At 51.4% G+C, this 40,386-nt stretch carries 33 protein-coding genes (1 of these 33 only partly in view); 10 read left to right on the top strand and 23 right to left on the bottom strand.

What is annotated here, in order from left to right; genetic code table 11:
* Together K0F88_RS20615 and umuC are read left to right on the top strand one after the other, a co-directional pair.
* Positions 1-344, top strand: a 344-nt coding sequence (locus K0F88_RS20615; protein ID WP_219096347.1) for a LexA family transcriptional regulator, incomplete at its 5' end; no start/stop codon positions are given.
* An 11-nt stretch (positions 345-355) separates the two neighbouring features.
* Positions 356-1,618: a translesion error-prone DNA polymerase V subunit UmuC gene (umuC, locus tag K0F88_RS20610; RefSeq protein WP_219096346.1), complete on the top strand. Its 1,263-nt coding sequence runs from the start codon at positions 356-358 to the stop codon at positions 1,616-1,618.
* A gap of 1 nt (position 1,619) precedes the next feature.
* Here umuC and K0F88_RS20605 read toward each other — a convergent pair whose 3' ends face one another.
* Entirely contained in the window at positions 1,620-2,798 is a 1,179-nt protein-coding gene (locus K0F88_RS20605; RefSeq protein WP_219096345.1) for a hypothetical protein, read from the bottom strand.
* Positions 2,799-2,997: 199 nt separating this feature from the next.
* On the opposite strand from K0F88_RS20605, the gene K0F88_RS20600 reads away from it, so the two are divergent.
* The 6 genes from K0F88_RS20600 to K0F88_RS20575 all read left to right on the top strand — a co-directional run bounded on the left by K0F88_RS20600 (position 2,998) and on the right by K0F88_RS20575 (position 9,911).
* Entirely contained in the window at positions 2,998-3,621 is a 624-nt protein-coding gene (locus K0F88_RS20600) for a hypothetical protein (protein ID WP_219096344.1), read from the top strand.
* Positions 3,622-3,633: 12 nt separating this feature from the next.
* Positions 3,634-4,686, top strand: coding sequence for a hypothetical protein (locus tag K0F88_RS20595; protein ID WP_219096343.1), 1,053 nt, complete (start codon positions 3,634-3,636; stop codon positions 4,684-4,686).
* Positions 4,679-5,209 carry a lytic transglycosylase domain-containing protein gene (locus tag K0F88_RS20590; protein ID WP_219096342.1) on the top strand — a complete coding sequence of 177 codons (531 nt, stop codon included), beginning with the start codon at positions 4,679-4,681 and terminating at the stop codon, positions 5,207-5,209. The genes K0F88_RS20595 and K0F88_RS20590 overlap by 8 nt, the downstream gene beginning before the upstream one ends.
* Complete coding sequence (locus K0F88_RS20585; protein WP_219096341.1) at positions 5,206-6,651, top strand: hypothetical protein; 1,446 nt, start codon at positions 5,206-5,208, stop codon at positions 6,649-6,651. The genes K0F88_RS20590 and K0F88_RS20585 overlap by 4 nt, the downstream gene beginning before the upstream one ends.
* Positions 6,648-9,392, top strand: a complete 2,745-nt coding sequence (locus tag K0F88_RS20580; RefSeq protein ID WP_219096340.1) for an ATP-binding protein — start codon at positions 6,648-6,650, stop codon at positions 9,390-9,392. Before K0F88_RS20585 ends, K0F88_RS20580 begins: the two co-directional genes overlap by 4 nt.
* Positions 9,393-9,464: 72 nt before the next feature.
* Positions 9,465-9,911 carry a PH domain-containing protein gene (locus tag K0F88_RS20575; RefSeq protein ID WP_219096339.1) on the top strand — a complete coding sequence of 149 codons (447 nt, stop codon included), beginning with the start codon at positions 9,465-9,467 and terminating at the stop codon, positions 9,909-9,911.
* Positions 9,912-10,002: 91 nt separating this feature from the next.
* On the opposite strand, the gene K0F88_RS20570 is transcribed toward K0F88_RS20575, so the two are convergent.
* The 13 genes from K0F88_RS20570 to K0F88_RS20510 all read right to left on the bottom strand — a co-directional run bounded on the left by K0F88_RS20570 (position 10,003) and on the right by K0F88_RS20510 (position 27,841).
* Positions 10,003-10,494, bottom strand: a complete 492-nt coding sequence (locus K0F88_RS20570) for a hypothetical protein (protein WP_219096338.1) — start codon at positions 10,492-10,494, stop codon at positions 10,003-10,005.
* A gap of 92 nt (positions 10,495-10,586) precedes the next feature.
* Positions 10,587-10,952: a histone-like nucleoid-structuring protein, MvaT/MvaU family gene (locus K0F88_RS20565; RefSeq protein WP_219096337.1), complete on the bottom strand. Its 366-nt coding sequence runs from the start codon at positions 10,950-10,952 to the stop codon at positions 10,587-10,589.
* Between the two features lie 11 nt (positions 10,953-10,963).
* Positions 10,964-13,117: an ATP-dependent helicase gene (locus K0F88_RS20560; RefSeq protein WP_219096336.1), complete on the bottom strand. Its 2,154-nt coding sequence runs from the start codon at positions 13,115-13,117 to the stop codon at positions 10,964-10,966.
* Between the two features lie 42 nt (positions 13,118-13,159).
* Entirely contained in the window at positions 13,160-13,426 is a 267-nt protein-coding gene (locus K0F88_RS20555; RefSeq protein ID WP_219096335.1) for a hypothetical protein, read from the bottom strand.
* Between the two features lie 16 nt (positions 13,427-13,442).
* Positions 13,443-13,967: a DotD/TraH family lipoprotein gene (locus tag K0F88_RS20550; protein ID WP_219096334.1), complete on the bottom strand. Its 525-nt coding sequence runs from the start codon at positions 13,965-13,967 to the stop codon at positions 13,443-13,445.
* A 418-nt stretch (positions 13,968-14,385) separates the two neighbouring features.
* Entirely contained in the window at positions 14,386-14,667 is a 282-nt protein-coding gene (locus K0F88_RS20545) for a hypothetical protein (RefSeq protein WP_219096333.1), read from the bottom strand.
* Positions 14,668-14,686: 19 nt separating this feature from the next.
* Positions 14,687-15,088, bottom strand: a complete 402-nt coding sequence (locus K0F88_RS20540) for a hypothetical protein (RefSeq protein ID WP_219096332.1) — start codon at positions 15,086-15,088, stop codon at positions 14,687-14,689.
* A gap of 227 nt (positions 15,089-15,315) precedes the next feature.
* Positions 15,316-16,074, bottom strand: coding sequence for a hypothetical protein (locus K0F88_RS20535; protein ID WP_219096331.1), 759 nt, complete (start codon positions 16,072-16,074; stop codon positions 15,316-15,318).
* Between the two features lie 12 nt (positions 16,075-16,086).
* Complete coding sequence (locus tag K0F88_RS20530) at positions 16,087-16,488, bottom strand: hypothetical protein (RefSeq protein WP_219096330.1); 402 nt, start codon at positions 16,486-16,488, stop codon at positions 16,087-16,089.
* Positions 16,489-16,568: 80 nt separating this feature from the next.
* The gene (locus K0F88_RS20525; protein ID WP_219096329.1) at positions 16,569-24,032 is read right to left on the bottom strand and encodes a helicase-related protein; all 7,464 of its coding nucleotides are present in this window, start codon (positions 24,030-24,032) and stop codon (positions 16,569-16,571) included.
* A 65-nt stretch (positions 24,033-24,097) separates the two neighbouring features.
* Entirely contained in the window at positions 24,098-25,507 is a 1,410-nt protein-coding gene (locus K0F88_RS20520; protein WP_219096328.1) for a hypothetical protein, read from the bottom strand.
* Between the two features lie 11 nt (positions 25,508-25,518).
* A complete protein-coding gene (locus tag K0F88_RS20515; protein WP_219096327.1) occupies positions 25,519-27,024 on the bottom strand; it encodes a YqaJ viral recombinase family protein in 1,506 nt (501 codons plus the stop codon).
* Positions 27,025-27,238: 214 nt separating this feature from the next.
* Positions 27,239-27,841 carry a hypothetical protein gene (locus tag K0F88_RS20510; protein ID WP_219096326.1) on the bottom strand — a complete coding sequence of 201 codons (603 nt, stop codon included), beginning with the start codon at positions 27,839-27,841 and terminating at the stop codon, positions 27,239-27,241.
* A gap of 90 nt (positions 27,842-27,931) precedes the next feature.
* Between K0F88_RS20510 and K0F88_RS20505 the strand changes: the two genes are divergently transcribed.
* On the top strand, positions 27,932-28,558 hold the full coding sequence (locus K0F88_RS20505) for a hypothetical protein (RefSeq protein WP_219096325.1): 627 nt from the start codon (positions 27,932-27,934) through the stop codon (positions 28,556-28,558).
* 17 nt (positions 28,559-28,575) lie between these two features.
* Positions 28,576-29,397 (top strand): hypothetical protein, encoded by an 822-nt coding sequence (locus K0F88_RS20500; RefSeq protein WP_219096324.1) that lies wholly within the window; start codon positions 28,576-28,578, stop codon positions 29,395-29,397.
* A gap of 295 nt (positions 29,398-29,692) precedes the next feature.
* On the opposite strand, the gene K0F88_RS20495 is transcribed toward K0F88_RS20500, so the two are convergent.
* The 9 genes in view from K0F88_RS20495 to K0F88_RS20455 are tightly spaced (at most 39 nt apart) and all read right to left on the bottom strand, a layout consistent with a single transcriptional unit that may run on beyond the window.
* Positions 29,693-30,031 carry a hypothetical protein gene (locus K0F88_RS20495; RefSeq protein WP_219096323.1) on the bottom strand — a complete coding sequence of 113 codons (339 nt, stop codon included), beginning with the start codon at positions 30,029-30,031 and terminating at the stop codon, positions 29,693-29,695.
* 20 nt (positions 30,032-30,051) lie between these two features.
* Positions 30,052-33,165: a hypothetical protein gene (locus K0F88_RS20490; protein WP_219096322.1), complete on the bottom strand. Its 3,114-nt coding sequence runs from the start codon at positions 33,163-33,165 to the stop codon at positions 30,052-30,054.
* Positions 33,165-35,231, bottom strand: a complete 2,067-nt coding sequence (locus tag K0F88_RS20485; RefSeq protein WP_219096321.1) for an ATP-dependent helicase — start codon at positions 35,229-35,231, stop codon at positions 33,165-33,167. The genes K0F88_RS20490 and K0F88_RS20485 overlap by 1 nt, the downstream gene beginning before the upstream one ends.
* The gene (locus K0F88_RS20480) at positions 35,206-36,546 is read right to left on the bottom strand and encodes a hypothetical protein (protein ID WP_219096320.1); all 1,341 of its coding nucleotides are present in this window, start codon (positions 36,544-36,546) and stop codon (positions 35,206-35,208) included. Before K0F88_RS20480 ends, K0F88_RS20485 begins: the two co-directional genes overlap by 26 nt.
* A 2-nt stretch (positions 36,547-36,548) precedes the next feature.
* Positions 36,549-37,241 (bottom strand): hypothetical protein, encoded by a 693-nt coding sequence (locus K0F88_RS20475; RefSeq protein WP_219096319.1) that lies wholly within the window; start codon positions 37,239-37,241, stop codon positions 36,549-36,551.
* A gap of 10 nt (positions 37,242-37,251) precedes the next feature.
* The gene (locus K0F88_RS20470; protein ID WP_219096318.1) at positions 37,252-37,611 is read right to left on the bottom strand and encodes a hypothetical protein; all 360 of its coding nucleotides are present in this window, start codon (positions 37,609-37,611) and stop codon (positions 37,252-37,254) included.
* A gap of 39 nt (positions 37,612-37,650) precedes the next feature.
* Positions 37,651-38,175, bottom strand: coding sequence for a hypothetical protein (locus K0F88_RS20465; protein WP_219096317.1), 525 nt, complete (start codon positions 38,173-38,175; stop codon positions 37,651-37,653).
* Between the two features lie 11 nt (positions 38,176-38,186).
* A complete protein-coding gene (locus K0F88_RS20460; RefSeq protein ID WP_219096316.1) occupies positions 38,187-39,527 on the bottom strand; it encodes a hypothetical protein in 1,341 nt (446 codons plus the stop codon).
* Between the two features lie 11 nt (positions 39,528-39,538).
* On the bottom strand, positions 39,539-40,386 hold the 3' portion of the coding sequence (locus K0F88_RS20455; RefSeq protein WP_219096315.1) for a DotG/IcmE/VirB10 family protein. The gene runs 427 nt beyond the window's last position; only the last 848 of its 1,275 coding nucleotides appear in the window; the start codon falls outside the window, past its right edge — the gene reads right to left on this strand; it ends in the stop codon at positions 39,539-39,541.

The raw sequence follows: 40,386 nt of genomic DNA, 5'->3' as shown, positions 1-40,386 counted from the left end.
CGCCCGCCGCAGACTTTCAACAACCCGACCTGTCGCTCGACGACCTGGTGGGCATTCGCCCGACCTCCTCGATTTTTCTGATGAGGGCTTGGGGCGACTCGATGATTGGCGCCGGAATCGGCGACGGCGATGTACTGGTGGTTGATAGAGCGAAAACACCGAAACCGGGGAATGTCGTCGTCGCCGTCATCGGGCCGGAGTTTGTGGTGAAGCGCCTAGCAGTCAATAACGACGGTGGCGTGCAGCTGGTTGCGGACAACCCCCGTTATGCGCCCATAACCCTCGGCGAAGGCGAGGAAATCGACGTATGGGGCGTGTGCATCTGGGTACTACACAACCTGTGAGGACACACGACATGACCATCGCACTCGTCGATTGTAATTCGTTCTACTGTAGCGTTGAGACCAGCTTTCAGCCTTGGCTGCGCGACAGACCGGTCTGCGTGTCGTCTTCCAACGATGGGTGCGTGGTGGCGCGTAACGATCACGCCAAGAAAATCGGTATCAAAATGTCACAGCCGGTTTTTGAGCTGCGCCACCTGGTGGAACAAAACAAGCTCATCTTGTTCAGCTCTAACTACGAGCTGTACCAGAGCCTCAGCAACAGGGTAATGGCCATACTGGAGAGTCAGGCCCCTAGGTCATTTTGTTACTCAATTGACGAATCCTTTTGCGCACTCGACGGGATAGCAGATCCGCTCGGATGGGCGCAAGAAACTCAAGCGATGATCAAACAGCGGCTTGGGCTCGACGTCGGGGTTGGCATCTCAAACACGGCGACGCTGGCAAAGCTGGCGAACTGGGCGGCAAAGAAGTGGAAAGCGCAAACCGGCTGCGTAGTGGATCTACGGGATCCAGTGAGGCGCGACCGACTTTTAAACTATGCGCCAGTGAATGAAGTTTGGGGAATTGGAAGACGTTTGACTGAACACCTTGGCGGACTGGGCATCAACACCGCATGGCAGTTGGCATCGGCGGACCCAAAGTTCCTTCGGCGCCACTTCAACGTGAATGTCGAACGCACTGCTCGCGAGCTGCTGGGCGTTGCTTGCATCGATATCAGCGACACCGGAACAGGCCGCAAACAAATGATAATCTCGTCGCGGTCATTCGGCCAAAGAATCACTACGCTCGAACCATTGCTGGAAGCAGTCGCCTCGTTCGTGTCCATCGCCGCCGCAAAGCTGCGTTTACAGGGCAGTCTGGCCAATTGCATTCAGGTATTCGCCCGCGCCAGTCCTTTCGCCTCAGGGCAGCCCTACAGCGCTTCGAGGATCATCGCACTGCCGGCGCCGACGGACGACACCCGCGACCTGCTGAGTGCGGCGGTGGGCGGTTTGAGGGATCTGTACAGGCCTGGCGTGGAATTCGCCAAGGCAGGGATTGTGTTGTCCCAGTTCAGCCAGAGGGGCGCAATCACCGGCGACCTGTTTGCCCCCGCCCCCCGTCGCAACAGCGACGCCCTGATGGCCGTAATGGATTCAATCAATGCAAGGCAAGGGCGCGGGTCGATCAGGTTGGCCCGCGACACTGCGACAGGCCCTTGGAAAATGCATCGGCAGTTCCTGACGCCGCCTTACACCACGTCGTGGGATGCACTGCCGAAAGCACGCTGCTGAATTACGCGCCCAACTTCGGGCCGGCTCGATCCGCCGCCCCCGAACCAGAACGGATGCCGGTGGCGCTGAAAAGACGATCAAGCATTTGAGAGAGCATGGAAACGAGTCGATCAACTCCTTGCTGCATTCGCTCCAGAAGGCTTTGATCGTCGTGTTGAAGGCTCTTGAGCACTGACTCATGCTCACTCATGAACCGTTTCAACGGATCAACCGCGCGTTCGTTTAAAGCGGCTTCGTCAAGACCAGCACCTACGCCTTTTTCAACAACTGATCCGGAAAGCAGTACCGCGCGGTCCAGCGAGGACACGAGCTTGTCCAGCGATTGCTTGTTGGATGGAGTTTTCAGAATGTCCTGGATGAGTGCCTTATGCTCATCAGCGCTGAGCGTGCCATCACTTGGCACAACACCAGCGCTTTTGAGACTGCTAACGTGCTCTGCCGCCACATCCAAAACATTCTTCAATTCCAGCTCAGGCTTTTCCACACGAAAATCGCTCACAGCACTATTCACGGTGTCTCCACCCGTATTAAGCATGGACTTCAGCCCCGCGAGTCCTTTAGCGCCAAGCATAAAACTCTGGGCCATGGACAATAGCGGCCGACCAACAGCCGGTGCCGCCCCACCTGCCGCCAGCGGTTGAGGCGCGCGCCCACCCGCACGGGCCATCGACGATCCGGCGACTGCGGATTGAACTGGTGACTCCCACTTGTGCGCCTCCCAAGTGTTCCGATTTGTCGTTATCGTTTCGTGCCCAATGATTGCGCCGTGGGCATCTTTTTTTGGTGCCACAACCTGGACCGCAACACTCCCCTTGTATTCAAGACGGACTGGATCGCCAGCTTTCAGACCATCCACAGCCAGTGCTCTCTTTAGATCGATCCCCCAAACTGTTTTCTCGCCGGCTGGCGTTACGAGCGTGACGTAGTAGCTCGAATTTTCTTTAGGGTCGTGCTGGTACTTGGCGTGACCGTGCTCCTTCAACAAACCCATAAAGACGCGATCAGACTGCGTGGCAGTGCGCCCAAGCTCGAAATGCTCAACGAGTTGAGGGTCTGCGGCATACCGCTCCCTGAAATCTTGTGCCAGCTGCTCCGCTTGCAGCTCCTCCGAAACCTGCGCCCCGAGACTGAACGCCTGGGAAAGCTGCGTCTCACGCTCCGACATTTGATCGTTGGCCATGATTACCTCCGGAAGTGTTCGATATGCGGATCCATCCAATTAAATTGGAGACACCGAATCGCAAGCACTCGCCGCGCCAGCGGATCAGCCAGATCCAATTTGAGCAAGAAATGCGTCAGGTAAGGTTCATCTACGTCCCTACACACGCCTCAATTATTCACGTACAGTATCACGATACGTTTTTTTATAGGCCTGTGCGATGACCAAATTCAAGTATCCAGAAGAGGCATTTGAGCTTATTTCTCAGCTGCTTGTGGTGCGTGCTGCGGAGATGGGCGCACAGGCGTTTGCGGTCCGAGAGGAAATAGTCGAAGCCGCCGCTGCGGTCGACGAAGCAGGACCGCTCACCTGGGCTTTAACCATCCACGCTGATGCGTTGGCCAGGATGAGTGGGATGTCGACGGCACAAGACAACTCTCTACCGTTCACGATGGTTCAGGATCCGGAATCGCCGTTCGGCAACCTCTGCGTAATGCAAGAAGGCGGGATTCCATTGAGTTTGGCTGTGCAATTTCTCGATTCAGCCCTAGAGCACTGTATTTGCGTGGGCATGCGAGAACTGGACATCTCACCGTCGGAATGGGAGCAACTACCGTTCAACCAGCAAGTAGTAGCAATTGAACCGTACTTTACCGATTTGCAAGCGCACTGGGTTAGTCCAGAGCTTGAATCAAGCGAACGCTCAACGATGGCAATCAACTTTCCAACTTTGCTAACACTGCCACTACTAGAAGAGTACATGCTGAATCAACGCACACAACTCAAGCCAGAAGAACAACCGCAAACTATAAGCAGAGTTGTGACATTCGGCTCAATGCGATAAGGAGAAAACCAAATGGACGGCAAGGTGATAAAAGATTATTTGAACATGACAGTGGACACCAACACATTGAGTGAAGAAGACCTGGACAACCAACTGAACGCCGACAGCAGCTATGACGGCGTGCTTACTCGCGGCCAAACTGGCAAAGATGCCCGAGGAAATATGCAAGTAAATGTCGAAGACATCATGGCGCAGGCATTCAAGAACACCGTGAATGATCTTGCTAAGCAGGAAAAAGTCGACACTGCCGTGAAGGCAGCAGCTCATGGCATTAAGATACTCGCGCCGATTCTGCAAGCAGTAAGCAGTCAAGGCGCTAACGCTGAACAAGCGGCGAAAATCATGCAGAAAGTGTTGATGCGAACCAACGCTGACACCAAATTAATTTTAAACGCGTATGACCTCAAAGACGGTGAAGCGCCTCCGTGGCTGGCAGCTACCGTTTCCGGTCAGATCGTCACACTGATAACAAATTCCCTGAATCAAGGGAATATGGCCATTCTTGATAAGCCCAATAACGACTACATAAAACCGCTGATCACTTTCATGAAGCAAGCGTCGGAAATCGGCGCGATCAGTCACCCGTCGTCGTCGCCACAAAATGAAATTACCAGCGCGCTGATGCTGGCCACTTGCGCGGTAATGGCTGAATACCAGTGCTTCAATTACTTCCACGCGGACGCGAGCAACATGGCGTCAGACATCAGCACATTTTTCAATGATCGGATAATTCGTGGAACGGTCGACGACTTGACGGCGCGCTACGATTTAAACCCTAACGAGCAGGCATATTTTGCCAAAACCCTGCTGTCCAGCGCAGCCAATCTGATGGCGGCTCAGTGGAAGGAAAGCATCGAAGATACCGTAGCTCACATCAAAGAGCTGCCGGACCAAGCTCGAAGGGCAATCGCCGCAAACGGCTATCCCTTGGAACAAATCATCGAGAAATTTGAAAAGGTGTATCTCGGTCTAGAACTGTCAATCGACAGCGCCATTCGCACAATGAACCCTGGCCGCGAAATGCGCCAAACTCAACAGCACGCTCCGGGTCAAGGCCTTGCGTAATATCGGCTTGCGTTCCCGCGCCTGGGTGCTTGCTGGGGCTCTACTTATAGGGTGGGGCAGCTGCATTGCTGCCCCGTTAAGTAAGAACCCTCAACGGCAACAGATGCGGCCGCTAACCGCAGATTGCATTGGCACCGCGTCAAAGTCCTTCGGCATACACCAAGACATCCTCTACGCCATTTTGATGGTCGAGGGTGGATCGGTTGGCGAGGATAGTAAGTCGAACAAAAACGGAACCTACGACATTGGGCTCTTTCAGCTGAACTCAATTCATCGTGGGACGTTTGAGTCCATGGGGATTTCAGAAGATCAACTTCGCAACGATGGCTGCACCAATGCAATGGCGGCCGCCTGGCAATTAAAGCGCGTTTTGACACCTGACATCCTATCCGGAATTAAAACCCAAGATGACTACTTGCGTGCCATTGCTCGTTATCATTCAGTAACGCCAGAATTCAATATAATTTACGCCGGAAAGCTGAGAAAGGCGTTTGATCGTATATATGCGAGTGACAACAAATGAATCAAGGCGATAACTCATCCTCTGAATTGATGTGGTTCGGAATGTGGGCATTTGTAACTCTCGCGCTTGGCTTCGGGTTGTGGTGGCTTATGCGACCACATATCATGTGGTTCAGCTTCTACACTTCGTACTATGTGTTTAAACACGTGTACGCGCACATGCCCCTATTAATGAGTGACAGAGAATATGCACTTGTCCTCAGCTCAATTAAAAATATTCCTCATATTTCCCCTCGACAATACGGCATTGAAGCACTGTACAAACTTTTTCAGGTTCACGGTTTCGTACTGCGCTGGCCTGCAAGTATCGGGATGCTTTACTTGGGATGGGCCGTCAAAAAAGGCGTGGTCCGATTCAAATATCGCCGCGAAATAAAAACCGTCTACGACTTAATTGATATTCAAGCGGAGCATTTCCCAGCCAGCAAAATTATTCAAGGGAAAGATCTCTTGAGCATGCACCTGTATGACGGCCCATGGCAGACCTACGCTTTGCCTGTGGACTTTGCACTGGATTCGCAGTTGTTGTGGACGCACAAAGGATCAAATACCTCTATTCTCGATCCGATGATGCCGGTCAATGAAAAGGAAATGATCCCCATTCCTCCTTTTACCAAAGACCAGAAGCTCGAAGAGTTTTCATGGAAACGTCGCAAGCTGCCGCACTACCGATACACGGCACTTAACCTGGCACGAACCGACAAGGTTTTCGCCGATCAACTCGGCCCAATTTGGAAAGGCGCTGCTAACCTTCCGCCCATGGAGCGAGGGCTGTACGCCGCGTTTTGCGCGCAGGCAGCGGGTAATGCGGCTGATGCGATGAAACTCGTTAACCAGATGGCTTTTTCATGGGTAGAAGCGACCTATGATAAAAATTGGAATCCCATTACCCCCCACCATTGCGATACCACCGGCGCAGAAGCGCTAATTGAAAAATACGAAAAACATCCTGATATTCAGCGCGTAATACAAATGCACGCACATTCTTATAACGTGCTTTATGGCGTACTTGATTTGGCGCGTTCAAACGGCCGATTGTTCCATGCCAACATTGGATGGCTTCGACCTGTTAACAGGATTTTGTTTATTCACCTGTGCTCACACGGCGGACAATGCAGCTACTGGGAAAACGCCGGTATCTGGGCGCACTATCAAATTGAAGAACAAATGGGCAAGCGACTCGTTAAACCACGAGTATTTGGCGCCGTTTATGATTTCCACAATATCTTGTCCAAAGAACACTGGATCGATCCTGGTGAGTACAGCGAAGCTGCGCAGCAACGTGAGGTCGAGGAAGCAAACAAGATCCTTAATGATGCCGCCCAAACTGCCAAAGGTCCGGTGTCCACAACTGCCTTTGCAACACCCAACAAAGGGGCGCAACGAAGTTCCCCGGCAAAAGGTGCGAATAGTCGCGGCGACCACGGGGACGACGTTCCATGAGTGAATCAAGCAATATTATCCATAAAAGTCAAGAAATCACCCTTGACCGGATTCTAGTTGATCATCGTTCCATTTCAAAAAAGATGTGGGACTCGTTTCAAAATCCGAACATTCCTTTTATATATGCATGCTTTGCAGCGCCGTTTGTCATTTATTCGCCAGCATGGTTCTTACTTGCAGCATTCATTTTCTATATTCTACAGCTAGCAGTAACGACAAAAGATGACGTGCTGCCAATCCACCTTCCTCTAGGTGCCGGCAAACCTGATAAGAACGATCCACGTCCAGGCAACAAAAAAGGATGGTTCATTGCGCGCGGTTCATTTTATTTAGGGATTTGCCGAAGAACCGGCATGGAATTGTGGGCTAACTTTAAAGCCCTTACGCAGCACTTCTTAGTTTTTGGCACAACCGGCGCCGGAAAAACTGAAAACATTGTTTCTATGATCGTCAATTACCTAGCGGTTGGTAGCGGCGCATCTATGAACGATGCCAAAGCAGCACCTAAAGCGATGTTCCAACTCGCTACGTTTTGCCGGATCTTCAGTCGAGACTTCGACTTCAGGGTAACCAACTATATTAAAAGCCAGGATCCAAACAAACAGGATCCGGCTTCACGCAGCTCCAATGATGCGGGTATTTTTGCACGCGGAACTCCCGACTCGAATACACAGCTTCTCGTCTCTCTAATGCCGCCGAGCGGTGGCGACAACAAGATATTCTCCGAACGGGCTATTGCGCTTGTTGCGTCCATTATGCCTGGAATGAACGACCTCCGAAACTTAGGAAAGCTCCAGATCGATCCGGCAGTTATCCGTCGATTCATGGGCTTTAAAGAGTTTGTTGGCCTCTGCCATCACAACCTGATCAGTAAGAGTTCGCGCGATGCGCTGATGGGCTATCTTACCTCGCTATCCGGTTACGATGAGAAAAAACCCATTGGCGAACAGAACGATGAAGTAACGAGGCAGTTCGGTTTTGCCCAAGCATATTTCACACGGGCACTGGCTTCCCTCTCCGATACATACGGCCACATCTACTTGACTGGTCAAGGTGAAATTGACTACCAAGACGCAGTGTTAAATGGACGGATACTGTTAACCCTGCTGCCCTCCATGTCTAAGTCGGGTGACGAACTTGCCAACCTTGGTAAAATCGTACTGACCGCAACACGTAACGGCATGGTCGTTGGCTTAGGCACAGTGTTTGAAGGCAGTGCTGAAAAAGTAGTTCATAACCTTCCAACCAACTCCGACATCCCTTACGGCATTATGAATGATGAGAATGCTTATATGCTCATCGAAGGCCAAGAGATGATTAACGCTCAGGCTCGCGGCCTTGGTTTTGGTGTACTAACCGGGACACAAGATGCTCCTGGCATGCTCTTGAATATCGAGAAAACTACTAAGCAGATTATGGCGAACTCTGCGTTTAAATTGTTTATGTACCTAGATGACGATGACACGACGAAGCTTGCTTGCGAGCTGTCTGGTGAAGCGAGAGTACTTGCGCGAAATGGTTACAAACACGATGGCTCTTTGAACCAAGTATATGCATCTGACCATATCAGTGTTGAGAAGCAATTTCGGCTGACGCCTACCGCCATTAAATCCCAGCAAATGGGTCAAGGGTATTTGCTCTACCAAGGCAAAATTCACGAAACGCAGGTTTTTAACCACGGCATTCAAGAAAAACACAGCGACCCGAAACTTTGCTATTTGAAGCACTGGTGGCCGGTTCGCATGGCCAAAGTGCATATCCCCTCACAAGATGAACTTGCCAAGCTGCTCAGGATTGATCCCCGCCCCGACTGGATTGAACTGGGGGAAATGATCAATGACGATTCCCGCTCGCTGCTACGCGAAATGAAGATCTACTTCAGCTCGATGATCGCCATTCGTGATATTCAACGGCGGGTTGCCGAAAATCCAGAGATGGCTGCATTCATGCAATCCACAATGGGGAGTGAGGTCGCGGTAGAAGACGGGGCGAGCCTGAGTAACATCGATCAGCAACAAGAGGTACTTTCGGGCCAGCTCAGCGCTATTGCTCGTACCTCGCTTCTTACGCCGGCCGACGTCATTCTCATGATTCGAAAAATCACCGATGAAAACGACGGCCCTTCGCGACAGATCAGAGCCGCAGCGAAGCAATCTGGCATTGGCGACTTCCTTTCCGACAATGCCGGAATCGACTTCGATGCGCTGGAAATCGACAATGACGACAACACATCAGGCGTATCCGGTGGAACGGGCGGTGGTGGTGGACAAGGCATGCGCGCAAGTAGTGAGCCTCAAGACATGGGCGCCCTGCTGGATGGTTACCTGGATGACGACGGCACAGATTCATTGCAGATCGATCATCAGTTCGACCAGCAGTTTGCACCTGGCCCGCCACCTGATCATTTTGCCGAGAGCTACCACGACTTCGATGATATGGCTGATGAGTTCCCTTCCGACTTCTCTGCAAACGCGCAGAAGTCGGAAATGGCGCTCCTCGTTGAACAGAACCTGGTACTCATGCCTTGGATGGCAAACGTCGTTGACTACACCGCCACACGCAACGACCTGATTGAGACCGAAAGCTACTTCAATGGCGACGATGATTTTGCAGCCGCTGAAAGCGTCGATGCTGGTCTCGACATCTTGGCGTCGAAGATGACTTATCCGACTACGCCAATGGGTGAGGCATCCCCCCCTAACCTGAAATTGATTCGCTCCCTCCTGAACAACCCACGCTGACCCAATTAGTGCCGGTCTGCCCCTGGGCGGGCCGGCACCAACAAACACCGTCAGCAAGCAATCGAGTCCGCCATGATTACTCCCACCGCGCCCATAGATCAGCCTATCGCCTCACCCAAGCTTCACTGGATCGAGGTAGCGACGACGTTTGTTCCTGTGACGGTCGCAGCCCTGATCGCCCTTCTCACCAACGCGTCGCTTCTGCTGAGCTGTGTTCTGCTATGCGCTCCAGCTGGGCTATTTGTTCGAGCGGTTGCTGCCTATCTCTCGACGACGATCATTCTGCACAAGCACGGTCTGGCGCTCAGCTCGGGGGTGCTATGGCGAGATACCATCGATCTACCTATATCTCGAATTGAAAGCGTTGAGATGCGCCAAAGCCTTCTTGCACGGTGGCTTGATTATGGTTCGTTGACCATCAGGTCAGTCGGCGGCGGAGTGGTAGGTACGGCCAATATCAAAGCGCCGGAAGAACTGCGCAAACAGATCTACCTGGCCATGTCATTGTCGATTGGGTGATGAGACGCCAGACACTGACGCCGGTGGCGCTGTACAGCGCGTTTAACATCCAATGCGCCGGGATTACCCATCACTGGAGATTGAGGCGCCCCTAAGCGATTATGGGGCGTTCTTGCTTGGGGGTGTTCAGTAACTGGCACTCGAAACGGTCAAGCGCTCCACGTAGATCCTGAACAGCGTCAATCTGTTTTTGTGTGCACGCCTGGAACAGAAAATTCACAGACGTATTCAGCTCGCTCAGTACACTCCACGCGTTTAGGACATCCTGCTTGGACGGTGATGTCATCACCAGAAGTCTTCCCAGTATTTCCAGGTTCAAACTCCGCTCTGAATCGGCGACCGATGCGGCGCGCAGCAGATCCTCATGCAGCGCTGTCGGAAGGCGTACACAGAAACTTTTGGAGTGTGCGAGTTGGAATGGCGGCATCGTCTCGATTACCGGGAATCGCTTGAGGCTATCCACCAGCAACGACAGCAAATGGGCACTCATGCTCAAAGCGACCGTTTTGGCATCCCCTTTGAGGGTGGCGTGCAAGTCGGGAGGGATTCGAGCGAGATATGGGTGCAGCCCTTCATTTTTCATTGCGCGCCTTAAATTTCATTTCTGAAGGGCTCTGCTTCAATTTCACAAAGTAAAGGCGGGGCAACCGACGTGGTTACTCCCGCCTTTCTTCATCAGGACTGAAGCCAGCCTTCCACGACGTCGGAACCGTATTCAGCTTTCCACTTTTTCAGGCCGGCGTGGTTACCGCCCTTGGTTTCCACGGTTTCGCCAGTTTCCGGGTTCCGGTAAACCTTCAGCAGGCGTGGCTTACGAACCTTCTTGCCGCTAGTCGTTTTAAGTGCCGGCGCAAGACGGGCAGGGTCCAAAATTGCAACTATATCGCGGAGCGACTTGCCATAAGTGCCAAGCAAATCACGAAGCTTCGTGTCGAATTCTTTTTCACCTTTGAATTGGTCGTCTTCGGCAATTTCTGCCATACGAGTCTGGGACTGGCGAACCAATTCTTCCAGTTCGTTGTATTCTTGAATCAAGCTCATGTTGTCACACCCTATGCGATTTTTGGTACTTGGAAATCTACGCCTAGCTCTTTCAGATACCGATTCAGCAACTCTGGGGATGAAGCCCTGAGGCTTTCCCTCCCCTTGCCACCGGCAAGAATTGCTGGCAGCGCTTTAGATAAGTAGAGGTTGCTTTCGTATAGAAATTGGCTTGCGACAGATACGTCTTTTGCAAATGGTATTACATCATCACAATTGCCGCCTTTACAAGCCCTTAGCCACTCATCAAGCCTCGGATCGCGCGGCGCGATTAAATACAACTTATTAATCGCTCTTGTCATTCCCACGTAAAAAAGACGCCGCTCGTCGGCCAAGTGCGATTCAATTTTTGATTCTGAAATTGACCTGGGAACAATTGGGAATGAACCCTGATAAAGGCTGGGCATGATCACGCACGGCCATTCCATGCCTTTAGACCTGTGACAACTGGTGATCAGCAGCGCAACCGTAGATTCCTTTGCCGACTCAGAGAAGGTTAGGAGGTCTTGGACATGGTTCATGAACTCAGGGAGTGATTTTCCCTTAGAGTTAACTTTGACGTATTCAATAAAGGCCTCAATAAGGCTCAGAATCTCTTCCGCTTCCTCATCTTTGTTTGCTTCTTTCATGACACTTTTTTCAATGTCGAGAAAGTACAACAGCTCGTTCAATAAAATGACTGGCTTTGGGTATTCACGCGTCTTTCCCATGTTCCGGAGTTTTCGCCACAACTTTCCACGCCTGAGCACGCGGTCCGCCATCATCTGATTCTGTGACGACACATGGGCAGACACAAAATTGCCAAAGCCCTGTCCCTCTTCTGGATGTTGAAGCACCAGTTTGGAAAGGATCCCGCTGTTCTCCCACCCGACATCCAGGGATGGCACGTCTACGAACTTCCGAATACCTATGATCGAACCAATATCGGGCTCGCCGAAAAATGCGTTTTTGGCGACCTGGCCCGCCGCCAGCTGCATCCACCCGATAAGGGACGCCACCCACTTGTTTTCAAGTACCGAGGCTTCATCTCCGCCCTCTAGCCTAAAGGGAATCCCATACTGAAGTAGCTGGAACTGGCTCTCCGCAGATTTGGAATACGAACGCACCAGAACCACCATCTCTGTGAGCTGACCGCCACCTTTTAACCACTGGTCAACGATGCTGACGATTTTCGGCTTGCCATTTACAAAGCCTTCGTACTCAAGAAATAACTCGGTGTTTGGCGCTTTGGAACCGGAAATGCAGAGCTTGTCGGCTCGGTCTGTATTCCCTGTGATGACGTAGTTAGCCGAACACGAAAGCGCATGGCCATAACGCCAAGTTCGGTTGAGTTTGTAAGTCGTCCCACCCGGAAAATCGCGGTGGAAATCTCTCAGGATGTAATCAGATTTTGCGCCACGCCAGCCGTAAATGGTCTGATCGTCATCGCCGACGGCCATAACCCTGGCCACGGTCCCTGCTGTAAAACGAACTAGGCTCTGCTGGCTTTCGCAGATGTCCTGATATTCGTCAAGAATCACATGCTTATACCGGCCGTTGATGTACGCGGCAGCATCAGGATTGTTCAGCATGATTTTAACGGGGTCGTAAATCAGGTCAGAGAAAAAACGAATACGCTTTTCCGTTCTCTCCTTTTCGAACTGATTGTACCAAGGAACGAACCATTCATATCGTGCAGGCCAATCACCAGCCGCCCAGACAGCCGCTGGCGATTTCAGATCACTCTTAACCCTGTCGACGAATCCCAAGAAATCCTGAGCAACCAATCTTGGGTATTTGTGCCCGTACTTTCTGCATGCGCTAGTGATGACTTCTGCCGCAAATTTATTAGCCTTATGAACGTTCGCTTCGAATGTCCAAGGCTCGGCGTAGCCACCGGTAACGAGCCTTTTGAGGGTGCGAGTACCTAAGCCATGAAACGTACAAGACTCTGGGGCATTGCGCTTCCCCAAGCGTTTTTGGAGTCTGTGCAGCATTTCTTTCGCTGCACCACTGTTAAACATGACCGCGATGATACTGGTGGGGTCGAATTTCCCAGCCTCAACCAGAAAAGCGATCCGCTCAACCATAGTTGTTGATTTGCCAGAACCTGCTACTGCGAGCACGAGTGCATGAAGCTTAAAATCATGCACTACCACTTCATGCTGCTGGGGGGAAAGCGCCAAGGTATTTTCTTCTCTGCTACACGGGGTTCGTCACGTCGTGACTTAATCTTTCGGGCATTTCGCCAAGTAGGCTGGGCGTTTCTTTTTCTTCAGATCGTTCAATTGCTTCAGAGGCCCTGCGCACTCTTCAAGATCTTTACCGTATAGACCGAGGCACAAGTTCGAGTTACACGAATCAGCCTGATCTTTTTTAAGATCTTTAGGTGTTAGCGGTGGCGGTGGCGGAATCAAAGAGTCCGCCGCGTGCGCGGTCGATCCCAAGGCGAACAGTGACAACAGCACAACGGTTTTAATGTTGAAATGCTTCATCGAACAACACCTCTTGTCAGCGGGAAGACAAGCCAAATTGCTTGGCGCCTTTTGCGTCCTTGTAGGAAACGATGATTTGACGGAGTGAAGAGTTAACGCGGATGTCTGCGCTATCACCCACCTGGTAGCCGGCATCAGCAACCCATAGCACCGGCGCGCGGCGCTGCTCGGTGAACGCGACCATCAACGGCAAAGCTGGTGGGGTGCCGAGGAAAACCGGCGCTGGCCAGCCGACGGAGCTTGCAATGCTTTTGATGAAAACTTCCAACTCACCGTTGAAGCCGCCTTCGAGTAGCAACGGCGCTCGCATCTCAGGGGGAACCTTGCTCAAATCGACCTTCAGTTCCTGGGTTACCCGGCTACGCTGGTTTTTCACCGTCTGCGACAACGAAGCCTGCTCAGCTGCTCGGGCCACACGCTGTGCGGCATCGTTCAGTTCCTGCACTGCCGGATCCGATTCAGTCATCAGCGGTCGCGTCGGCTGCGCCTGGCAGCCGGCGAGCGCGATGGTAGCCAACAAGAAAACCTTTTTCAGCGTCATATGGAATGCACCTGCGTTCGTTCGAAACTAGATTTAATGATATTGCACCATGCTATCAGCGCGAAAGATAGCGCATTCCGACCTGCGTGTCATTCACACAAAGTCAGTAGGTTTCGAAAGAGGTTTTGTAAATGGCCGCGACATAAAAGCCCGCTCTACGCAGGCAGATATGGCCGTGATGCTTCCTGAGGGTTGCCTTGTTCGACTGTGGTGGCTTCGACCAGCGCTTGACCGGCTTCAGTTAACTCGCCGAGGTTTGCGATCAGGCCTCGGCGGTGCAGAGCGTCAAGCGTCCTCATACGGCAGTGATAGGCCAGCGGGCCGTGACAGCCAAAGTCATATGCATAGCCCTGACCTAACAGCAGCAACGTAGCCTGCATGGCGCTGCTCAATCCGATCGGCCTATCTGGCTTCGCAATCATCCGCGCTCTTCCAAATTGCTTGGGTGCCCGCGCAGTACTGACTTTTTGATGTACGCAACAGCGGCGATAGCGAGCGTGATGACTACAACCCCACCCGCCCTGAGGTTCATGTTTTCTGGCAAGCCCGCAAGTAAACTTACCAGCATTATCATCACAGCGGTTCCACCGCCTACGAAGAAAATCCGCTGTAAACTTGCATCAGGCACACACAGCCAGTACCAGCTTATCCGTGCGTTATTTACGGCCGGCGACACACGTTTTTTTCGTTGCATTTGCATTGCCCTTTCATCTCGCGCTTCACTTTGTGGCAGCCTGCTGGTCCGCGTAGGCCCTAACTACCCAGTTGCTCGCTTCATAGGCATTCATTCCAACCTGGCCATAGTGCTGGAATCGCGCGCGAAGCCATGCAATTAGCGCAACACGACCGAATGGGAACAACCCCAAGGCTGTCTCCAGGCCCTCCGCGTATGCCTCTAGCACCTCGGCGCCGTCTTCTCCAGCCATCAACGCTGCAATCCCCGGTACAAGGTATGTACGCACGGTGAATTGAAACACCATCCGTTTAGCACCCAGCTCACGCCGCACCAGAACTTCTTGCGAATCGCGTTCGGCCAAGAAACGGTCGGTTTGAGCATTGAGTTGCTGCCAATGATCGTCCATGGTGTTTTCCGTGAATTCAGTTGCTTTTTCCCAGCTCAATCAATTTCATTCCCGGCTGCTGATTCACCAGTTGAGGCTGATGCTTGTCGACCGCATTCAGCTCTGAGCAGTCCAGCCCATGAAAGCCAGCTTGCCCTATCATCCTTGCGGCTAAGCGCGAGGCAAGCCGCGCCGAATACAGCGATCAAAATCCATACCGCTTTGTTTACTGAGGGCCTGGGCCTTGTCTTGCCTGATGACGTGAATGAGTGCCATGCGGGACTTTCCTACCTTGATGGATTGCCCGAGGGCATCACACTAGTGATAAAGGCTGCCCCTTTTAGCGCATCGGTCCAGATGCGGAGGGTTTCGACGGATTGGGGCTTGGCAAGCACTTCGGCGCGACGCGCTTCCAAGTTGTGTTGTACTTCTTCCAGGCGCTTAGCGGGTGTAATGCTCAGTTCCCAGCTCAAGTAATAACGGATGGCTGATTGCATATCTGCCATTAGGCTGGACACCGCGCTTTGACGCCATTGAGCCGCCGTATAGTTGGACCAACGCGGCGGCTCTTCTTGCATTGCTTTGCGAAGCTGCAAGTGATCCTTCAAATAGATCGTTTGCCCCAACACCGCCTGAGCAATTAGGTGGAGTTCCAGTATCCGCAACTGCTCGGCCACCGTGTCAGTCGGCAGAGTGAAGTGTGTTTTAACAAGCTGTTCCGCTTCACGCTCCCACTGCTGGCGTTTTTTGGCCACGGCTTTCTCTTCACGGGCCTTACGTTCTTTTGCATGCTCGACGTTATATTTGACCGAATCCAAAAGCGCTGCGGCGTTGGTCAGCAGCTCCCGTTGCTCGTGAGAAAGCTTTTCGCCCAAGCGCCCGAGCAGCGAACTGTGATGGGTCAAGGCGCGAAGCTCGCGAGCAGCAGTGGTAAGGCCGGTCTGCACCTTGCGCATGTCCTTGGCGCTGAAATAGGCGCCTAGCTCCATAACCACGTCAGATGTTATGCCTGCCGCCTTGGTCAGCTCATTGCGTTTATCTGCCATGATTCATTTCCCTTAAGACTGAGCCTTTGAACGTACCCTTGCTTTCGCTTCGTTTTCGATATGAACCAGTATGCCGCCCAGGATGCCCGCCTCTGCCTCATCAACCCCTTCAGCATCAAGAATCCCTAAGACGTAACCCTTGGCTATAAGTGCAGCCTCTGTGATTGCAGATTCAGTTTCAGCCGTCGCAACGCTATTGACTTGGGCGTACCAGTTCGCCTTGATGCGCTCGCTCAAATTGGGCAGTTGGTTTTCCCAAACGATCTTGTATCCAGTTATGGTCATAACCTTTCCTTCAGCATGTTCGACAGCCGCGAATGAGATTTCTTGCAAGGTGTCGACGACACCATATGCCCAGTTGGCACCGTAGTCGATGGAGCCACTGGCGCAGTGCTCAGCGTTTTGGATGGTCAACGGAAAAGCAAAGCCTGATAGCAACTTTTCGGTAGCCGAAAAAAAGCCTGCCGAGGCAGGCCTTTTTAACGAGAGCAGAACTAGCCCATTCTCATACCGGTGCGGACGACCGCTGAGCCTCCATCATCCTGAATTTGCTCATTGGCCGGCGCCAGGCTGGACTCAAACCTGAATTCCTCATTCAGCATTTGGGTGTCACCGCTTGCCTCGATTACACGTTCCAGTTCAAGCAGTTTCATCGCTTGCTCATTTGCCAGCTCAAGCGCTGCGATCCGATCTGCGAACGGATCACCACCAGTCTGATCTTCGAATTTTTGGCTGGAAAACCATCGATCCAGCTCGCGCTGAAGCTCCTTCAAAGCTTTGAATTCAGCTTCTTGTGGCCACTCGGCATCAAGCTTCGCGTCTTTGACCAACTCGTAGCTGGCGGTGGCCTTAGCCAATTCGTGCTCATGTTGGTTGATCCGATACTGCGTGTCATAGAACTCGCGAGCGAACCCCCCCATGACCTGCGCACTTTTCGAAAAGCCAAACTTCAATGGCAGAAGCTCACCGTTCAACACACCACGCATAAACGACTGCTTGGTAAATTGGTTCACTTCAAGCACCAATTTAATTTTACCGACTTGAATACCAAGCGGCTCGTACTGCTCGTTGAACTTCATCACCCGCAATTCCGCCATGGGTTGTCGAGCCAAAATGGCCTCACCTGCCTCCGTAGCACGCATAAAGGTCGCTGATTCATCAAGGCCCATTTTGCTCACGCCACCAATCACCTCAACGACCTTGCGCCCTGAAGCAGATGGCAAAGCAGAAGCAATTTTCTTCTCAATTTCAATCAGCTTGGCGCAGTTTGAAATTCTTTGGCTCAGCTTTTGAGCTTCGATAGCCTTACCATAGATGTCGCTTTGAAACGCTCGGCGTTTGCGCTCCATCTTGTTGACCTTATCATCGGTCTCAACCTTTTCCCGGATCTTCGGATTGCCCGTAGTAACGGCCATGACTTCCGCGTACCCAAGATCCGTTTCCTCGGAGACTTCGCGACCGACCTGGGTTGGGTCGCTCAACGCCTGCTCAGAGAATGTTGCTTTACGCTGGTTGCCCCCCCACATGAACAAGTCGAACGAATCCTTCGTGGTGTACCGATACTCGGTAACCTCGTCGAAGAGCTTATTGCCCTGGCGCTCAATACGGCCTCTGCGCTGCGCGATATCGGCCGGACGCCATGGGCAATCGACGTTATGCAGGGCACACAACCTGTCTTGCACGTTGGTGCCTACACCCATTTTCTCGGTCGATCCGATCAGCACCCGAACTTCACCGCTTCGCACTTTTGCAAAAAGCGCGTCTTTTTCTGCATCGTTTTTAGCTTCGTGAACGAAGGCAATGTCTTTGTTTGGCATGCCCAATTCGACCAATCGCTCACGCAGTTTTTGATAAGTCGAGAAGGTGCCGTCTTTTTTTGGCGTCCCCATATCCATGAACACCAGTTGCGTCGCCTTGATGTGATCGTGCTTCTCCCAGAGCAAGTGGATGTTTTCTGCGACGGCGTTAATTTTCATGCTCGCTTCAGGCGGGATCAGCGGGTTCACTAACTGCATGTCCAATGCAGCTTTACGACCGGCAGAAGAAATCGACAGCATGTTGTCTTCATGAGGTTTCACACGGCCCGAACGGATTTTGATCGCTCGACCTGCCAGATGCTTCATGAAGTCGACCTGCCAGTCAGACTGGGGTACAGCAACGATTTCGAGTTTGACACTCGGCACCGGCAAGTTCAGGTCACTTGCATTTTTGACGTCGCAAAAGGTTCTGAACAGCTTGATCATTTCAGGCAAGTTCACGAACCGAGCAAAGCGCTCGTTGACACGGAACCCGCCACCCTCCGGAAGAGGTTCGAGGGCTGTTACAACGTCGCCAAACCGTTTGGCCCACTCGTCAAAGTCATGAATCCCCTGATCTTTGAAAATTTCCGGGCGCTGAATCATGCCGTGGACGAACAGCTCACACATGGTATTTGCGATAGGCGTGCCCGTGAACGAGTTCATGCCGAAACTGCGACCATGCAGATCACGCATGAACGCGGTCAACATGTTGTAGTTTTCTGCCCGCTGCGAGCCGCCGCGCGTAACGCCCAAAACATCCATGTTCGAGTTGATCGCCCAGTTTTTGTAGAGGTGCGTTTCGTCGACATTGATCATGTCGATGCCGAGGGAGTCGATGGTGAGCACACCCATCTTGCGCTCCTGGTCCTCGAACATCTTTACAACATCAGCGAGACGCGACTGTTGCGATTTTAGCTGCGCTTCCAGCTGTCTCTGGACTCGTCCCTGTGCGTCCTCGATCTTCGCGGCGAGAGCCCTGATAGAAGCCTGGTAACCAGCCGTTTGAATGGCAAGAGGAGCCTGAATGCGGTTGAGCATTCCATGGGTCATTACGACCAGATCCCAGTCATTGTTTCGAACACGGGCAAGGAATCTCTGGCGGGCAGGCCCAGTCAGGTCATCGGCAGTCACTTGGAGGATTCGTGCAGATGGATACATCTGCTTTGCCTCGCGTGTGATTTGGCCAAGCATGTGGTTCGGCACAGCGATAGCCGGCTTGTTGCACATGCCGACCTGCTTGAGCTTCATGGCGATGGCGACCATCTCCCATGTTTTACCGGCACCGACGCAGTGTGCGGCCATGCAGTTGTAGCCCATCAGCGCCATTGCAACCTGGTCTTTCTGGTGCGGGCGCGGCGTCCAGGTCGACACCAAGCCTGGGAAGGTCAGTCGAGAGCCATCCACCTTCGGCAAAGCAATGGTGTTGCAGTTTGTGTTGTACATCTCGGTGTAGCGACGCATGCGATCAACGTCGCGGCTTACCCAGCCCCTGAACGCCTCCTCGATCTCTTCCTGCTTAACGCGGGACGCCATCGTGCGTTCATCATCAACGACCTTTCGACCATCGGCCAGCTCGTTGTAGTGAGTTGGCTTTTGGGCGTTGAGCTGCATTTCCAGCAGTCGCTCAAAGGAAAGGTCTTTGGTGCCGTTGATTGTCGCGCGTCGTGTGGCATGGGTGGATTTAAACGAGTTTGAGACTTCAACGGACCAGCTGCTGATTTCAGGGGTATAGGTGACGGTGAAGTCACGAGCCGTCAGCGTTATCCCAAACAGTTCACTGGTGAATGCCTCTATGTCTCTAGGAGGAATCCAACCAACACCCAAGCGTAGAGAAATGTCCTCGAACGGAACTATCGCCGGCTGAGCTTCCTTCAGTTTATCGACGTTCACCTGTAGCTCAGGCATCGTCGCCACCGCTTGCTCTGCCTCAGCCAGCTTCCGGACGACGTTACCGCTCAAGTACTGATGCTGAGCTTCATACTCATGCGTCACGGGATTGAGGAAAACGAGGTCGCCGATAAGTTTCTGCTGGATCGACTCCTCATCCATCCCGAGCACTTCGGCCATAAAAGGGAAATCGATTCGCCCCTTGATGTCCAGCGAGTGGTAGTACGCATCTTCGGGAGTAGTGATGTTCGCAATCAGCTCGGCGCCAATCACTCGCTTCTCAAAAGTGTCCGCAGTCGCGAGCACTTTTTCATGCTCATCATCCCAAATCTCAAGCGCACAAACTTCGGCCGAACCGGCATCATCACCAAAGATTCGGACGTTTTTGCTTTCGTTTACAGGGCCAAATTTCTTAGTGAACTCGCCGTAGGCTTGCTTTGCTCGCAGCTGAGCATCGGCCAGAACTTCATCACTGCCATTGAGCTGAGCCGCGATCAGTTCACGGCTGACATCTCGCAAGTTGATGTAGGCGTGCATGACTTCAATGCGGCGCTTGCCAGAGAACTTCGTTTCTGCAACGACGTGCTCAAATCCAATGCGAATGCCGTCATTATCGAATCGGTCAGCGATGTCGACAATTTCGATAATTCGGCCGGTTTCGTCGATGATGTTGTCGCCAACAAAATTCCCCAATTGCTGCTCGATGCGCTCAAACTGGCTCCAGTCCTCGCGCGCGAACTCTTTTTTCGCTTTCTTCTGATCCTGGCGCACCCAATCGGACTTCTGAGCAATGCCCTCAGGCACAAATTCCTCAACCCGCAGATCGACAAGGCGCTCCAGTGAGTCGAAGCGTTCCGGCACGGCCATTGCGGCTAACCGCTCGTTTACCAGCGCGGCCTTAGGCCCGAACGCGGTGCTCACCATCTGATAAGAGCCCAACAGATTGTCTGGGTTCTCCAGGTAGTAGCGGTTCAGATTGGATTCACCTTCCGGATCTTCAAAGAGCCGACCGGTTTCCGGATCAAGGGTCACGCGTACAGACTCGGTGTAGTCAAAGGACGGTTGCGTCCCTTCCGGCCGGCGCTGCAAAAACAGAATATCGGTGTCTACCGATGCTTTGAGGTGAGAGAAAGCCTCACGCGGTAGGCGCACCGCGCCGATAAGGTCTGCCCTGCTGAGCATTTCCTCACGGACTTTTGGATCAACTTTATCCAGCGAGCCGGCTGACGTAATGATCGACATCACTCCACCTGGCTTCAGTTGATCGAGGCTTCGCAGGATGAAGTAGTCGTGGATGTGGTGTGCATCTGGATAGTTCGAGTCATGAATCTTCGAAGAGCCAAATGGCACGTTGCCGATTACCGCATCGAAGTCGCGAGCCAAGACGGCCTGCTCATACTTGCTTTGCAGGATGGTTGCATCAGGCGCGACGGCGCGGGCCAGGCGAGTAGTAATCGGGTCACATTCAACGCCGATCAGCGTAGCGTGTGATTGTACCGTGTTAGGTGCGCCCGTAAAAAAGGCACCAGCACCGCAACCAGCATCAAGAAACTTGCCGCCGACGTTAACGCCGGCTCGGAGAACACCTTTCCAGATCGACGATACCAACTGTGGTGGGCTGTAGTAGGACTCCAACCGGTTTTCCAAATAGGTACGCTGGAATTCCCCAGAAGTCATGCCCAGCGACCGAGCGATCTTGCCCCCATTGAGGTTGTCACGCTCTTGCCGGTTGTCCACGCGAAGGGAGTCACCCTCCACGCCCCATCCGCGAAATGCCGCAAGCAGGCGCATGCCGAAATCACCAAATGGTTCACCACTCTCCTGCTTGGCAAGCGCATCAAAAATCGCTGTCGTTGTGGGCGTTCGCTCTTGGCCATCGAGCATGTGTTCCAGAGTGGCCCCTCTCCACGCGCGGTTGATCGCGTGCCCGACCGGAACCTCGTCCTCTTCCACGAATACAACCGGCTTTTGCTCCTCCCGCTCTGCACCGGCCGTGGCCGCAGTCATCACTGGTGCAACATCCGCAACGGCAACCGGTTGCGTCTCGGGCTCCACTACCGACGCCGGTGTGCTGGTTTCTGTAGCAGAAGCACCGGAGCTGGTAACCCCCTGAGCGGCACCCAACATGTTCGACTTGGCGATTTCAAGCAGCGCTTTCATCTCGGCGAACGGCATGTGCTGCAAATTTGCAATCTGCGGCGTGAGTTGATGAATCAACTCCGCTGGGGTGAACTCAGCGAGGTACTGATCGCGATATTTGTTTTCGACCAATGCCATCTGGACTTGCTGATCAGGTGTCGCGGAGACGATGACCGAAGCATTCAGTTTGATGTTTTCGGTGACGTACATTTGCGCCAGACTGTCACGCGGATCGATACCGGCGTAATGAACGCCATCCAGAAAGCGCCCATTGACGACGCTATGCCCGAAGAGAGGTCGAGCGGCGTTCATGACCACCCATCCGGCCGGAAACTCAGGAATGCCCTCAGGATCAGCCACAACGGCTTTCATGGCATCAAGAGCGCCATCCAGATTCGATACTGGCTCAGTAACCTCAGCCTGCGTCTCACCTGGTGCTGAAGGCTCCACTGCTTCCGCCACAGTGGCTTCACTTGCATCAGCGACTGCAACTTGCTCGATGGCCTCGGTCGGCTCGCTTTCGTCGGCAGTTTGTGTGGGGTTATTTGTCGAAGCGGAGGGAGCCGACACTTGGACGCCATTCGGGACCAAGTGAGGCCAGAACTGAGCGACGTAAGAGAGCAGTTGTGCCCCCTGCTCTTCCGGTGATGATTCAAGCCGGTCTTGCATCACGAACAGCTGTGAATCATCACCTTTGTGGCGGCCAGTGAGCTGGATGCTTTGACGGCCGATGCTTACAACGATCTGAGCGCCATCACTTTCAAAAAGATGGTCCAGCTCTTCGTCAAGATCATCAAGTCCCTGAGTACGCTGCGTGAAGCCGAATTCGAGGAGCTGACCCGCTAGATTGTTGTCACCCTGAATCCGGCGTTTTAGCGCCGAAGCGATCAGGGCATCATTCTGAGTGGCGTAGTCAAAAGCGCTACCGAGACTCGCATCTGCGCCGACGTAACGAATCGCGAAATCTTCAATGATGTTATCGCGCAGCCCTAAGCGGTGCAGTTCACGTCGCTGTTCGGCATTGAGTCGTTGTGCAGCAATCTCGCCACCGGACGCGCTGGCCAGCGCGTCGATAAATGCATCTTGAGTCAAACCAGCCAGACCCTGGCCCTGCTGATAGATGCGAAACGCTTCATCGTAGTCTCGACGGTTGAAGGCTTCACGGGTCAGCGATTGGGTGTCCGGGTCGATGTAAAATTTCTCAGCGGAATCGTCTGCAACTTCTACCGCTGCCCCTGCTGATGCAGTGTCAGCGATGGAAGCACTGATCGCGTCATCGCCAACCAAATTGCCCGCTGGACCTGTGCGGTATAGTTCGCCAACAGCCTGGTACTCAGCCTCGGAGTAATCTGGTTCAGGGGGTTCGAGTTCTTTATTTTTACGGCCTCTGGCGCGCGCGGTACTTACTGCTGGCTGCTCAGCGACTGCTCCTCGCTCAGCACTGTCAGGCTCATGCTCACGTCGTTCAGCAACGTCTCCCGGCTGAACGACTGCGCCGCTTTGTACCACGACGCTCTGTCCAAGTGCGTCGCTGTCGCCGGCAACGGGTTCTTCAGGCGAAATTGCTTCTCCAGCGACCGCGCTGCTTGGCTCAGAACTTCCTGTTGGTTGTCGAGATACTCCGTCAGCTTTCCCGCTTCGAACAGGGACAACATCATCTGAGGGTTCGCTGCGTACATCAGCTCGTGGACCGTCCTCGACCAAAACTCCATCGCTTCGAGTTCCGGCATCATTGACGCCTCGATTGGCATCAACATCTGCGCTTCGAGGGCTGCTTGTTCCCGCGACTGCTGCTGGTTCATTGGAAGCTCCTGGCTTACGTTTTTGTTCAAGGTCAAATTTTGCAGCTGGCGAGATTTGCTCAACTGTCCAGTCAACAATCACCGACCTTGGGAAGTCTTTACGCAGCATACCGAGGCTGAAGCCTACGATGCTACGAGTCCAATATTGCTTATTTGGAAAGCGCATATCACGGCTAAAACCCATTGCCATGAGTGATGCGCGATTAGCCTCACTTTTGAGGCCTTTTCCTGCAAACAGAAGCGTGTGTTGCTTCTTGCCACTGAGGTCGCGACTGAGTACCAGCGTCAAATCGTACTCAGAAAAATCTAACCACTTTGTTGTCTTGCTCATAGAGGTCATCCGACGAAAGACCGGTCAGGCGGAGATTCCGCCAAACCGGTTGGGATAGGAAGTGATTAGCCCATACGCGGTTGGGGTTTTGACCGCGATTCGGAGATGGCCTGAGCCTCTTCTAGCAATGCATTGATGTCTTCATTGCCCAGATCCTGGGTCAAGCCTTCAATAGCAGCCAGATCCTCAGCAAAACCGCTCATGTCGTAGTGATCATCATCAATTTCACTGTCGTAGGATGCGGAATCGGTGGCTTGGCGAATCTGCTCCACAACAGACTGCGAGACAGGAGCCGGTGTAGCGTTTGGACCATCAAAGTCGTCGACCGCTGCAAGCTCTCTGCGAGACAACGGACGCTGGTTTGCCGGAGCTTGCTGAGTGGTCGCAGACGATGCTTGCGGGGCTATGCCCGCCGCCAGATCCTGACGGTATTGCTGGCGTGCAACCTCCGCCGCAAACAGAGGGACGCCTGCCGTCAATTTCCCTGGCGCCGGCGCCGTATCAACGACCCCTACTCGGCCAGTTCTGGTGTTCTTGAGATGGATGAAGCTCTTCTTGTGCCCGTAAAAACTGTCGCGCCCTTCGACCATGACCTTGTAGGCGTCGGGAACACTGAAGTACTCGCGATTCGCCTTGCTGCTGAAAGTGATCATGTCACGACCAACAGCGAGCGAAATGCCTGGTAAAACTGCAACATCAATTCGATCAATCTGGCTGGCAGTCGCGCTGTCGCTCGACAAGCCCTTGATCGCCTTCAAAATGTTTTGGACACCTGGGTGACTCGCGACCTTCTCCGACAACTCATTGTCATTTGGAAAGCGATACCCTGCGGCCCTGTCATCCGGATTGTTACGAATACCACTGATGCCATAAACCTTGAACGACTCAGCGCCGTAGCGAACAACCACAAGAGGTGTCATGCCCGAAATTGGGCCTGTACCCCAGAGCGGTCTTCCAGCGATGTCGTGCGTAATGGCTGACTGTTCCTTCGCACTCCATGGCTTCAACTGGCTGACAATTTCTTTCACCAAATTCGCTTGAAGCTCAGTGCCATTTAAGATCGAAGCAGCGGCATCTGGATCATAGGCAAGAACCGCTGCGTCAAGCATGTTGTTAGTGGCCTTGCGCACTGGCAACGGCTGCATGACCGCATTCAGGCAAAAGCCTTTTTCGTAGGTATGGAAGTATTCGGCCGTGAAGATTTCGTTATCGCCCTTCTGGCTTACACCGGTTTTAACGGACTTATCCGCCCGAAGCACATCGCCTTGCTTCGGGGTTATTTGGCCATCATTGGATTTTTCAGCAATAACGTAGACTCGCTCATTCGTATCCGAGCGAATCCCGCGAACCCGAAAAATCTTTGGGTTCGTAGGGGAAAAGGCTGCGTCAGCCTCGGCAACGATAAGAATTGTTCGTGGTTTATTTGCTGCCTGCTGCTGCTTAACAGAGGCTGCAAAAAGCTCTTTTACATCCATTTGTGATGCTCCTAGCGCAAGCCTGGGAGGGCTCTCATGGGGAGTTTTTGGGTTTTTTCATTTTCGTCCACAACCACTTCTTCAGTGCTTGCGAATGCCTCATGGAGATGCCCCGTAGTCACCCCTATCGGCATATAGGTTTCGACGCTCGAATCATCCTCAGCGAACTCGCTCGCCTCGCCTTGGTTCGAGATAAGACTTTCCTCGATCCAAGCGCCGAAGCGATCTGCTGCTGCGTTCCGATACACCTCACCAAACTGCTTGTCTTCTTTCTTCGTGGACAGGGCAATGCTCATCCCATCCTTTCTGAAAGCAGACAAATCGACTCCCTTCTCCCTCAAGAAAGTCGAAGCCTTGCCCGCATCCAACGTGCGGTCAAACAGGTGATCAAGATCAACTTGGCCACCCATTTTTTGAATTTCTTCAAGTAATGCTTGAACCGAATAATCGCGAGTCTCTTTCAGCAGGTCATCCTCCTTGGCGCCAAGCGCCAAGGCTTCAGTAATTACTTTGCTGTCGTCCAATTTATTTGGTTGCACCTTGACCACCGAGAGAGGCAACGCCTTGCCCTCGTAGTCGACATCTTTTAAAAGTGATTCGATTTGCACCTGGGCTTTTTTGAAAACCGTCTCCAAGTGAGAGATGCCCGACTTGGCCATCAGATACTGTTGTTGGTATTTGGCTACCTCGAATTCAACTTTTTTATCGAGTTCGAGCTTTGATTTTTGGAAAGGGATAGGCACGACCCCTTTGAGTACGAAGTCATTCCACAGGTCTTTGCCGGCCGCGAGCAGTTCTGCCTGAAGTGAACTCTTTAGTTCAACCGGCAACGCGACGATGCGGCATCCTGGAATGTCCATATTGGCAATCGAAGCGGCAAGCTGTCCCAACCGCACAGCGTCTAAGCCGTCAATGGAACGAGTCAGGTGCTCGGTCATTTGTGGCGGGAGGTCGAGCTTGACCAACTCCAGACCATCAATTCGGATGCCCGCGATCCTGGCCATGGTCGCGTAGTGATGAAGCTGAACTTCGTAGTCAAAGTCGATTGAGTCAGAAAATACGTTTGGCACCTTGTAATCGACAAGGATCCGCTTCCCGTTCTTGATCACGATTTTGTCGGTGTTACCCACCAAGAACTCGTAACCAGCGGCCTTACGAGCAGCCCGAAATATGGCGGTGGCTTCATGGTCGACTACTGCGCCGTAACGCTTCAGATAGGCCGCGTCTGCGAGGTCTTCGAGCGCGTTGCCACGGCGCATATGGAAATTCTCATATTGGGGTAAGCGAATCATCAACTTGCCCTCAACAACCTCTTTCACGGACTGGAAGCCACTGTGGCGCTCACCACGGTAAAAGCTCACAACCGCACCCATCTCTGAGCCGCCAATCCCCATCAGCCGCTTGGCATGCCACTCAGCCCTGCTGGAGTGGTGCCGCGTGATTCCGTCTATCCAGCGCTCGGCATCTGCCTGCTGAATGACCGAAAGCTGAGGAAGGTTGCTAAGGATGTTTTGCATATAGTGATATTGCACCTTGCAAGCCGAGCTTAAAAAAAGGGCGCGCTGCGGCCACCCCCTACGCTTGGGATGGTAGGCGCTAGCGCCCCTTGGCGTCAATTTTGCGAGAGACGATTTTCGAAAAAACCTGACCTGGACCAGCGGCAATCGAACTATCGTGACGTGAAAAACCAATACGCAAAATTGAGTTACAAAAAAAAAAGTTAACTAGAATTTAATTATTCTTCTTGGCTACTATTTTAACGTCTTTCAATACATGAACAGGAGTTATACCCTCAATCGCACTAAGATCGAAAACGGTAGCCACTTGAAACTCACCCGCCTCCTTCGTGTCGACGGTATAAGAAATAACTTTTAAATTTTTAAATTTTTCCATCTGCATAACTTGGTCGAACAGATAAGCATATCTAGTTCCACCTTTCGGGAAATTCTCAATTCTCGGTAGCTTATTCTTAGTCCAAACTGACATAACCGCATCCATAACCTCCTTTTTGGCGCGCACTAAAGCGAAAAATCCAGTATTTTCAATTCCTTTGCTTGGATCATCGGAAGCGAAGCCCACCTTGTCACGAAGCCAAAGCCCGATATCGACGGGGATCTGCACAATGCAAGCAGCGAAACCCTCTTCACCTGCTTTTTTCAGCAAATATGCTTCGCCAGGATTACGATGTCCGTATAAAAATGTGATCCCATTCTTAGGGAATTGCACACTAGGGAATCGGCTTTCTACTCCTTCTAAGGTAACGGTCGGTCCTATCGGCCTACCGTCCTTACCTGCCTGAAACCACACGACGGTGGTCAGATTGATTTTAGACATACCTACTCCAGAGAACCAACAAAACCGGATTACAACCGGACAATGTACAGCTACACTATACTCGTTTTCTACAAAAGCAGGAATTGCACCGTGCCCATCCGCAAGCTCCCTTCCAAAGTCACTGCCGGCAATGAAACTCTAGCAACACCTACGCTTCTTAGAGGCAGTAACTTGGACCAATTTGCCAGCACCGAGAACCTGGGCCTTGTGGAGCTTAGCGCCGCAATCGGCATGAACACGTCAGCAATGTACCAGCTGAAAAACAAAGATTTGCCGCTCAAGACCCCCTTAGCCATCCTGCTCAGGCTCTACGCAGCATTTCCTAAGACAATTCCTCGTATGTGGACACCGACCTTTACCGAGTTCTACCTTCTGATTCGCAAAGCCGTGCCTGACTTTCAAGAGTACTCAGTCGGCCCATTACTTGGTATAGATAAGAATTCTATCTATCGAATTCGCCAAGAAGGGTTCGACGAATGCAAGGATGCTACAAAGATCCTAGTACTCCTAATTTATCGGCTTCTTTCAGAGGATCTGAAGAACTGGAGTGTGATCAAGGAGGTAGTCGAGTTAGAAGCTCGCGCTCGAAATTTGGATCCAGAGTTAATCTGGAAAAAGGGCAGCTGGAATACATCTGACAAAAAAACGACCGTCAAAAAACAGACTAAATCAGAACCATTGAAAGACACTGGAACAATACCTATCACATGGCAGTAAAAATTTGAGGTGCGCCGGTGCATAACTTCAACCATTCCCAGCAAGACGCTTTTGACGCGCTGACTTCTTTGGTCGGCTCGCTAAACCGCTTTCGCGCAGCAGCTCTAGTTCAGGGCGCAGTCAGCCAAGGAATGCTGTTTGATGATCTAGGCGCACCCATTGAAGGTGACTGTGCGGAGCTGCTGATTTCTGCAATCTGCAAATGGGACGTTGCCGAAGACTCAGAGTGCGGCAACGTTCTGCGTTACCCTGGACTGTTCGAAGTATCACCCGAACTGCTGCATGCCATCTACGACCTCAACACGTGCAAACAGACGCTTGAAGAAAAGGCATCGTCCTTAGAGGCGACTAACTCCCGTGACAGGCAGAACAAGTTACGAGAAATACTGCGGAAGCAGGGTCTGGCTAAGGCACACCCTCTCCAATGCTGGAGGACAATCCATGTCATTGAGCAAGAGAAGATCAAAACCGTAGGGTTCTCAACAATCAATAAATCGATTGGAACTGAGGTGCTGACCAAGGATGAAGCTCTTGCACGTCTTCGGCGTAGGAATGCGCAGGATGTGGTTGAGCAATTGGAAGCCGAAACGTGCTTGTCGGTGCGCTGGGTAACACCAGTATCACCATTCGTTCGTGCAAACGTTTCGTTCTGGCAAGATGAAGCGTTGACCAACACAACCTACCATGCAAGCCTGCCTCTGATCGTAAAGCAGGGAGCCTGGCCAAAAAAGGTGAAATTCAACCTGCCACGCGAAGTGCCCGCCACAAGAAAGGTCAGCCCTCATAGCACAACAATTAATTTGCCCTTCAGAGAGAACGCCTACCTGGCATTGAGCTAAGGTCCATCACCGCAAGGACATGGAAGTCCGTGGCTTAGCGCTCTCTTTCAAGTCGGCCATCGCACGCAACACCGCGCGCGGGCCAGACACCAAATCGCTCAACTCACTTACCCTGCAATCAACAACTGGACGACCCTTCGTGATGTAGGACCAGTCTGTGGACTCTCGCAACACCTCAACAGAACGATCAGTCCCATTGAGGCGGACAGCGGCTGCCAGTGCTGGGCCGCATTGCTCAAACGAGACAAAGGAGTCCATCAGCTCTGCTACGCCTGCTGTGCTCATGTTGTTCCTCTCATGCATATTCAACTTCGCCATTATCAAGTTCGACACCACGCACCGGGTTAGCGATTCCTATCTGGCGCTTTCCATCAATCACCTTTATGACATTACCACTCGCCAGCAGTTCCGCAAGGTGGTCAGGCAATCCAGCAAGCCTAAGCCACTCAATTGGCATTTTCGTGTCATCACCCTCCTCATACAGCTCCAGAATGAGGTCATTACGACGCACCCTGGTGATGAGGTCGACACGACCCACAACCAAATCGTCACCGATAAAGCCTGAATTGCCATCGAGGATGATTACGGGGTCACCGTCGCCAGGCCTTCCCACCAAAAATTCACACAAAATCAAAGCACAGCCTCCTGTCATTTTTAAGCCGCTACTTGATGCCTCCGAAGCAGCTCTGCCGCAATTTGTTCTATTGCTTCCTGTCGACTCAATGAGATGCCAACAGACGCTTCCATCTTTGCCTTGATCGCTACTTGTACATCAGGCACATATTTGGACAATGTTTTTCGCGCCCAAGCTGCCGAAGGCCCTCGCTGGTATAGGATACCACGAAGCGAGCGTTCATCTGCTTCGGTTGCATATGCCCATCTCTTGATACCGCCCATCTGAAAGTGCAATTTTAGTCGCTGAACACCTTCAGTGGTTTTGAATACCGCGAATACCTCTGCCCCTTTCGAAGATGTGGGTTTAGTGATTTCTAGAATCGCATCCCGCTCGTCGTCGGTTAAAGACAAAATATCCTGAATATCATTCGCAATTTCTTTTGATTGGCTAGCGCCAAAGACTAGATAGGTTGATGCCAAAGCAAGCATGCCTGGCGGCATATGCTTAGGCACCTGAGTACCAAGCATAATCCCCACCTGATACTTACGCCCCTCAAGGCCAATACTGTCGATAATCGCCAGTGCGCCATTCACCTGACCTACACGATGAATTTCATCACCCCAAAAAAGTTTATCGATTTGAGACTGCGACTCAAGGTACTCCAGATGATAATTGACTATTTCATCAGGAACATAAAGCTCTTTTCTGCCATCACGAATCTCTTTACCGGTATCGCGCAAATTCACAAACAAATCTTCAGTCTGAAGTCTCAAAGCAACACTGAAGAAGATTGAGCGCCGCCAATCATCAAACGCCGTATTACCGCGACCAAACACACTCGACATGTCAAAAACGCAAACCCGCGACTCAGAAATATCAACGTTCGTAATGCCTGACATGCAAGGAAACATGGCGTTAGCTGATGCAAGGCATTGTGATATCGCGCTGGTAAGAGGAGCGTTTCGGTACTGAGCTTTTTTAAATCGATCAGCGATTCGGTCAAGAACCAAAACAAGATCGGACAGTTTAGGAACGGCGTAACGTTGCGCGACTTTTGCTGCAAATATCTTTGAGTCATCTTTATTACGAACGCCGTACATCGCCAGTGCATCGACAATTTCGTAATAGTATTCACCCTGCTTGGGAACATACCCAATATCAGCAAGCGCTTTTACTACGATTGCCTCAGCACTATTTTCCTCATAGACATTTGGATTCGATTGCCGCTCATCGGGGTTTTTCTCGATATACGCCTCTTCTAGAACACTTTTAAGGATGTTCATGACGTTTACGGGGCCGGCTTCCTCAAACAGGCTTTCGCACATAATGCCAAGCCAGCTCATAAGGAACTGCATATGGTCCGCAAGCGGACCACGCAAACACAAGCGCAAATCAAGAACGTTTTTCACCATGGAGCCGTCATTGGTGAAGTCCTTAAATAATGCCTCGTGCTTGCGATCAGCCGGCAACGAATCGGAAATCAAATCCACTGCGCCAATAGAAGACGCACCGAAGTCAAGCCCTCGGATATATGGCATCTCGCGAGCAAGAGGGTGGTTAGCAAAATAAAAGATATGCTCAGAAATGCAGTTAGACTTACCGTAACCCTGGCCACCCAGAATGATGGTGAGCATAGCGTTTTGAAGTTTGCTCATCGGCTGATGCGGCATCAAAACACCATCGCCGGTTCGGAACCACATGCTCAGCGACGGATCCCACAAACTCGCGGGACGCATCAAAGGCAGTTGTGTGATGCAATCGAACTCGGTTTGAGGCGCCTTCGGACAGATCGGCGGAATAGCATACCCAGCCGTAGAAGACATAGCTGCCTCGATAGAGCACCCGTGCATTGTATCTACTTGCTGTCCACCCCAATGCTGTAGCAGCGTCTCTACGTCACGGGCACGGACCTGGAGTTCAGACACATCATAAAAAGGATTGCCTTGGGCATCGAAGGTGACCTTCTTTTTTGCCCAAGTAGTCGCGGCCAATCCGAAACCAAGTACTGCGCCACCACTTTCTTCATACATACTCAGCGCGGAATCGCTTTTTGAAATCTGCCGATTGCTTTTTGAAGCAAACGAAAATACAGATGCAAACAAACGATTCCAATAATTCGCTTGCGAGGAATTAGCCATTAAGCTGTATGCAAGCCGAACAGGGAGTTTACGTTTGTAGCACATAGAGATAAATGACTCTAAATGCACGGCGCTTGAGGCAATCTCTGACACATACATCGGGGCATAAACTCTTTCCCCGAGAACTGCATACTGGCCCAAATCAACAGCATCACACAGCATCTGATGGGAGAGTTTAGGAGGTAGTTTGAACGTCCAATCATTGGGTTTGCCTTCAGCGCTTTGCAGGTCTTTTACAGACTGCCTCACCCCGTCAGTCGCTCGAAACTTTACATCGCTAACCTTAATGCGCGGATTCCAGTCTGGGCTTGTTGATGCAGGGATCATTGAGATTCGCATTGCGCGCAAAGCTTCACGAGAGTCCAATCGCTTTAACGCGTACTTCCGTCTCTCGTCATTCATGAACATCATAACGTTGTTGACGTGTTGTTCATGCAGCGCTTCAAGAGCCCTGACGCCGGCTTTCAAATTCATTGCGTCACTGCCTTTGGCAGCGTTCATTATGTCTCTTTTGCGCTCAGCAATCGCCTTAACCTGGTCGGCCTTAGGCAACGAGTCGATGTGCGTTACGACAAGGAGCAACTGGTTTTCCTTTGCGCAGATGGCCCCATATAGATCCGCCTCTTCCATCAAGATGTCTTCTGATACCAGCCCGCGACGCTTGCCAGCTTCAACCATCACTTGTCGCTTCGCGCGCGCATCCTCAACCATCCCATCAGGGTCAAACTCGTAAAACCAAAATAAATCAAAGCCTGCTGCACTTTTTGAAGCGGCAGAATTTCGGATGAATTCAATCCACTGCCCACGCAACTCATCAAACTTATCGGGGAAGTATTGCCCCATGTAACCTTTAATATTGATAACGCTCATAAGCGAGCCGTTGTACAAAGCTAAAATATTATCATTGTGAGGGCATGCAATCGGGAAATATTGCGTATGATCTTTTTTTGACCATCCACGCAGACCGGCAATAATGTCCTCTACGTTTTCGAGGGCGCGATCAGCAAAATTCATTATCTCAATCCCATTGCATGTTTAAACACATTAGTAACCTGACTTAAAACAGGCTCATTAAATTCGAAATCTGCTTTGTTCGACGTGGAGGCTTTAATGTCTAAAGAATACCCCATCTCGGCAAGGAATCGAGATGGTTTATAAGTTTTATCATCTGGGGCGCCTGGGAACGCATATTTATTTGCGTGATAAAACTCGCACATTTTTTTCGCCCTGGTGATTCCCACATAACCAAGTCGGCGCTCTTCTTCGATATGGCAGTAGCCAGCATCCTCATCACTAACATCTGAGCGAGCATCCAGGGGCATTAAGCCTTCGCTAAGGCCAACTAACAAGACGTGCTCCCACTCTAGCCCCTTTGAACGATGGATTGTGCTGAGCGTGATTTGCCCAGACCCGCCCTGCGTTTGTCCGGAATCTCTGAGGGCGATTTCAACCGCGATGTCGCGCCAAGTTATTTTTTCACCGGCACTCACACGTTCGAGCAACTCGTCGTCGATATTTTGGCTGAGCAGGTCGAGTGTTTGTTCACGCCGTTCCCGCAACTGGTCGTCTTTTTCCCTTTCAAGCAGGGCCATCGGCCCATTAACCGCCCACAGAATGAAATCCTTGGCCGACGCGCACATGAGGGCTTCAGATTGCAGATCGCCCATAAATGATTTGAGAGCGCTCATGCGGCTCGACGGAACACCTGGGAGTTCAGTTGGCAACTGATAAAGGTCCGCACCAAGTGTATTTTCAAGCCAATCACAAACCGAGTCAGCACTTGATTCACCGAACCGGTCGATATAAGGGACTAGGGATTTAAAAGCGTGACTGTCAAGCGGATTGCGCGCAAGTCGAATTGCATTTGTGATTGCTACTACTTCAGCCCGATCAAATAAGCTCATGCCGCCGACAACGTGGTACGGAATACCTGCTTTGCGTAATGCAGGCTCTAACAAGATCGCCATCCGGTTAGTTCGATACAAGATCGCGATTTCTGTTGCCGGCACGCCTTCTTGCAAACGCCTTCTTACTCCGTCGGCAATTTCACGCGCCATTTCCCAGCTGTCATTAAACGAATACATGTCTGGATCTGTACCTAAATCGCCATCAGAAAATGGAGTTTTATCCAGCCTCCCTTCGTTGAATTGAATAAGTTCATTAGCGACATTTACGATTGACTTGGTGGATCGATAATTTTGTTCGAGCCTAAGATCGTGGGCGTTAAATTGGCGCTGAAACCTTCTCAGATTGCTTACATCCGCTCCGCGCCAACCGTAGATGGACTGGTCATCGTCACCAACCATAGTGACTGCGCAGTGATCCTTAGCGATTCTTGCCACAAGCTCATACTGAATTCTGTTCGTATCCTGCGCCTCATCGGTAATGATCGCCCCGAGCCCTTTTCGTATCTCAGTCGCAAATTGCGGATCGCGAGCCACCCTTAACAGAGGCAAAAATAATAAGTCGTCGAAGTCTAGCGAATTCGTTTTCTGCTTTGTTTCTTCGTACCCGACCAAAGTCGTCCAGGCCATGAGCGTTTCATCAGCACTGAGCTTGTGGGCGGCTTGCAGCGCGCTGCATAATTCAGCTCGATTCTTGTCATGATTTCTAACATCGAATCCCGCTTGCCGTTTAAGACTCCATGTAGATAACCAGTTCATCGGGTTTAAACGTTTTTTGTCCGCGCTATCCAAATTCTTTGCAAGCCCAGCATCGCGAGCCAAAGCACGCATGGATCGTTTGACGTCTGTATCATTCAAAAGCGTGAAATCAGACGTGAGTCCAAACCCTTGCGGATCGGTCTTTATTAGCTTCAGGCCAAAACTATGAAATGTATCAAAAAGTATGTTAGCAGGAAGAATACTATTGATTCGCTTCGCCCGCTGCTTCATTTCTGACGCAGCCTTATTGCTAAATGTCAGCATTTGGAGATGAGTATCGTCGCCAAGTAACTTTGCAAGGCGCAAAGCCCTCCTGGCGATTACCGTTGTTTTACCGGATCCCGCGCCAGCCATTACCAGAATGGAGTCTTCTAATGGGAACTCGACAATCTCATTTTGTTGAGTGTTTAGCCGCATGGCGCGCGCTCTCCAATTCTTTCAGGCACGCTTGATCAACTTGAATGCTTTTCACATGCTCGCCACTTGTGATCAGCAGCTGCTGAATGTGAAGCGGCATTGATTTATTCGTAGGGTACATAGAAAGATTTTTCAGTACCGCAGGATATAACAGCCCTAACTCAAGAGCGGCTTGCGGTATTAATGCTCTAACTGATTTAGGGCATACGACCCCAATTCGGCCGTTGCCGTATGTGGTAATTTCCATGCCTAAAGCCTGGAGCTTAGTAGCAGCCAGCAAACAACGCATCCTGTCCTCTGCCTGTAGCCAAGCAGTAGAAAGCGTCTTTGATAGATTAAAGTTACCTGAATTTTTCCGGAGCGTACCGACCCACAGATTTTCCGCAGCGAGTCCGTAGGCATAGGAAATTGCGGAGCGCTTGGTATCAAAAGTACGCAACCCTGAGTTTTGCCATCCATCCGCTATGGCTATCTGCTGAATCTCAACGTCGCCATAACTGGCGATGAACTCAAGTTCTGGCAGCGCGCACCACTCACGAAAATTTCGGGCATCGTAGTCACGACCATTGCCTGAGTTTTTTTTGATGTCCTGCGCACCAGCCCCATAGTTCATCAAGTTCCCGATGGACTCATGTAACCCATGGATTTTGACGCGAGCGAACAAAGGAAGATTGTTTTCATAGGCCCATTTCACTACTTCCATCGGGTTTTCACCCATTGCAGGTAACGAGTGACGCGGAACCAGTTTTATGTCGCCGCTCGGCAAAGGTATTTGCAGCATTTCTGATGCCCAGCTATTTCGCGGATACCAATAACTGAAGACATCGGCTTGCTCATAACGCCTGGTGCGTTCACACGCGGTAAACCGCTGAGCTGATTGCTCAGCCACTTGGAACACAGCCGTACCCCTTACAGGCTCTGGACTGCCATAGAGCTGGCCTACTGCCTGTGCCATTCCATATGCGGGCGATTGAGTGAGCCCCAGTTGGCATTTGAGCATCTCAGCTGCGCAACCCAGCATCTCGGCAAGGATGGCTGCCTGGTGATCCATGGTTTGAGCTTGCAGGCCTAACTCGTGAACGATCTGTGACAGCCTCGTTCTGAAGTATCCGTCACTGGCGATCCTCGGCGTCCTATGCAAGCCGGCCGCGTAGATGTCGTCCGAACTGACGTTAGTCACCCAAAGCGCATGGGATGGCAAATCGGCAGATGATGAGAACTCAAATGGGGTTCCGCCATATTCGCAAGCGATGTTCTCACCTCTTGAAAATGGAGAAGCCCCTTTAAATAGAGCAATACCGATTTTAGAAGCCACGTCTAAACTCCCATGTTCAGATTTATTTGGTCTTCAGTTGGTTTGTATGTCGAGTGAAACCAATAGTGGGACTGTACTTTCCAGAACGGCGCATTTGGCCAGAATCGAACGCCTTTCAGCACCTCTTCACGAAACTGATAATGCTCAGTTGGAAGCAACGATAAGGCCCGAGCAAAATCCGAGTCTTTATCGTTTTTATATAGGGGAATATTGTTAGCCAAAAATGGCTTTCGGATCCGAAATGATAAATCTGTTTCTTTTAACGTTTTTGCAAACTCATGTCCTACATCAAGATCGTTGACTCCGACCACGGTATAGGTTGCAACCAAGCTTATTTTTTTTTGCTCAAGCTCCGGCAACCAAATCAAGTTTCCCGCTACGGGTAATATTTGCCCATGCTCTGCTTTATGCTCAGCTACTGACCAGTTAATTGCCAAAGCTGACGCGCAAAATGGGCACAAACAAATTGCAGAGCTTGTTTTTAATGCCGCAAGACCGGAATGATTGACATCAACTGGAACCATGAATCCATGAGGCACCTTACTACTGGTACGGCTGATGAACCCACAATACTTACAGGTGAACCTGGCAGAAGTTAATACCTCCATGCCAACCTCTCTCATGTCCTCGCGGCTATACCAAACACCACGAATAACCTTGCCTGCAAGATCCGGATTATCAACCGTACCAATCATTACTTAAACCTCAATAATCAATGCCTAGTTCTGACATTTGTTTCTCTGCATCGCCCTGCTGATTCGTAGCACTACCTGCCATACTGAGGACAATTACTGGCACCACAACTGCCAGCGCCCCACCAATTACGGCAAACAGTTGCCATGTTAATGGCTGCTGCTGCTTCTTGGTTGAAATGGAAGAGATAATCCCCCAGCTCGCAAAAAAGATCCCAACGGCCGCAACCAACAACAGAAAAACCGGCATGATAATTTTTGCTTCGTCTTTCAACCCCGTGAAGAAGTTGGAAATAGCAAATCCACCAGCGGCTGATGCTGTCCCTGAGTACGCCAAAAGGCCGATTGCAGCCATGGCAAATAAAGCTTTCAAACCTTTCGATCCATAACCCATTTTAGTTCACCCCTGCATTTATGTAAAAAAGCCAAAACCTGTTGAAGCTTCTACTGCGGCCGCAATATGCAAAACGCATATTAAGGCTGTTCCTGCTACTATTCGGGCCATGCTTGACCCCACTACATCGCTACGCGCTTCGATTGATACAGTACCGAGTTTCGACAGCATCATGTAGCCACGGCCAACTGCAATGTAACCTGTAATAATCATAATACCCAATGCAGCCATAATCGCGGCATCATAGGTACTACCACCCGAAGCATAATCGGAAATACCCATAGGGTCCGAGTTAGCCCAGAGCGTTGCAGACCACGCTTTAGACCATACCATCAGGTTGACTAAGCTTGATCCACCAAACAACTTCCAAAAAATATGGGCCCCTGGTGTAACCAATCCCGTATCTCGCCTGCCAAGTTTAACGATATCCAAAACACCAGTGGCAGCAATCACGACGCCAATGGCTGCAAACAAAAATATTATTGAGTCGAGAATCGCAGGGTATTCTCGGCTCAAGTTTATAAGCATGGTTACAAAATCCATGCGCCTCTCCGTTAGCGAACAATCAAGCCGCTAGTAGTGCAAACAGTCCGCGAGTTTGGATCGAAACTTTTCACAGTGCCGAAGCCGGGAACTTCCATATCTGCTCTGACCATAATCCCTTCGCCATCTGTGCGGCGGATGTACGCGGCAGACGTCGAAACACCTTTGACATTCCAGTTCTGCGAAATCGTCTTGGCACCACACTCAGGGACTTTGTTAACAGTCTGCTGACTTTGATTCGGTGATACCGCACTCGCAACAGCTGTAGGTTTCGCAGTGACAATCTGCGGAGTTGCGATAACTGATGGCGCTCTTGGATGGCTCTCTTTTGCAAGATTTCGCTCGGGCTGTTTCGTCGGAATCTTCGGCCCACCTACAAGCACCATTTTACCGCTGCCACCAGTGGCCGATGAGCCTTGTTTTTTCACAGCGGCAAGTGCCGCAGCCACCGCAACGTCGGTGATTGCTTTGAAACGCTCTTCATTTTTCACATTAATTGCAGTAAGCGATTCTGAAATTGCAGAGATTTGCGCACCATATTTGGCAGACTGTTTAGAGTCAGTAGCGACCTGAGTCTTCAGTGCGGCAACTTCGCTATTTACCTGGTTCAATGCGTCCAACAAACGCGCCATTTGAGCTGAATTAATTTTCATCTCTTGCGTCATTGCTTCGAGTTGCGCATTGCTACCTTGATCAGATGTCACGGCTTGCTTGTGCTCAGGTTGCTTTACTTCTAGTGCAACTGCTGCGACCACTTTTTCTCCGGGTTGTTGGCCAGCTGCGTTTGCCAAGTTGTCATAGAATTCGTCTTCATCCTCTTGGTTCATCCGGACTGGTGCCACGGAGAGAGAGTCGGCCGTCACATTCGCGGTCACCGGAGGAACATCATCAAATCGTTTCTGACGACTCGGATCAGCTTTTTCACTGCCTCCCAACTGAGGCACTGATGTGACAGATTTTGGATTTGTGCGCTGCACTTCAAAATCGAATGTCTGTTTTTTTGTCGGTGACGTATGCGGGTGCATTACACCCCAGGCCAAATAAATCAGGAGGCCGAATACGATTGCCCCACCCGTGCCTATGATGGCTCCCCATTTAAGCTTTTCGCCTTTGGTGAGACCTGGATGCTTAGCCTGAACAGGTGGAACTTCAGGCGTAGGAAGCTCTGGCGGCATCTTCTGCCCCAACGGCTCACGGACATCCGCACGTAGTTCGTCATCACGCAAGGTAGGTTCGATGACATTTCGCGGCGCAGTGGTATCAGCGCCAGGTGTTTCATCGGCGGCGACCGGATTAGATTTCAAGTCTGCCTCGTTAAAGCCGTAAAGATCTTCGTTTGGTTGAGCGTTCATTGAAATCCTACCTATTTATCGCCACAAACATCGTCCATGAAGACGACGCCGACCGTATCATTAACTTTCAGCGTGACCGTCAAAGGTCGATCTATTCGACCTTTAAATACATCACCGATAGATTCACCAAGATCCCCGACCGCCATTTTGATTTCGCGCGAAGTATCTTTAGTTGTGTTTTGAACTACGTTGTCGCCAACAAAAACCGTGTCAGTATTCGTGTTCGATTGAGCGGCCTTGCCAAGCGCTGAAAGCGTTGCGCCTACACCCCACCATCCATAGCGATAGAGAGTGTGGTAATCAACATCACCGCTCACCGCGTTAAGCGCAGTTTCGGTGTCTAATCCAATAGCTTCAATGCGTCGTGGATCATCGTTACCAAACAAGGTGTCGAAGGTCATCCGAACCCATTCTTCTTTGCGCTCTGCTTTTCCTCTTAAACGGTGCTTGCGAAGTGGGCCGTTTAGCATTTCAACAATTACAGGGCCGCCCACATCGCTGTTGTACGCCATAGTTGCCCTTGCCATATATTGTCGACCAGCGCGGACCACAGGATGCTCGCATTTGTTTGCAAGCTCACCGTCCATGTTCACGCTGCCTTCACTGTCTGATACTTTAGTTGCAGATTTACGTGACGGATCGGAAGCTTCTTGGCTTGCCTTCGCCGTAGCGTATGTCCATGAACCAGAGTCCATAACTGGATCTTCAATTTCGTTGTCTATAAGTCTTTTTACTAAATCCTGTGTTTCTTTAGAATAAACAACTGTCACATTCTTTTTAGGCACGACAGACTGCTCACTGCTCGGTCCCGCCTCATTTTTCTGATTTCCGGCTGACGAAAGTCGATCAGGCTTGTCAA

Origin of the sequence: Pseudomonas sp. UMAB-40, from assembly GCF_900095275.1 — a bacterium.
Lineage (GTDB): Bacteria > Pseudomonadota > Gammaproteobacteria > Pseudomonadales > Pseudomonadaceae > Aquipseudomonas > Aquipseudomonas mandelii_B.
This window is presented reverse-complemented; position numbering and strand designations above follow the sequence as displayed.

What these genes read in the sequence shown, in the direction of transcription:
- umuC (WP_219096346.1), top strand. Translation starts at nt 356, where the DNA reads ATGACCATCGCACTCGTCGATTGTAATTCGTTCTACTGTAGCGTTGAG.
- K0F88_RS20605 (WP_219096345.1), bottom strand. Translation starts at nt 2,798, where the DNA reads ATGGCCAACGATCAAATGTCGGAGCGTGAGACGCAGCTTTCCCAGGCG.
- K0F88_RS20600 (WP_219096344.1), top strand. Translation starts at nt 2,998, where the DNA reads ATGACCAAATTCAAGTATCCAGAAGAGGCATTTGAGCTTATTTCTCAG.
- K0F88_RS20595 (WP_219096343.1), top strand. Translation starts at nt 3,634, where the DNA reads ATGGACGGCAAGGTGATAAAAGATTATTTGAACATGACAGTGGACACC.
- K0F88_RS20585 (WP_219096341.1), top strand. Translation starts at nt 5,206, where the DNA reads ATGAATCAAGGCGATAACTCATCCTCTGAATTGATGTGGTTCGGAATG.
- K0F88_RS20580 (WP_219096340.1), top strand. Translation starts at nt 6,648, where the DNA reads ATGAGTGAATCAAGCAATATTATCCATAAAAGTCAAGAAATCACCCTT.
- K0F88_RS20575 (WP_219096339.1), top strand. Translation starts at nt 9,465, where the DNA reads ATGATTACTCCCACCGCGCCCATAGATCAGCCTATCGCCTCACCCAAG.
- K0F88_RS20570 (WP_219096338.1), bottom strand. Translation starts at nt 10,494, where the DNA reads ATGAAAAATGAAGGGCTGCACCCATATCTCGCTCGAATCCCTCCCGAC.
- K0F88_RS20565 (WP_219096337.1), bottom strand. Translation starts at nt 10,952, where the DNA reads ATGAGCTTGATTCAAGAATACAACGAACTGGAAGAATTGGTTCGCCAG.
- K0F88_RS20555 (WP_219096335.1), bottom strand. Translation starts at nt 13,426, where the DNA reads ATGAAGCATTTCAACATTAAAACCGTTGTGCTGTTGTCACTGTTCGCC.
- K0F88_RS20550 (WP_219096334.1), bottom strand. Translation starts at nt 13,967, where the DNA reads ATGACGCTGAAAAAGGTTTTCTTGTTGGCTACCATCGCGCTCGCCGGC.
- K0F88_RS20545 (WP_219096333.1), bottom strand. Translation starts at nt 14,667, where the DNA reads ATGCAAATGCAACGAAAAAAACGTGTGTCGCCGGCCGTAAATAACGCA.
- K0F88_RS20535 (WP_219096331.1), bottom strand. Translation starts at nt 16,074, where the DNA reads ATGGCAGATAAACGCAATGAGCTGACCAAGGCGGCAGGCATAACATCT.
- K0F88_RS20525 (WP_219096329.1), bottom strand. Translation starts at nt 24,032, where the DNA reads ATGAGCAAGACAACAAAGTGGTTAGATTTTTCTGAGTACGATTTGACG.
- K0F88_RS20520 (WP_219096328.1), bottom strand. Translation starts at nt 25,507, where the DNA reads ATGGATGTAAAAGAGCTTTTTGCAGCCTCTGTTAAGCAGCAGCAGGCA.
- K0F88_RS20515 (WP_219096327.1), bottom strand. Translation starts at nt 27,024, where the DNA reads ATGCAAAACATCCTTAGCAACCTTCCTCAGCTTTCGGTCATTCAGCAG.
- K0F88_RS20510 (WP_219096326.1), bottom strand. Translation starts at nt 27,841, where the DNA reads ATGTCTAAAATCAATCTGACCACCGTCGTGTGGTTTCAGGCAGGTAAG.
- K0F88_RS20490 (WP_219096322.1), bottom strand. Translation starts at nt 33,165, where the DNA reads ATGAATTTTGCTGATCGCGCCCTCGAAAACGTAGAGGACATTATTGCC.
- K0F88_RS20485 (WP_219096321.1), bottom strand. Translation starts at nt 35,231, where the DNA reads ATGCGGCTAAACACTCAACAAAATGAGATTGTCGAGTTCCCATTAGAA.
- K0F88_RS20475 (WP_219096319.1), bottom strand. Translation starts at nt 37,241, where the DNA reads ATGATTGGTACGGTTGATAATCCGGATCTTGCAGGCAAGGTTATTCGT.
- K0F88_RS20465 (WP_219096317.1), bottom strand. Translation starts at nt 38,175, where the DNA reads ATGGATTTTGTAACCATGCTTATAAACTTGAGCCGAGAATACCCTGCG.
- K0F88_RS20460 (WP_219096316.1), bottom strand. Translation starts at nt 39,527, where the DNA reads ATGAACGCTCAACCAAACGAAGATCTTTACGGCTTTAACGAGGCAGAC.